Source organism: Paraburkholderia sp. AV2 (genome assembly GCF_054968425.1).
This window is the reverse complement of record NZ_JBANLK010000028.1, coordinates 1-57671: the sequence shown is the minus strand read 5'-3', so window position 1 is coordinate 57671 and position 57671 is coordinate 1. Positions and strand designations below refer to the sequence as shown.

The following is a 57671-nucleotide window of genomic DNA, read 5'->3' as shown; positions in this document are numbered from 1 at the left end:
GCTTGTCCTGCAGAAATCGGCTGACCGCGGCAAGGCGCGACACGCCCGTTCCGGACGTGTGTTCGCATTCGGGACATGAGAGTTCGTAGCGGTGATCGACTTCGGAAAGTTCGGGCTCCCCTTCGAGGCATTTCGGGCAGCGCGCCGGCAAACTGACATGGCCATCCACGACCGTGCCGAGCCGTTCGAGCTCGTCGTCGCTGAGCCGCCCGGCGCCGGCCAGCGAACAGAGCACGTCCGCCACTGACGCATCGATACCCTGCTGGCCGCGCAACGCGTTGACCTGGCGCGTCAGGAGATCCACTTCGTCGGAGCGCTCGCGCAAGAGCGCGTCGAGACGATCGGCGCGCGCCTTGGCCGTCGCCAGTTGCTGGATGAAATCGAATTCCTTTCGGCTCGCCTCGCGCTGCGCCGCCTGCCAGGTCGACGACGTCGTCCGCAACGAATCGAGTTCGACCAGCATCGGTTTCACGCGCCGCTCGGCCTCGGCCAGCGCATCCTTGATCTGCTGGGCATAGTGCTCGGTGCTTCTGCGCAGATCGTCCTGCAAGGCGTCGATGCGGTCACGCAGGCCGGCATTGCTCGTCTGCTCGACCTCGACCCGCTTCGCCAGCGTGTCTTTTTCCGCTTCGAGACGGCGCACGGTGCTCTGGAGACTGTCCTGATGGACGGCGCCGTGCGCGGACGAGGCGGCAAGCTGGCTTTCCAGCTCGCGAACCCGAGCCCAGGCCGTTTCGGTACGGGCCTCGCTGCGCTGCAGCAGCTCGTCGGCCGCGGTATTACGCGCCTGAGCATCGCGAAGGACCTGTTCGGCAGCCTGCCGTCGAGTGTCGATTTCGGTCCGTTCCGCGTCGAGTGCTTCTCGTGCGACGGTCTGGGCTTCCTGGAACAGGGCACCGAGCAGTTCGCCCGCTCGCTCCTCAAGGACGGCCGGAATCGCGCCGCCACTGATCCGGATTTTCGAAGCGGCGCGGATGCGCTGCCAGAACAGCTCGATGTCTTTGGGAATGTCGCTCGCGCTGCCCGTCTGGGTCAGGTCACGGACGGCAGCCATCGAAGGACGGATGCCGAAGTCGAAAAAGAGACGCTTGCAGGCGTGGAGCGACAGTGCCTGACGTCGTGCACCCTCCTTGCGCAGGGATTCGAGTTCGTCACGGATAGCCTGGCGATCTACGTCTTGCATTATTCTTGCCTCAAGGCAGGTCGGAATGGCTTAATAATAACAAATTACGTATTTTTTGATACGTATTTACTATCTCGCCTGGAAAATTGCCGATCCCTTTCGCTTTTTTCGCTCCAGCGGCTTTTCTGACGCGCTGTCGCATGCCGTGACCGTGAAACAAATCGAAGTTTGTTTCATAAGCTATTGTAAATGCTTGTGTTTCTACCATGCGCTGAATTTCTTTGGCTGTTTCACGGTTCGACGGAGCGCTGGTTTCGATCAGATTGATGGGTTTGGTAAGGGGGATTTCCGGAAGCTCGCGGGGTAGACGTGCTTGAGAGTAATAAAAGTAAACACCTTTGATACCTGTTAAAGACGTTAACGCCACGGCAAACCCTTACCAGGCAAGGGATACAACGGGGTCGGGTGAAGCTTTACGGGATATTGGGTGAGGAGGTGCGGGACAGGCGGGTGATGGGGTTCGGGGAGGCCGGTGAGGCAGTTCGAGAAAGGACGTGAGCGGCTTCGGGAACCGGGGGATTCTTGACTTCGGAGCAAGGGTGAGTAAATACAGGAGCTCGAAGCGCGTGAACCGCCGCAGAGTCGCAGATCGACGCGATGTTGCGGGAATTGCAACGGTGAGCGGATTCAGGACCATCATTTGTCGCGGATTTGAGCCAAAAAATCGGGCCTTGGGAGTACCGGGTGAGCCGAATCGGGACAGCAGCGCGTCATGAGGTGAGATTTTTCGGGATTCAGGGGCGGATTTGAGGCCTGTTGAGCCCCCTGAACAGCCTTCGGTGAGGTTTTACGGGAGGTCTGGAGCGGCAGGATGGCCTGGTTTGGATGGCATCGTCCGGTTTTTTGCCTGGATTGACCGGCTTGAGGTGAGGCGATTCAGGATACGGCGACCGCGGAGCGCATACGATGGGGAGGGAAGGCGTCTGCGGTCAATGCCGAGGCTTCGGTGAGTCTTTTCGGGAGCCGAAAGTCGGCGCGAAACCGGCTTAGGTGAGGCTTTTCAGGGGCTGGTTTGCGGTCACTGACCTGAAAGCACCGACAGAACGGGGTCGAAGTTTGCGGCGCGCGATGCGCTGGATCGATTGAGGTGAGATTTTTCAGGAGCCTGGGTCGGAGGTTGGGCTACCTGTTCGATTCTGGTCCGCGCAGTGGAAGGTGAGAATTTTCGGGAGTGAGTTGTGGCTCTGGCTACTCCGAACCGATGTGGATAAGTGGCGGAATCTATTGGATTTTTCCCTGGTGGTCCTGAAAGGTGAGCCTTTTCGGGGGTACCCGGAGAGTGGCGCGGTCAGGCGTCGATTTCCATAAAGGTGAGCTTTTTCGGGGGATATCCTGGGCGTAGCGTCGATCTGACAAGGCATGGAACATTGCCCGGTGTCTCCTCTGCCCGGTGTCTCCTCTTTCGCCGGCAATGAGTGAGGTTTTACGGGAGCCGCCGGAAGGGAAGCACGGCAAGTGCCCGGCGAGCGCTTCCCGTGAGTCGCAGGGCGGCCGTTTGACGCTTTCTGCGGGCGCGGATTCACAAAGGCGGTGGGGGTAGACCGTGACCGCGCATCGGTCTGCAGGCCCACCCGGGGCGCCTCAAGGCGGGAGATCCGGCTGGCCGCAGCCCTGGCAAGGTGCATAGCCGCTGCGGGGGGGCCCGGCTTCTACAGCGCGAGCCATGTCGTGCTTCCGTTGCGTCAGGGCAAAATTTTTTTGAGGTGAGACGATACGGGAGCATGGGCGAGATTCTGAGGCACTGCAGGATCGGGGCCAGCTGCGCCGATCGCACGGCCTGCAATGGCCGGGCGATTTCGGGCCGTCTGCGTATGGTGAGCCCTTTCGGGAGTGCCTCCCGGTGAGCCGCGCACGGATCGCATGCATCACCCGCAATGGTGAGAGAGGCCCTATAGACGCCTATCACCACAGACGGTATCCTTTCGCGAAAATCTCTCCTCGACCTGACGCATGGCCACGAAGCGCGTGAAAAAAACCGATGTGGTAAGCCCCAGTTCGGCCGAATTGCGCAAGGCCGTCGAGGCGATCGCGATTCAACCGAAGAGCGGCAAGATCACCCTGCTGACCCGCAAGCTGTTCAACGTGCTGCTTGCCGTGGCCCAGCAGGCTGACGAGTCGGGCGACACCTACCGGGCGCTTCTTTCCGACATCGTCGCTAATTCGGCATTCGATTCCAACGACACGGCGCTCGTCAAGGAACATCTGCGCCGCATGGTGTCCGTGCAGGTCGAATGGAGTCAGGGAACGTCGAGCCAGAAGCCCGGACGTAAATGGGGGATCTCGACGCTGATTGCCGATGCCGAAATTCTCGAAGATCCCACGACGCGGCGCGTCTGGGTGGAGTTTTCGTTTGCGCCGAAGATCAAGAAGAAACTGCTGGATCCGGTCCAGTACGCCCGTCTCAGTCTCCAGTTTCAGAGCCAGTTGCGCAGCAGTGCCGGTCTCGCGCTCTACGAAATCTGCGTGCGCTACCTGACGAATCCCAGCCACCTCACGATGCGCGAAACCTGGGAATGGTGGCGGCCGATTCTCTCGGGTACGCCCGATACCGAAGCCGGCGACGAGGCCAAGCGCGAGTACAAGTACTTCAAGCGCGATTACCTGCGGCCGGCGATCGCCGAAGTCAACGCCGTCACGAACATTTTCGTGGAGTTGATCGAACATCGCGAAGGCCGCCGTGTTGCCGAAATCCAGTTTCGCGTCACGGAGCGCAAGCAGCCCATGCTGGCGCTCGACGAGCATCCGAACGTGTTCGACAGCACGCTCGTCGATCGCATGGTGAAGATCGGGATTCCGCTAAAGGAAGCGCAGTCGCTCTACGCCGACAGCGAGGAAAACCGGATTCGCGCAGCCCTGCAGTTGACCGAACAACGCATGCGCAGCACCAGCCTGCCGCCGGTTCGCAGCGCGGGGGCGCTGTTCAAGGACGCGCTGAAGAAGGGGTACGCGCCGCCGGTCGAAGCGGCGGTCTCGGGCACGGTAGCCAATGGGAAGGTGGGGGCGCTCGGCGCGGCCGATCCTAAAGCGCGTCTGCTGGACGAGTACTCGGCATGGCGGCGCAAGGAGGCGCGTGCGCTGTACGACGAGCAGGGTGAGCTGGAGCGGGAGGTTGCACGCCAGTCGTTCGAGACCGACGAATTGCCGGGGCTGGGCACCCATCTTCGTGACGACTGGCGCCGCCGCGGGCTCGAGTCAAAGATGGGCGATACCGCCTTTTTCGATTGGCTGGCCCGCAAAACCTGGGGTGAGCCGACGGATGGCGATCTGCTCGCCTTTACGTTGAGCCAGTCGCGCGCGGCGTGAGCGCCGCCTCCGTCTGGGTTGCACTGAACATCACGTAGTTCAATAACATCGCCGGGTAATCCGGCAACGCGATCTCCGGCGCGACGCATGGTCGGAGATCGCGGCACGACATACTTCCCTTTGGCTTATTTCGCCTGCAGGATCTGCTGGATCTGATGCAGGATCTCGTCACGCCGGTCTTTCGCGAGACCTTTCAGGCGTAGCTCGAGCCTGTCTTCACCGTAGGACTTGAGATCGCCGACGGCGACGCCATCCAGCTTGATCTCGAGTCGCTGTGCGTAACGCTGGCGCCCCGCTGGCCGCGGGCTTTCCTGCGCGCTCGAGCGTCCCTTGACGATATCGGCGACCTGCCGCGTGCTTAGATCGTCGGCGAGAATCCGGTTGATGAGTCGCAGCGTGGCTTCGGTCCCGCGCGCGCCGTGATAGCGGCCAACCTGATATGCCATGTTCGATCCGAACCGGTCCGGCCGCGCCACCATTTCCTGCATGATCGACTCGGGGAGCTTGGCGATCGAGAGCGCCACGGCGACGGTCGATTCGTCGAGCCCGAGATGATCGGCGAGTTCGCGCTGGCTTTGGAAGAATTTTTCTTCGATGAAGCGCTTCCACACGATCGCATTATCGAAAACCGTTTGCGAATCGCGCTGGACGTTGAGGTCGTAGCCGAGCTTGTAGCTTTGAATGCCGATAGGCAGATCGACGACGATCGCCTTGACGGTTTCCTTGTTGGCTTCTTTCAGTGCGCGGACGCGCCGTCCACCGTCGCTCACGTAATAGCTGCCCGGCGCGGCGTAGTCGGGAATGACGTGGATGGCCTGCTGCTGTCCCTGCTTCGCGAGATTGACGGCAAGTTCGGCAATCGACGACTTCAGATAGAAGTGACGCGGGTTGAAGGGGCTGGGCTTGATGGCCTTGAGCGGCAGTTCGACGATCTGTCCTGCCCGATAAGCGTGTTCGAGTCGCCACGCGCGATATTCCGCCGACTCATTTTCGTGTGACTCGGCGGGAGGTTCGGGCGATGCGATCGGTTCGACAACAGGCTGGCTCGACCGTCCCGTGACTTTGGGGGCCACCGGTTTGTCTTGAACCAGTCCATCGATTGCATTGAGGCGGTCGAGTGCCGTGCGCTTCTCGCTACTTGTCGTATCGGGCCGCGCCTGAAAGCCTTTGGCGAATTGGGAGGGTTTCATTCAGCGTCCTTTATGCGCATAAAGTCAGGGGAGCATCGCCGCGATTTCATCGGCGACGGCGCGCACTTCGACGGCGGCGAGTCGCGCGCCGCGATCGTTCATTTGCAGGACCGTTTGGCCGAGCGCCATGGCCTGCTTGTACGCTTCACGGGTGGGAATCTGCGTCCTCAGCAACGGGAAGCCGAGTTCTTCCAGCGCGCGCTTGAGTTCCCGTGTCAGCATGCGCTTTTCTTCGGTCTTGTTGAGCAGAAATACTGCCCGCAGATCCTCGTTCATGACCTGCGCTTGCTGGACGAGTTTAACGAGACCGACGCTGGACCAGTAATCGGCCGGTGACGACGACGTGGGAATGACCGCAATCGTCGCAGCCAGCAACACAACACCTGAAACTTTCTCGGTAATCGACGGCGGGCAGTCGACGACGATGATGTCGTAGTCGGCGATGAACTTCTTGATCTCCCGGTGAATCTGGCCGCCAGCTTCGGAGAGGTTGACGACATGAAACGGAATGCCCGCTTCTTCGTCACCGGAGGCACTGGCCCAATGGACCAGCGTGTTTTGGCCATCTGCGTCCACGACGAGCACGCGCTTGCCCTTTTCGTGGAATGCAGCGCCGAGATGCATCGCGATCGTGCTTTTGCCGACCCCGCCCTTCTGCTGCGTGACTGCGATTATCTCTGCCGCCAATTGGTGTTCTCCTTTTTGCTAATTAGCGGAGATTCTACCTGGATTGAATTTCAATTCAACGACTTCTGTCGTATTTGGGCCATGAATTAGCCGTTCGGCCTGCTTTATGCGCATAAAGCAGGCGCCAGGTTGCGGATTCTGCGACCTGGTGTCGTGGTTATCGTCGAGTCGGAGGGGATCATAAAGGCCTCGGTCCCGTTCCTTCCAATGGGAATCGCTGGCAGCCGCTTTATGCGCATAAAGCCGCAACTAGGGGCCCACTCGAACCAACAGATTCGCCTCCGGGCGAGCCACATGCGGCGTCGTCACCGGGCACTGGCCTTTGCCAGGTAAAATCGCTCGGACTGCTCACCACGATCCTCACTTCTGCTTCCCGCACACAAGCCATGATCACGATCTATCACAACCCTCGCTGCTCCAAGTCGCGTAGCACCTGCGAACTGATCTCCACGACCTGGAACACCACCAACGAGCCAGTCGAGGTGATCGAATACCTGAAGACACCGCTCACCGTCGCACAATTGAAGTCGCTTCACGCCATGCTGGGCGGTCCACTGCGCGAGATGATCCGCAACGGCGAGACCGTCTATACCGAGCTCGGCCTCGATAGCGAGGGTCTCGCAGATGATCAGCTCTACGAAGCAATTGCGAGCCATCCCATCCTGCTGCAACGCCCGATCGTCGTACGTGACGGCCGAGCGATGATCGGCCGCCCGCCAGAGAACGTCGCGGCGTTATTTGCCTGAGCGATTCCTGGCGTCCTTCGCGACCTTTCCGTTCGGTGCTCGACGCCATCTACCCGCGGCGCTCAAACGGTTATCAAAGGTCTCGACGCTCAACGTGCCCAATAGTTGGGCATTTGCATTTTTTACCCGCAATCCCACTCGCCCCCATATGCGGCGGGCTGTCCGGCCAGGTTGTCCACAAGGTTATCCAATAAAATTGTGGATAAATCCCGGCAACGCGAGTTTGTTCACAGCCCGGCGGCGCCGCGCGAGGTGCCGCCGGACGCCCCGGACACCTTCAAGCACGCCGGTCATCGCCTGCACCTATGATGAAGTTTCCTTCCACCGCGCTTCATGCGTGCAACCGGGGACACTCAAATGGCTTATCGAATTGCAGTCGTGGTTGGCAGTCTGCGCAAGGAATCCTTCAACCGGCAGCTTGCGCATGCGATCATTTCGCTGGCGCCGGCGGATTTTTCTTTCGAGTTTCTCGACATCGGCGTGCTGCCGCTCTATAGCCAGGACTACGATCCCGACTTTCCCGAGATCGCGCGCCAGTTCAAGCAGCAGATCGAATCGTCCGACGCGTTGCTGTTCGTCACGCCCGAGTACAACCGCTCGATGCCGGGCGTGCTGAAGAACGCGCTCGACTGGGGCTCGCGTCCGTGGGGCAAGAATTCATGGGGGGGCAAGCCGGCCGCCATGCTGGGCACGTCGGTCGGCGCGACCGGCACGGCGCTCGCGCAGCAGCATCTGCGCAATGTTCTCGCCTATCTCGATGTCGCGCTGCTTGCCCAGCCCGAGATGTACATCAAGCACGACGGCAGCCGCGTCAACGAAAAGGGCGAGATTCTCAACGACGACACGCGCAAGTTCCTGCAGACCTTCGTCGATCGTTACGTCGAGTGGGTCAAGCTTCAGCTCGGACGCTGACGCCAGTTGCGTTCTCCCCCGCGCCGCCGCGGTCGCTCAATGCAGCGTCCGGTGGTGCGCCGGCGTGTCGTCCTCGTATTCGAGAAACTCGTCGGGAATCTGCGGGGCGACGTCCTTCTCCGGCTGCGTCGCGACGGGCGCGCCCGGCACTTCGACGGCGTGGCCCATGATGGCGCCTGCGCCCGGGGCGCTGGCTGCCGCGGCGCGTCGTGCTCGGGGGACGGCTGCGTCATCGTCCGGCGCCACACGGCGGTGGCCAGGTCGGCGAGGCCCAGTTCGTCGAGGGCCGAACGCTCGCGCGCCGGCGACTCGTCGGGCGTCGCCCAGCTCCACGGGTCGGTACGAATTGCGACTTCGACGGCATGCTCCGCGCCGAGGGTCGCGCAGGCCAGCTCGGCGTGCGCGTCGTCCATGACGTGGACGGCAAGCAGGACCTTGTCGTCCAGGGTATGAGGCGCACCGCCCACGCGGTGTTCCGTGGCAAAGAAGCTCGCCATGAGGCGCTCGATTCCCGCCAGCACGCCCGGCGCATGCGCCGGCAGTTCGATGTCGCCCGCTGCGAAGCCCTGGTGCAACAGCACGTCCTGCGCATGGCGCGCGTCGTCCCAGGTCCTGAAGCGGCCGGTTACGGTCTGTCTCATGGCACCCTCCTCGATGGGTTGCATCGGTTGCTCACATGATGCGCCCGATCCTGCATCGTGCGTCGCCCGGTGCCGCAATCTTCGTGCCGCGCGCCCCTCAAAGCGTCGCGTCGCGCTCCCGCCTGGCGCGTGACGGCTGCTCGCGCTGAATCTGCTCCAGCATCTTTTCGAGCAGGCCGATATCGAACGGCTTCGACAGCACCCGCACCTCGGCGTGGCGCGCGCGCTCGAGTTCTTCCGCGTAGCCGGTCACGAGGATGATCGGCAGCGCCGGCTCGATGGACTGCACCGCCTCGGCGAGATCGATGCCGTTCATCTCGCCCGGCATGTGGATGTCCGAGATCATGAGGTCGAAGCGCGGCGCGCTCCCGTTAACGGCGCGCGCTTCTTCGATGAGACGCTGCGCGCTCGCGGCGTCGTTGGCGCAGGTCACCTCGTGGCCCATCATCTGCAGCAGCGCCTCGGTGCCGGCGGCGACTTCGTCGTTGTCTTCCACGAGCAGGACGCGCAGCCCCTGGGGCTGTCGAACCTCGTCCGCGCGCGGTTCGGGCGCGCGCTGGGTCGCCGGTGCATGGAGCGCGCGCGGCAGGTAGAGGTGCACCGAGGTGCCCGCGCCGATCGCGCTGTCGATGGCCGCGAGACCGCCCGAGCGTTCGCAGAACGCGAACACCTGCGGCAGCCCCAGCCCCGTCCCCATGCCCTTCGGCTTGGTCGTGTAGAGCGGCTCGAAGGCGCGCGCGAGCACTTCGGGCGGCATGCCGGAGCCCGTATCTTCCAGCGAGATCTGCACGAAATCGCCGTCGAGCGGAAAGCCCTCGCCGGGCCGGAAGCTGATATTGCGCGCGCTTACCGTGAAGCGCCCGCCGTTGGGCATGGCGTCGCGCGCGTTGACGGCGAGGTTGATCAGCGCGAGCTCGAACTCGGCGACGTCGACGAGCACGGGCCACACTTCCTCGTCGATATCGACGACGAGCGACACCTTCGCGCCGAGCGAGGCGCGCAGCAGTTCGCGGGAGGCCGGCAGCCAGCGTCCGACGTGGATGGTCTCGTTGCGCAGCGGCTGCTTGCGCGCGACGCCGAGCAACTGCCGCGTGAGCGACTGTCCGCTCTTGAGCGCGCGCTCGACCGCGGAGAGCTCGCGCTCGAGCCCCGCCGCGCCGCGCCGCCGCGCGATCTGGACGTTTGCCGAAACGATCATCAGCAGATTGTTGAAGTCGTGCGCGACGCTGCCGACCAGGTTGCCGAGCGCCTCCATCTTGCGCGCCTGCCGGTAGGCCGATTCGATCGAGCGCCGCATCGACGCTTCGGCCTGCCAGCGCTCCCAGGCTTCCTCCTCGGCGGCGAGGCGGCGCAGCGAGAGCCAGATCACGCACCAGAGCGCCACGGAGGGCGTGAACATCGAAACCAGCAGCACGCTCAGGTGCGTCCACCAGGCGGCCCAGATCTCCGACGTGCGATAGCCGCACGACACGTACACGGGATAGGAGCCGACACGCCGGTACGCGAGGATCACGTCGTCGTTGACGAGCCGCGAGTGCATGCGCACGACGCCGCTCTCCGCGCCGCGCGCGAGCGCCACGGAGAGCGGCGAAGGGGACGTGACCGAGGTCGCGTCCGCGCGCGGCGGCGGATAGAACGCGAGAATCGAGCCGTCGCTGCGCACGAGGCCCATGTCCATCGGCGAGCCGGCGCCCAGCAGTTCGCGGTAGAACGCGCTGAAGTAGCCGGTGCGCAGCGCGACGGAGACGATCCCCGCGAAGTCGCCCGCGGCGTCCGCGCGCGCGACGCTCATGTTGAATACGGTTTCACCGCTTATCGCCCCCACCATCACGCGCGAGACATGATCGACCGTGCGGCCGGCACGAATGCCGATGAAATCTTCCCGCCCGGCAATCGAGACGGGCGGCGGCGGGGAATAGCGGCTGCTCGCGAGCAGCTCGCCGTCGCGCCCGAAGATCGACACGGACGCGACCTGCGGGTAGCCGCCGCCGATGGCATCGAGCTTCGCGTGGAACTGGGTTTCGTCGGCGCGGATACCGTCGTCGTCGAGTCCCTGCATGAGGTCCACGACGCGCGCATCGAGCGCCTCGTTCAGGTCGAACACCTTCAGCGCGTGCTCTTCCGCCACGCGCACGGTGCGCAGCGTGGTGTCGGCGGCGTCGGCTTCGCGCGTGCGAAGGTCGTTGTAAGCCATGGCGGCGACATAGACGCACGGCAGCACGATCGCGGCGATCAGGAGCGCGATCAGCGTGCGGCGGCGGACCGTGAAGTCGTGGCCGGGCGCCGCCGGAAACGGCGGCTCGTCGTTGCGGTGCGGCGGGGGCGTGCGATCGTCGGGCCGTACGGGACGGTCAGGAGTCATCTTGCAAAGAGCCGGAAAGGCTAAAGCGGGCAACAGAAGCTGACGACATCATAAACGACCGCGCCCCCGCGCTGGTCCCTCGGCCGGTCGACCCGCGGCATCCCTGCCGGCGAAGCCGACCTTGCATGGGGAGAGATTTTTCCCCGGAAATCCAATTCGCGAAATTTCACGAAGCGCAAACGTACACAAAAGCATAATCGCCGATATTTATTTCGGAACGTGATCGATTATTTCCAGTAAATCGTGAAACTGGAGTCGATTCCGTCCATTTCGCTGTTATCGGCGAGTTGCATTTCACTCCGAATGATTCGAGAATCGCGGTCACGTCAAATGGGAGCGTCGCGCCTAAAGAAAGCGCTCGCGCCGCCGTTAAACCGTCCTAATGCATTCCGTCCAACGCACAGTCAATTAGCATACTCATGTCCTTGCCCATCGTGATCGCCGACGATTCGCTGCTTGCCCGCAAGGTGCTCACGAGGGCGCTGCCCGAGGATTGGGACGTCGAGATTTCGTACGCGTCGAACGGACACGAGGCGCTTGCTCACTATCGCGCCGGCCGTGCAGCGGTCATGTTTCTCGACCTCACGATGCCCGACATGACGGGGTTCCAGGTCCTCGAAGCCTTGCAGAGCGAGGATCTGAACTCGTTCGTGATCGTGGTGTCCGCCGATATCCAGCCGCTCGCGCAGGAGCGCGTGCGTTCGCTCGGTGCGGTGGCGTTCGTCGCGAAGCCGGTCACCCAGGAGGCGCTGCTACCCATCCTCAAGGAGTACGGGTTGTATGCCTGATCCAGTCTTCACGGAATTGCAGCGCGACGCGCTCCAGGAAATCGCCAATCTCGGCATGGGACAGGCGGCCACGCGGCTGTCGAGGCTGCTCGACGCGTTCATCGAGCTTTCGGTGCCGCGCGTGCGCGTGGTCGCCGTGCGCGAAGCCGCGCAGGCGTTGCGCGAGATGACCGGCATCGACGGTCCGGTAACGGCCGTGCGCCAGGGCTTCCGCTCGGAGATCAAGGGCGAGGCGCTCGTGATCTGCCGCAGCGGCGAGATCGCCGAACTCGGCCAACTGATCGGCGGCGCCTTTACCGAAACGGCCACCGAAACGCTCACCGAAGAAGAACTGATTTACGACGTCGCGAACGTGCTGACCGGCGCGTGCGTCTCGTCGATGCTCGACCAGCTCGGCCGCCTGCCGGTCTTCACGGCCCCGGGGCTGCTCGGCGAGCAGATCACGCTCGACGAAGTGTTCCAGCCGGGGCTGCTCGCCTGGGACCTCGCCCTGCTCGTCGAAGTGAACTTCGCACTGGAGGACCAGCGGTTCCGCGCCCATCTCGTCATGCTGATGGCCGAGGAATCCATCCATTACGTGAGCCGGGCGATCGACACCATGCTGCATAGTCTATGAACGCACACGCTGGCTCGCCGTCGCTGTCGGATCTCGTGGTCGAACGGGTGGGTTTCGGCCTGTTCGTGCTGGATCGCGAGATGAAGGTTCTGATGTGGAACCGTTTCATGCAGGATCATAGCGGGCGCAATGCCGACGAAGTGATCGGCCGGTCGATCTTCGAAACGTTCCCCGATCTGCCGCACGCGTGGCTCACGCGCAAGGTCGAAAGCGTGTTCCAGCTCGGCAGCTTCGCCTTCAGCTCGTGGGAGCAGCGTCCCTACCTGTTCCGCTTCGACCACGACCGGCCCATCACGGGCGGTGTGGACTACATGCAGCAGGACTGCACCTTCATGCCGCTCATGCGCGAGCGCGAGGTGATCGCGGTCTGCGTGACGATCTCCGACGTGACGCACGTGAGCGTCATGCAGCGCGAGCGCGAGGAGGCCGTGGCCAAGCTGCGCGACTATGCCGACCGCGACGGCCTGACCGGCATTGCCAACCGGCGCTACTTCGAGACGCGCCTCTCGGAGGAGTTTTCGCGCTGGCAGCGGCACGGCGGCGAGTTGTCCGTGTTGCTGTTCGATCTCGACCACTTCAAGAAAATCAACGACCAGTTCGGCCACGTTGCCGGCGACACGGTGCTGCGCGTGATGGCGCAGCGGGTGGCCAACGTCGTGCGCAAGCAGGACGTGTTCGGCCGCTTCGGCGGGGAGGAGTTCGCGCTCATGCTGCCCTGCACGCCGCTGGGCGACGCCATGCGGGTGGCCGAGAAGATCCGGCATGCCATCGGCGATGCGCCGATCGAAGTGCAGGGCGTCGTCGTCCCCGTGACGGCGAGCGTCGGCGCCGCCACGGCGCGCACCGGCACGTCCGGCTACGAAGGCATGGTCAGCGAGGCCGATGCGGCCCTTTATCGCGCCAAGCGCCAGGGGCGCAACCGGTCCGTCGCGCTCGCCTGATTCGCAGCGGGTTCGTCGGAGCCCCGCGGCCGTGTTGCCGCAGGACGGGCATCGCGGCCCGTACGCCGGGGCTTTGCGGGCGGCAGCAGGCAAAGATTGTTATACTTTGGCCCGTTTCCGGCCCTGCGCGCACGTCTCCAGGACGTCCCGCGGCCGGCTGCCTCGCGCGTGGCCGCGCGCGCGGGCGACCCGCAGCATTGCGGGCCCGAATATCTGAAACGCCCCGCATGCGGGCGCCTCCAGCGGAGATCGTCTTGGCCGTTTCCAACCTCGTCGTGGACGATACACAACAAACCGACGCCGCTGCCGCTTCGTCGGGCAGCTCGTTTTATCTGGCGATGCGCATCCTGCCCGCCGCGCAGCGCGACGCCATGTACCAGGTGTACGCGTTCTGCCGCGCCGTGGACGACATCGCGGACAGCGACCTGCCGCGCGCCGAACGCGCGGCGGGGCTCGACCGCTGGCGCGCCGACATCGACGCGTGCTACGCCGGTACGCCGCCCGCGGCGCTGGCGTCGCTGACGCGGCAGATCCATACGTTCGGCCTGCGCCGCGACGACTTCCACGCGATGATCGACGGCATGGCGATGGACGCCGCCGAAGACATCTGCGCGCCCGACGAAGCGACGCTCGATCTCTACTGCGACCGCGTGGCGAGCGCGGCGGGCCGCCTGTCGGTGAGGATATTCGGGATGGACGAGGCGCCGGGCATCGCGCTGTCGCACCACCTGGGCCGCGCGCTGCAGCTCACGAACATCCTGCGCGATATCGACGAGGACGCGGACATCAACCGCTGCTACCTGCCGCGCGAGCTGCTCGCGCGCGAAGGCATCGGGGCGACGAACCCACACCGGATCGCGGCCGATCCGGCGCTGCCGGGCGTATGCGCGACGCTCGCCGAGCGGGCGAAGCAGCATTTCGCGCAAGCCGACGCGATCATGGACGCGGCGCCGCGTGCCCACGTGAAGGCTCCGCGCATCATGTCGGGCGTCTATCGCGTGCTGCTCGAACGCACCCTCGCGCGCGGTTTCGACCTGCCGCGCACGAAAGTCAGCAAGCCGAAAGCGCGGCTGATGTGGATCGTCGCGCGCTACGCGCTGTTCTGATGCCACTGAGGCTCGTCCACGTGATCGGCGCGGGGCTCGCGGGCCTCGCGGCGGCGGTGCGGCTGCAGCGGCGCGGCGTGCAGATCGCGCTTTACGAGGCGGCTTCGCAGGCGGGCGGACGGTGCCGCTCGTATTACGACCGCACGCTCGGCGCGACGCTCGACAGCGGTAATCACCTGATGCTGGCGGGTCACGCGGCGATCGTCGACTACGCGCGCGCGATCGGTGCGGCCGACGAGCTCGTCGGTCCGGCGCAGCCCGGCTTCGCGTTCATGGATCTTGCGGCGCACGCACGCTGGAGCGTGCGCTTCTCGCGCAGCCGCGTGCCGTTCTGGATCGGCGACACGGATGCGCGCGTGCCGGGCACGAGGACCGCCGACTACCTCGCGCTGCTGCCGCTCCTGTTCGCCAAGCCGGGGCGCACGCTCGCGCAGAGCATGCGCTGCGACGGCACCTTGTGGGACCGGCTGCTGCGCCCGTTCTTTCTCGCGGCGCTCAATATCGAGCCACGCGGGGCGAGCGCCGAACTCGCGGCGACCCTGCTGCGCGAGGTGCTGGCGGCGGGCGGCGACGCCTTGCGGCCGCTCTTTGCGAAGAACGGCTTGTCGAGCGCGTTCGTCGATCCGGCCCTGCGCATGCTTCAGCACGGCGGCGCGGCCATCCGGCTCGACGCGCCGCTCAGGGAGATCGTGTACGACGACGCGGCGGGCCGCGTCGCCGCGCTCGATTTCGCGGCGGACCGCGTGGCGCTGGCCGAAGGCGAGGCGGTCGTGCTGGCCGTGCCGCCGGCGGCGGCCGCCGCGCTCGTGCCCGCGATCCAGACGCCGCGGCGCCACACGGCGGTTGTCTGCGTGCATTTCGCCGTGGAGCCGCCGCCGGGGCTCGCCACGCCGATGGCCCTCGTGCACGGCACGGCCGACTGGCTGATGGCCGCGCCCCGGCGCGTGTCGGCCACGATCCACGACGCCCAGGCGGTGCTCGACCTGCCGGCCGAAACGCTCGCCACCAGAGTCTGGGCAGACCTGGCCGCCGCGGCCACGCTGCCGCCCGACCCCTTGCCGCCCTGGCAGATCGTGGCCGAGCCGCGCGCGACCTTCGCGCCCGTGCCCGAAGAGGAGCTGCGCCGTCCCGCGACGCGCACCCGCTGGAACAACCTGATGCTTGCAGGCGACTGGACGGCTACCGGTCTGCCCGCGACGATCGAAGGCGCGATCCGCTCCGGCCGCAAGGCCGCGGATCTGCTGCTGACAGAAAATATGGAACGCCGATGAACGACCTTTCCCAAGCCATGCCGACCGAAGACCTCGCGAGCGGCCTCGCCACCGCCGCCGATCCGTCGGCCGACGTCGTGCCCGCAGTGTCAGCGATGGCACCTGCGATGGCACCCGCTGCGGCACCGGCCGACGCCCTCGACGCCGCGGTCATGCGCGCGACCGACGCGCTGCTCGCGCATCAGCAAGCCGACGGCCACTGGGTCTACGAGCTCGAAGCCGACGCGACGATCCCGGCCGAATACGTGCTGCTCGTCCACTACCTCGGCGAGACGCCGAACCTGAAGCTCGAACAGAAGATCGCGCGCTATCTGCGCCGCATCCAGTTGCCGGACGGCGGCTGGCCGCTCTTCACGGACGGCGCCATGGACGTGAGCGCGAGCGTGAAGGCCTATTTCGCGCTGAAGATGATCGGCGACGCGGAGGATGCCGAGCACATGGCGCGCGCGCGCCAGGCGATCCTCGCGGCGGGCGGCGCGGAAGCCGTGAACGTCTTCACGCGCATCCTGCTCGCGCTCTTCGGCGTGGTGACGTGGTACGCGGTGCCGATGATGCCGGTCGAGATCACGCTGCTGCCGAAGTGGTTCCCGTTCCACCTCTCGAAGGTGTCGTACTGGGCGCGCACGGTGATCGTGCCGCTGCTCGTGCTGAACGCGAAGCGCCCGGTGGCGAAGAATCCGCGCGGCGTGCGCATCGACGAGCTGTTCCACGGCGCGCCCGTTTCCACGGGCCTCAACAAGCGCGCGGGACACCAGAGCAAGGGCTGGTTCGCCTTCTTCCGCGCCGTGGACGGCGTGCTGCGCGTGGCCGATCCGCTCTTTCCGAACTACCTGCGCCAGCGCGCGATCGACGCGGCCGTGGCCTTCGTCGGCGAGCGCCTGAACGGCGAGGACGGCCTGGGCGCGATTTTCCCGGCCATGGCGAACAGCGTGATGATGTACGACGTGCTCGGCTATCCGGCCGATCACCCGCACCGCGCCATCGCTCGCCAGTCGGTCGAGAAGCTGCTCGTGATCCACGAGGACGAGGCCTATTGCCAGCCCTGTCTCTCGCCGGTGTGGGACACGTCGCTGGCCGCGCATGCCCTCCTCGAAACGGGCGAGGCCCGCGCCGAGGACGCTGCGCGCCGCGGTCTGGAATGGCTGCGCCCGCTGCAGATTCTCGACGTGCGCGGCGACTGGATCTCGCGCCGCCCCGACATTCGCCCGGGCGGCTGGGCCTTCCAGTACGCGAATCCGCACTACCCCGACGTGGACGACACGGCGGTCGTCGCGATGGCGATGCACCGCGTGGACGTGCTCGACAAGACCCGCTCGTACGACGAACCGATTGCCCGCGCGCGCGAATGGGTCGTGGGCATGCAGAGCAGCAACGGCGGCTGGGGCGCGTTCGAGCCGGAGAACACGCAGTACTACCTGAACAACATCCCGTTCTCGGACCACGGCGCGCTGCTCGATCCGCCCACGGTCGACGTTTCGGGCCGCTGCCTCTCGATGCTCGCGCAGCTCGGCGAGTTGCCGGCCGCGAGCGAGCCGGCGCGCCTCGCGTACCACTACATCCTCGAAGACCAGGAAGCCGACGGCAGTTGGTACGGCCGCTGGGGCATGAACTACATCTACGGCACGTGGACCGCGCTGTGCGCGCTGAACGCGGCCGGCCTCTCGCACGACGACCCGCGCATGAAGCGCGCCGTGAACTGGCTCGTGCAGATCCAGAACGAGGACGGCGGCTGGGGCGAGGACGGCACGAGCTACAAGCTCGACTACCGTGGCTACGAACGCGCGCCGAGCGTGGCGTCGCAGACGGCGTGGGCGCTGCTCGGCCTGATGGCGGCCGGTGCGGTGAACCACCCGGCGGTGGCGCGCGGCATCGAATGGCTGCAGAGGGAGCAGCGCGAGCACGGCCTCTGGGACGAAACGCGCTTCACGGCAACGGGCTTTCCGCGCGTGTTCTATCTGCGCTACCACGGCTATCGCAAGTTCTTCCCGCTGTGGGCGCTCGCGCGCTATCGCAACCTCAAGCGCAGCGGCACGACGTTCGTGACGGTCGGAATGTGATGGCGGGGGCAGCGGCACCCATGCGCGCAGGCGCGACGCCTGCGCGGCCTGTTATCGCCGTCGCAGGCATGGCGTTCGAGGCGGCCATTGCGCAAGGCGATGGGCGCGACGGCGTCGTGGCGGTTTATGCGGCACGCGCCGATCTGCTCGAGCGCGCGCTGCAGGCGGCGCTCGATCGCGGCGCCTCGGGCATCGTGAGTTTCGGTACGGCAGGGGGGCTCGCACCCGATCTGGAGCCGGGCACGCTCGTCATTGCCGACGCCGTGGAAGGTCCGTTCGGCCGGATCGCCACCGACCCCGCCTGGACGGCGCGGCTTGCCGGGGCGCTGGCGGCGTCGCCGCTCGCGGCGCGCGTGCGGCGCGGCGTGGAGGCGGCGGTCACGGCCCCGCTGACCGGCGCGAGCGAGAAGGCCTTGTTGCATCGCTCGACGGACGGCGCGCTCGCCGTCGACATGGAATCGCACCTGGCGGCGGCCGCCGCCGCCGAACGCGGGCTGCCGTTCGCGGTATGCCGCGCGATTGTCGACCCGGCCTGGCGCAGCCTGCCGAAGGCGGCGATGGCCGGCCTGCGCGACGATGGCACGACGGCCGTGCTGCCGGTCCTGCGCGAGCTTGCGCGCGCGCCGTTGCAGCTCGGCGGCCTGCTGCGCGTCGCCGCCGACGCCAAGGCTGCGCGGCAGACGCTCGCCGCCGCGCGGCGCGCGCTGGCGGCCTCTGGCGCGCTCTTTCCCGCCTGATTCATCCGGAATATTGAAATCCTAGGGAAAACCCTTATTTTTGTTATGATTTAGGTGTTAACCCTGATTTTTCGATGTTGTACGGGGTCGGATCAAATTGCCGGGAGTTGCCAATCATGAATTTTCACACTCGCAAGTGGGTCAAGCCTGAAGACCTGAATCCGAACGGCACGCTGTTCGGCGGCAGCCTGCTGCGCTGGATCGACGAAGAAGCCGCCATCTACGCCATTTGCCAGTTCGACAATCAGCGCGTGGTGACGAAGTTCATCTCGGAGATCAACTTTGTCAGCTCCGCGCGCCAGGGCGACATCATCGAGCTCGGGATGACGGCTACGGACTTCGGCCGCACGTCGATCACGCTGCGCTGCGAAGTGCGCAACAAGATCACGCGCAAGAGCATCCTGACGATCGAAAAGATGGTGTTCGTGAACCTTGGCGAAGACGGCAAGCCCGCGCCGCATGGACGCGAGCGCATCCGCTACGCCGACGAAGCCTATGCGCGCTATCGTCAGACCGCCCACGCGGCGGCCGATGCGGCCATCGAGCCGAGCGAAGCGGACGCGGTGCACTGACACGCTTGCTCTTTCGGCTGCGTTCCGAAACCGGAAAAGAAAAAACCTCGGCAGACGTTATGTCTGTCGAGGTTTTTACATCGTCGAAACCGATCTCGCAACGCGTCAGGGCGCGGAGGCCGGAGCCGGTGCAGCGGGCCTGGTGACGGCATTCGCGGCACTGTCGGCCGACGCGGCAGCAGGTGCCTGGGCGGCAGCGCCCGAAGCGGCCGCCGCAGCCGATGCCACCGCTGGCGCAGCCGCCGTGGCCGCGCCTGACGCGGCACCGGGAGCCGCGGCGCCCGTAACGGCACCGGCCGTGCCCGCACCGCCCGCAGCAGCGCCAGCCGCCGCCGTGCCGCTCGCGCCCGATTTGCCCGGGTCGTAGTAATCCGGCAGACCGTTGTTCGCCCCGCCCTTGTCTGCGCCTTTGCCTCCTGTCGCGCTCGAGCCCTCGGCGCCGCCCGTATTGCCCGTATCGCCCGGATCCTCGTAGTTCGGTAGCCCGTTCGAATTGCCGGGGCTGGCGGAACCCGACTGCCCCGGATCGCCATAGTTCGGCAGGCTCTGGTTGTCCGACTGCGAGCCGCGCAGCAGCGATTCGCGCTGCTGGCGGTAGGCATCGCGCACGAACGAGTACTTGTCGAGCGCCGCCTGCGAGAGCAGGTCGGTGGCGCCGAGCAGGTCCGCCCGCGTGCTGATGAACTGCGCGATGTAGAGCGGATTGCGCACGGCCGGCTCGATGTAGTTGAGCACGTTGAATTTCACGTCGACGGCCATGCCGATGCCGTCGCGCACGTCGCTCGGCCCGAACAGCGGCAGCACGAGATACGGCCCGGCGGGAATGCCGTAGCGCCCCATCGTGAGGCCGAAGTCCTGGTGGTGCTTCGGCAGCCCGGCGGGCGTCGCGAAGTCGACCAGACCGCCCACGCCGAAGGTCGTGTTCATCGCGAGGCGCATCAGGTCCTCGGTGGCGTCGGTGATCTTCAGTTGCAGCAGGTCGTTGGCGAAGTTGCTCACGTCGCCCAGGTTCGAAAAGAAGTTGCTGATCGCCTGGCGCAGCGGCTGCGGCGTCACCTTCGTATAGCCTTTCGCGACCGGCTGCGCGATGGTGCGGTCGATGACGTCGTTGAACTTGAAGATCGCGCGGTTCGCAGGCTCGAACGGGTCTTCCGGCTTGCGGTCGGGGCCCGTGGCGCAGCCCGACGCCGCGAGGAGCGTCAGGGTCGCCGCCGCCATGCCCAGCGCGGCTCGTTTGTTTTTCATTGGTCGATTCCCTGGAGTTGCGATCTTTTGCGTTTTGTCACGCGCGGTTTGCCCATCAGCACCGGCTGGAACACCACGGCGCCGATCAGCGTACAGAAGAGCGAGAGCGCGAGCAGCTTGCCCATGCTCGACGTACCCGGATGGTGCGAGAGCCAGAGGCTCCCGAACGCGGTGGCCGTGGTCGCCGCGGAAAACAGCACTGCGTGTGTGAGGCTCGAATGGAGCAGGCCCGTCTGGCCCTCGCGCCACGCCATCACGAAGTAGATCTTGAACGCGACGCCCACGCCCAGCATCAGCGGCAGCGCGATGATATTCGCGAAATTGAGCTGGATGCCGAGCACCACGCAAAGCTCCAGCGTCACGAGCGCCGAAACCAGCAGCGGGATGAGCGTGCGCAGCACGTCGCTGAACTGGCGCAGCGTGATCCACAGCAGGATGGTGATGAGCACGACGGACCAGGCCGCCGCCTCGAGAAACGCGAGGATGATCACGTTCGCCGAATGCAGGATCGAGATCGGCCCGCCGATGGCGCCCGGCTCCGCGGCCTTCACGGTGTCGGCAAAGCGCGCGAGCATTGGGTCGTCGTTCGGGTCGACGCCTGGCGGCACGCGCGGCGCGATCTCCACGATCGCCTGGCCCGTCGGCGCGATCCAGTCGCGCACCATCGCGGGCGGCAGCGTGTCGCGCGTGATCGGCGAGGGCTGCAACAGGCGCGCGAGCTGCGCGAGCGCGAGCTTCAGCGGCAGGCTGAAGGCCTGCTCGGCGCGATCGCGCGTGGCCGCGTCGGCGTTGGCGAGTTTCGCGAGCGCGGCGGACAGATGCGAGGCTTCCGCCGCACCGGGGCCCGGGTGATCGCCGGCCGCGAGCGCAAGCTGGTTCGCAGCGCGCTTGAGCGTTTCCACACGCACCGCGTCGGTGGCCGGCGCGGACGGCTGCTGCGTGAGCGCGGGCAGCAACTGCTGCGCGGCGCCGGAGATCAGCATGAGCTTCTGCTGCTGGTCGTCGGGGATCAGCGAGCTGAGCGTCGTGGCGCGCCCCACTTCCGGCAGCTTCGAGAGCTTCGCGGCGATCTGGTCGGCGCCGGCCAGCGTGGGCGCGAGCACGCTCACGTCGTTGATCGAGATGACGGGCGAATTCTTCAGCGCAATCAGCGTCGCCATCGACTCCGTGTGCGGGTCCTTCAGATGCAGCGGGTTGAAGTCGAAGCGCAGGTGCAGGAGGAGCGGCGTGGCGCCCACCACGACGATGAGCGTGCCGATCAGCACCGGCTTGCGGTGCGCCGCGAGCCAACGGTCCACCGGCGCGAGAAATGCGAAGCCGGGCGAGGCCTTTTCGCCGCGCGGCTTGAACACGCTGATGAGCGCGGGCATCACGGTCATGTTCGCGAAGTAGGCGACGAACATGCCCACCCCCGCGATCTGGCCGAGTTCGGAGAGCCCTTTGTAGGCCGTGGGCAGGAAGGAAAAGAAGCTTTCCGCCACGGCGATGGCCGCGAGCGTGAGCGGCACGCCGATCACGCGCGCCGTCTTGAGGAGGGCGGCGTCGAGCCGGTCGTCCTGGTAGCGCTCCTCTCGGTACTTCACGCCGAACTGCACGCCGAAGTCCACGCCAAGGCCGACGAACAGCACCATGAAGGCGACCGAGAGCATGTTGAGCGAGCCCACCATCATGAGACCGAGCGCGGCCGTGATGACGAGGCCGATCACGAGCGTGATGAGCACGGCGACGATCAGCTTGCCCGAGCGCAGCGCGAGCCAGAGGATCGCGAGCACGACGACGGCGGTGAGCGCGCCGTTGAACGCCGCACCGTCCTCCACCGAGGCGAATTCTTCGTCGGCGAGCGGCTGTTCGCCCGTCAGGCGCACGCGCGCGCCGTATTCGTTGTCGAGATGCAGCGACGCCGCGGTGGCGCGGATCGCCTGCGAGGCGCTCGCGCCCGCCTTCAGCGCCGCGAAATTCAGCACCGGCTGCACGGTCACGAACGCGAACGCGGGCTGCGTGGCCGAATCCTTGTCCACGAGCGCGCGCCACGAGAACGCGGCCGGCTTGCCGGCGAGCACCTGATCGACCGTGTCGGCGGCGCTGCCGAGCAGGTGCGCCATGTCGGGCAGTTTCACCTGGCCGATCGTGAGCGGCAGCAGCAGCGTGGTCGTGAGCGTGCCGGCCAGACCGGTGAGGCTCGGGTCTTTAGCGAGCTGGTTGACGAGCGGGCGGGCCTGCACGAGCTGGCCCGTGGTCGAGAGCACCTCGGCCGTGGACGGGAACAGGAGGCCGTTGTGCTCGAAGAACGGGCCGCCCGCGGGCTGCGAGACCGCGCTGAATTCGCGCGAGTCCTGCTTGAGCGCGTCGGCGAGCTTGTCGGCGGCGGCGTCCGCGAGTTCGGGCGCGTTGGCCTCGACGACCACGAGCAGCGACTGGCCGCGCTGCGGGAAGGCTTTATCGATGGCGTCGCCGAGCGCGGACCATTGGGCGTCGTTTTCGACGAGGCCGCTGACGTCCGTGTTGATCTTGAAATGTTTGACGACGTATACGCCGCAAAGCGCGGCCAGTACGAGCGCGAGTGCAATGACCCACGCCGCGCGGCGCACCGACCAGGCGACGAGGTGAACGATGAATGGCTTCAGCATACAGGCGAGGGGGCCCTGTCCATGACGGTTTTTTTTCTGGCGAAGCGCGTCAGTATACCGGCACCGCCCATTGCGGCGCGGCTTGCACACACGGGGGGGCGCCGGCAAAGCCGTTATACTGGGCCGGCCGGCCCGCGAGTAGCCCGCGAGAAGCGCGGCGGCCCGGCGCTTGAATCTTACTTCCCGATGAGCGTATGAAACGTTATTTCACTGCATTTGTCGCCGCTGCTGCCTTTGTGTCGGGTTCCGCCTGGGCCCAGAGTTCGCCGGACGCGATCGTCAAGGATGCCGTAGAAGGCACCGTCAAGGCGATGCAGGCCGACCCGCAGGCGCGCGGCGGCGACATGGCGAAGATCACCGAGACGGTCCAGACCCATTTTGTGCCGGCCACCGATTTCCAGCGCACCACGCGCATTGCCATCGGCAAGGCCTGGACGACGGCCACGCCCGACCAGCAGCAAAAGCTCTATGAGCAATTCCAGCTCCTGCTCGTGAAGACCTACGCGGCTTCGCTCTCGCAGTTGCGCGATACGCAGGTGACCTTCAAGTTCCTGCCCTCCAGCACGGGCGCGGGCGCGAAGGACACGGTCGTGCAGTCGCACGTCCTCAGCAACGGCGGCGACGACGCCATCGACTACCGGCTCGAACGCACGGCTTCGGGCTGGAAGATCTACGACATCAACATGATGGGCGCCTGGCTGATCCAGGTGTACCAGACGCAGTTCGCCGACCAGATCGCCAAGGGCGGCATCGACGGCCTCATCAAGTTCCTCGTCGATCACAACGCGCGCACCTGACGCGCTTCCTGCTTTCCTCCGGGCGGCCGTTACCGGCCGCCCACCCGCCTTGCTCTCACTTCCTGCGGTTTTCCACCGCGAACTTGATCAGCTCCGCCTGGCCGTCGATATCGAGCTTGAGGTTGAGCCGGTGCGTCTCCACGGTGCGCACCGAAAGCCCGGTACGCTGCGCGATCTGCTTGCTCGAAAGGCCTTGCGCCAGGGCGTCGAGGATGTCGCGCTCGCGCGGCGTTAGCCGTTCGATGGGCGCCTCTTTCGCCGATGCCTGGATCATGCGCGCGCCCAGGCCCGCGCTGAACCAGGTATGTCCCGCGAGGACGGCCTCGATCGCACGGACGATTTCCGCGGACGGCGAATCCTTCAGCACATAGCCGCTCGCGCCCGCGCGCACCGCCGCGGTCACGTATTCCACGTTGTCGTGCATCGAAAGCATGAGCACCCGGATGGCCGGAAAGCGCTCGTGGAAGAGGCCCGCGAGCGCGATGCCGTTCATCCCGGCCATGCCGACGTCCATCAGCACGAGGTCGGGTTCGACGGCGGCCGCGAGGGCGATGGCCTCGTCGGCATTGCCGGCCTCGCCCGCCACTTCGAGGCCCGCGACCGCTTCGAGCCGCGCACGCAGGCCGTCGCGCACGAGCGGATGGTCGTCGACGAGCACGAGGCGCGCCGGCCTGGATGTGTCGTGGTTCATGGCGTTGCTTTTCCTGCTGATGGCATGGCTTCCGCGGGTTTTTCCACCCCTTCCCGGGCGGCAGCCGCAACCGGCACCCACGCGGTCAGGACCGTGTGGCCGGGCTGCGAGCTAAGCGTGAGCTGGCCGCCGAGCGGCTCCAGCCGCTCGCGCATGTTGCGCAGGCCCAGGCCCGCGCGGGGATCGGCCTGGGCTTGCGCGACATCGAATCCGCGCCCGTTGTCGGCCACGACCAGCGTTACGCCGCCGTTGGTCACGTCGAGCGTGAGGGCCGCGCGCGGGGCCTGCGCGTGGCGCACGATGTTCGTGAGCGCCTCCTGGGCGATGCGAAAGAGCACCGTGTTCACGGCATCGGGCAGTGGCGCGGCACGCGCCTTGGGCGGCGGCGCGGGCGCGCCGGTCTGCGCGAAGACGATCTGCACGCCCGATTCCTCGCCGAGCTCGCGCGTGAGTTGTTCGAGCGCGGCGGCGAGACCCAGGTCGTCGAGCATCGCGGGACGCAGTGCGTGCGAGATGCGGCGCACCTCGCGCAATGTTTCGGAAAGGCGCGTGAGGCCGGTGGCGAGCGAGGCCTCGGCGGCCGGCACGCGAGCCTCGCCTCGCTCGAAGCGCGCGAGCGCCGATTCGAGCAGCAGCTTCACGGACACCAGCATCTGGCTGATACCGTCGTGCAGTTCGCGCGACAGCCGCGCGCGCTCCTGCTCCTGCGACTCGACCACCTGCTGGGCGAGGCGCTTGAGCCTGGCGTCGGCGCTGCGGTGCTCGCTCACGTTGAGCACGAGCGCGCCGAGCGCGATCACGGCGACGCCCGAGAGCGCGATCACGCCGAGCCACAGCAGCGTGCGTTCGATATTGGCCGTGGCGCGCTCGTCGATGTGCGCGAGCGTCGAATCGACGTCGTCGAGATAGATGCCGGTGCCCACCATCCAGCCCCAGCGCGACAGCGGCACGACGTAGCCGAGCTTCGGCGCGAGGCGGCCCGTGGAGGGCCGATGCCACTGGTAGCGCACGTAGCCGCCACCGCGCGAGGCCGCGGCGATGAGCTGCTGGATCGTCAGTGCGCCTTGCGGGTCGCGCAGGTCCCACAGGTTGCGGCCGACCAGATCGGGCTCGCGCGGATGCATCAGCGAACGGCCGTGCAGGTCGTAGACGAAGAAATAGCCGTCCGGGCCGAAGTCCATTTTCTGCAGCACGGTCAACGCTTCGCGCTGGCGGGCGGCGATCTCCCCGGGTGTTGCATCGGCCGGGGCGTCGTAGAGCGGCGCGATCGCGCTCGTGGCGAGCTCGACATAGTGGCGCAGCTCGATTTCCTTGCTCGTCAGATATGTCGCCTGCAGGGTCGCGTGCTGCGTCTGCGCGAGCGTGGTGGCCTGCTGCCGCACGCCGATGCCGATGCCGGCGATGGCGGCGAGAAACGGCACGACCGCGAGCAGAAAGATCTTCGTCTTCAGGCGGTCGTTGAAGAAAAATGGGGCAGGCATGGCGAAGGTCGAGCGCGGGGTGAGCAAGCATAACCGCGTGCGCCGCACCATGCAGGGAAATCGTTGTATATGTTCCCATCCTGAACGATCCGACTGGAACTTGCCGATGCCCCTTCGTCCCCTGCTCGCCTGTTTTGCCGCATCGGCCGTGCTGCTCGTTGCCGCCTGTGGCGGCAACGCATACAACCCTCCCGGCCATCCTGCCGCCACCGCGGCGCCGCTCGTCATCGCGCATCGCGGCGGCACCGGCGACGCGCCCGAGAACACGCTGGCGGCCATCCGCATGGCGATTGCGAACCACGCCGACATGATCTGGCTGACCGTTCAGTTGAGCCGCGACGGCGTGCCGGTGCTGTACCGCCCCGCGGACCTTTCGGCGCTTACCGACGCGAGCGGCCCGGTCGCTTCGAAGACCGCGGCCGAACTGGCGGGCGTCAATGCGGGCTGGCGGTTCGCGACGAAGGACGCAGCCGGCAACATGATTTATCCCTACCGCGCCGCGCCGGTCGGCATCCCCACGCTGGCGGCGGCGCTGGCCGGGATCCCGCCCGGCATTCCCGTGATCCTCGACATGAAGGCGTTGCCGGCGCGGCCCCAGGCCGCCGCCGTGGCGCGCGTGCTGACCGCCGGTGAGGCCTGGGGGCGCGTGCGCCTCTATTCGACCGAAGCGGCGTACCAGCAGGCCTTTGCCGCCTGGCCGCAGGCGCGGCTATTCGAGTCGCGCGACGCGACGCGCGAGCGCCTGGCGACGGTTGCCCTGGCACGAGCGTGCGAGGCGCCACCGCCTGCCGGAACGTGGGCCGCATTCGAATTCCGCCGCCAGGTGGATCTCGTGGAGCGCTTCACCTTGGGCGAAGGTCGCTCGGCAGTGAACGACGCCACGTTATGGAGCGCGTCCGCCGTCCAGTGCTTTCGCACGCATCCCGACGTTCACCTCGTCGCCATCGCCGTCAACAGCGCCGCCGACTACAAGGCCGCCGCCTGCGCGGGCGTCGACGCCGTTCTCGCCGATTCGCCGAAACAGATGGTGCCGGTGCGCGAATCGCTCAGGCGCGGCTATACGTGCCCTTGAACGCGTCCTTGCTACGTATTTTTACGTAGGACGCTTACGTAATTCTCCGGTTGTGGGCGCCTGGGCGAAGGCCAATACTACGGGGCCGCCGCATGGTGCAGCTACGCCATGCGCCGCACCGAAATCCGCTACGCTGCTTCAGGCCTGATTCAGGCACGACGCGCATCGGGGCCCGGTCCGAATCCGGGGAATCGCGCGCGTAAACACCGCGCATAAACACAAACAACAAGGAGACGCCATGAGTCGGGCATCCAGTTTCGTCGTCTGGACGATCGTCGCGCTGCTGGGCGCGTTCGCGTTCGGCACCATCGCGCTCGCGCACGGCGAGCGCATCAGCGCACTCTGGATCGTGGTCTGCGCGATCTGCGTCTATCTGATCGCCTACCGCTTCTACAGTCGCTTCATCGCGAGCGCCGTACTGCAGCTCGACGGTCTGCGCATGACGCCGGCCGTGCGCCACAACGACGGGCTCGACTACGTGCCCACCAACAAATACGTGCTGTTCGGCCACCACTTCGCGGCGATCGCGGGCGCGGGGCCGCTGGTGGGCCCGGTGCTGGCCGTGCAGATGGGCTACATGCCCGGCATGATCTGGATTCTCGCGGGCGTGGTGTTCGCGGGCGCCGTGCAGGACTTCGTGGTGCTGTTCCTTTCCACGCGCCGCGACGGCCGCTCGCTCGGCGACCTCGTGAAGATGGAGCTCGGGCCGGTGCCCGGCGTGATCGCCCTCTTCGGCACCTTCCTCATCATGATCATCATCCTCGCGGTGCTGGCACTGATCGTGGTGAAGGCGCTCACGAACTCGCCGTGGGGCACGTTCACCGTCGCCGCGACGATCCCCATCGCGATCTTCATGGGTCTGTACGTGCGCTACATTCGCCCCGGCAAGATCGGCGAAATCTCGGTCATCGGCTTCGTGCTGCTGATGGCCTCCATCGCGTTCGGCCAGCACGTGCACGACTCGCCCGCGCTCGCCGCGATGTTCACGTTCACGGGCATCCAGCTCACGTGGATCCTGATCGGCTATGGCTTCGTCGCCTCGGTGCTGCCGGTGTGGCTGCTGCTCGCGCCGCGCGACTACCTTTCGACGTTCCTGAAGATCGGCACGATCCTCGCGCTCGCCATCGGTATCCTGATCGTCGCGCCGGAGCTCAAGATGCCGGCCTTCACGAAGTTCATCGACGGCACGGGCCCGGTCTGGTCGGGCAGCCTGTTCCCGTTCCTCTTCATTACGATCGCGTGCGGCTCGGTCTCGGGCTTCCACGCGCTGATTTCGTCGGGCACGACGCCCAAGCTGCTCGATAACGAGACCAACGCGCGCTTTATCGGCTATGGCGCGATGCTGATGGAGTCGTTCGTCGCGATCATGGCGCTCGTGGCCGCTTCGGTGATCGAGCCGGGCGTGTACTTCGCGATGAACGCGCCGCTCGCCGTGCTCGGCACGACGCCCGACGCGGTTGCCCACACGGTCGGCACCTGGGGCTTCGCGCTCACGCCCGACATGCTCACGCAGACGGCGCACGCCGTGGGCGAGACGACCATCGTCGCGCGCGCGGGCGGCGCCCCGACGCTGGCGGTGGGCATGGCGCAGATCCTGCACCAGGTGATAGGCGGCGAAGCGATGATGGCCTTCTGGTATCACTTCGCCATCCTCTTCGAAGCGCTCTTTATTCTCACCGCCGTCGACGCGGGCACGCGCGCGGGCCGCTTCATGCTGCAGGATTTGCTCGGCACGTTCCATCCTTCGCTCAAGCGCACCGAGTCGCTGCCCGCGAACCTGATCGCCACCGCGCTGTGCGTGGCGGCTTGGGGCTACTTCCTCTACCAGGGCGTGGTCGACCCGCTGGGCGGCATCAATACGCTGTGGCCGCTCTTCGGCATTTCGAACCAGATGCTGGCGGGTATCGCGCTGATGCTGGCCACCGTCGTGCTGTTCAAGATGAAGCGCGAGAAGTTCGCCTGGGTCACGGTGCTGCCTACGATCTGGCTGCTCATCTGCACGCTGACGGCCGGCTGGCAGAAGATCTTCGACAGCAATCCCAAGGTGAGTTTCGTCGCGCATGCGCAGAAGCTTTCCGCCGCGCTCGCGGAAGGCCAGATCGTCGGGCCCGCGAAGTCGCTCGAACAGATGCAGCGCATGATCTTCAACGACTACGTGGATGCGGCGCTTTCGGGGCTCTTTATTTTCGTGGTGGTGAGCATTGTCGTGTACGGGCTGATCTCGATTGCGCGTGCGCGCCGGGTCGATCGTCCGACCACACAGGAAACGCCCTATGAGCCGATGCCGGCCGGCGCGGGGTTGGCCCAGCGCGTGGGCGGCGCACATTAACGGAGGCGAGGCGCATCATGTTCTCGGGACTGCGTGACAACGTGCAAACGGCCGGCCGCTATCTGGGGCAGGCCATGCGCCTGATGGTCGGTCTGCCGGACTACGAAGGATATGTCGCTCATATGCGCGCGACCCATCCGGACCGGCCAGTGATGACCTACGAGGAATTCTTCCGCGAACGGCAGAACGCGCGGTACGGCTCGGGGGCGGGGAAATGCTGCTGATGTGCCGCTAGCTGCGCGTGACAGAAAGCGCAACGGGCCGGTGTCCGTTGCGCTTATTTTTTGTCCTTGCCTCAGCGCCAGCGGGCCGCTTCGCCGGAAACCCGTAATCGTGCTGCGTAGGCGCCATGGCGCCATCTCGCGATTCGACCTCTGTCCGTGATCGTGCCACGCGGGGCGAAAGGAACGGGATCTCCGCGAGCTATCTATCCGTCCCCGACCTGTTGCCTTGCACAAAAGTTGACTTTTGATGCGATACGGGCTTACCCGAATGCAAAAAAGTATCAGTCGGCGGTCTTATTTTCAGTGGTGGGATGGCGCTCGCATGGGTAACTTTCAGGTCATGGCGGCGTTCGACAGCAACGCGAGCCCGACAACAAGGAACGAACCGCCGCAGGAGGAAGACAGATGCAAGCCACGGAGGACGCGGCGCCCAGGGATGGCCGCAAGACCTGGATCGACAAGCCGGACCTGGAACTGGTGGCCGTGCCGCGCGACGAGTCGTTCAAGGTGTGGTCGCACGGCTATCCCTATCGCACGGTGCGCTGGCATTTTCACCCCGAGTACGAGATCCACCTCATCACGTCGACCGTGGGCAAATACTTCGTCGGCGATCACATCGGCAATTTCGCGCCCGGCAATCTCGTGATGGTGGGACCGAACCTGCCGCACAACTGGGTCAGCAGCGTGCCGCAGGACGAACGTGTGGACGAACGGTGTCTCGTGCTGCAATTCGATGCCGGGTTCATCGCACGCACGAGCGAGGCGTTTCCCGAATTCCGCCGCGTGGAGCCCCTGCTCGAGGCCTCGCGCTCGGGCCTGCTGTTCCCGTCGAGAACGGGCGCGATTGCCGAACCGGTCATGCGCGAGATGCTGGGTGCGCAAGGGCTGCGGCGCATCGTGCTGTTCATGGCGCTTTTCGATCTGCTCGGCCGCAGTGCCGAGCCCGTGAAGCTCGCGAGCGACGCGTACCGCGCCGACCCCACGCGCTACGCCGGCACGCGCATCAATCACGTACTGGGCTTCATCGGCAAGAACCTCTCGCAGGAGCTGCGCGAGACGGAGCTGGCCGAACTGGCGGGGCAAAGCGTCAGCGCCTTTTCCCGCTACTTCCGCCGGCATACGGGCGTGCCTTTCGTGCAGTACGTGAACCGTCTGCGCATCAATCTCGCATGCCAGCTACTTCTATCAGGTGAACTGAGCATCACCGACATCTGCTATCAGGTCGGCTTCAATAATCTGTCGAATTTCAACCGCCAGTTCCTGCAGCTCAAGCAGATGTCACCTTCGCGCTGGAGAGCGTGGCAACAGTTGAACGCGGCCAGCGCGGCCGCCGACGCGCACGCGCCCGGCTAGCTCACGACAACAGGCCGTGCCGACACGCCGGGCTCAGGTCTTGCGGCGGTGGGCAAGGCTTGTCTGCGGTCCCCCGATAGCCATGGCGGCATCGGCATTTTTCCAACAACGGAGACACCTCATGACCCGACTTTCGACCCCTCTGATCGGCGCCGCCATAGTGACCCTGGCGCTGACCGGCACGACCGCGGCGCTGGCCGCGCCGAGCGGCACCGTGGCCTTTCTGATGCCCGATCACGCCTCGACCCGCTACGAGCAGCACGATTTCCCCGGCTTCAAGGCCGAAATGGCGAAGCTCTGCGCGGGCTGCAAGGTGCTCTACCAGAACGCGAATGCCGACGCCGCGATGCAGCAGCAGCAGTTCAATTCGGTGATCGCGCAGGGGGCGAAGGTGATCGTGCTCGATCCGGTGGATTCCACCGCGGCTGCGTCGCTGGTCCATATGGCGCAGAGCCAGGGCATCAAGGTGATCGCCTATGACCGGCCGGTGCCCTCCACACCCGCCGACTATTACGTCTCGTTCGACAACGAAGAGATCGGCAAATCGATCGCCCAGTCGCTCGTGCAGCACCTGAAGGACGCGGGCGTTGCCACGGGCAAGGGCGGCGTGCTGGAGGTCAACGGCTCGCCGACCGATGCGGCCGCGGGGCTCATCAAGAAGGGCATTCACGAAGGCCTGGAAGGCAGCGGCTACAAGACGCTCGCCGAGTACGACACGCCCGAATGGGCGCCGCCCAAGGCCCAGCAATGGGTGAGCGGGCAAATCACGCGCTTCGGCTCGCAGATCGTGGGCGTCGTGGCCGCCAACGACGGCACGGCGGGCGGCACCATCGCCGCCTTCAAGGCAGCCGGCGTCAACCCGGTGCCGCCCGTGACGGGCAACGACGCGACGCTCGCCGGCCTGCAGCTGATCGTTTCGGGCGACCAGTACAACACGATCCTCAAACCGAGCGAGATCGTCGCGGCGGCGGCCGCGAAGGTGGCGGTGGGCTTCCTCTCGGGCGACAAGCCGAAGGGCGAGACCAGCCTCTTCAATACGCCGACGCAGCTCTTCAAGCCCGCCGTGATCACCGCGAAGAACATCAAGGCGGAGGTCGTGGACAAGGGCTTTGCCAGCGCCAAAGACCTGTGCGCGGGCCGCTATGCCGACGGCTGCAAGAAGCTGGATATCGCGAACTGATCAGGTTTGCAGATGAACGGGGGCTGGCGCGAGCCGGCCCCCGCCTGAAGCAATCCGGAAGCCCTCCGGAAGCAAAAGAGCAGGGACTACCATGACTGAGAACCCCACATCACGCGCGGCGCCGGGCGAGCTCGTGCTGAGTTTGCGCGGCGTTTCCAAGCACTTCGGCGCCGTCTCGGCCCTCACCGACATCGAGCTCGACGTGCATGCGGGCGAAGTGGTCGCCCTCGTCGGCGACAACGGCGCCGGCAAATCGACGCTCGTGAAGATCCTGGCCGGCGTCCATCAGCCGAGCGCGGGAACGATCACGTTCCGCGGCCAGCAGGTCACGCTGTCCGATCCCGCCACGGCGCTCGATCTGGGCATTGCCACCGTGTTCCAGGATCTCGCGTTGTGCGAAAACCTGGACGTGGTCGCGAACATCTTCCTCGGCCGCGAGCTGAGCCCGATACGGCTCGACGAAGTCCAGATGGAAGTGCGCGCGTGGACGCTCCTCAACGAGCTCTCGGCGCGCATTCCGAACGTGCGCGACGTGGTCGCCTCGCTCTCGGGCGGGCAACGTCAGACCGTGGCGATCGCTCGCTCGCTGTTGCTGGACCCGAAGCTGATCATGCTCGACGAGCCCACCGCCGCGCTGGGCGTGGCGCAGACGGCCGAGGTGCTGAACCTGATCGAGCGGGTGCGCGCGCGCGGCCACGCGGTGATCATGATCAGCCACAACATGGAAGACGTGCGCGCCGTGGCGGACCGGATCGTGGTGCTGCGCCTTGGCCGCAACAACGGCGTCTTCTATCCCGATTCATCCAACGCGGAACTGGTGGCCGCCATCACCGGCGCGACCGAGAATGCCGTCTCGCGCCGCGCGGGCCGGCGCCAGGCGCAACAGGACATGCAATGAGAGGTGCGATCATGAGCAAGGAAACCCAGGACGCCACGCCGCCGTCCCCGCTGCTCGACCGCAGCGATGTACGCGTGAAGCACGCCACCGGTATCGGCGAAAGCCTCTCCGCCTTCGTCGACCGGATCCGGTCGGGCGACCTCGGCTCGCTGCCGGTCATCGTGGGTCTCGTCATCATCTGGACCGTGTTCACGAGCCTGAACCCGGTCTTTCTTTCCGCCGACAACCTCGTGAACCTGCTGTTCGACTGCTCGACGGTCGGGGTCATTTCGCTCGGCATCGTCTGCGTGCTGCTGGTGGGCGAGATCGACCTTTCGGTGGGCTCGATGAGCGGCTTCGCCTCCGCGCTCGTGGGCACGCTTTGGGTCAACGAAGGCTGGCCCGTGCTGCTCGCCATCGTGGCCGCCGTGGTCGTCGGGGCACTGATCGGCGCGCTCTACGCGTTGCTGCTGAACCGTCTGGGCATGCCGAGCTTCGTTTCCACGCTGGCGGGCCTGCTCGCTATCCTCGGCATGCAGCTCTACGTCCTCGGCGCCGACGGCTCGATCAACCTGCCCTATGGTTCGACCGTGGTGAACTTCGGACAACTGATGATCATTCCTGCGTTCGTCTCGCACGCGCTCGCGCTGCTGCCGGGCCTCGCGATCGTGCTGATCGGGCTACGCACGCGCGAGCGCCGCCGCGCGGCCCGTCTTTCGGCGCCCTCGGTAGGCAGCCTGCTCGCGCGCGGCGTGGTCATCACCGTGTTCCTCGAACTCGTCGTGAGCTATCTCGACCGGGGGCGCGGCGTGCCGCTGATGTTCGGCCTTTTCCTCTTTCTCGCCGTCGCCATGAATTACGCGCTCATGCGCACGCGCTGGGGCCGTTCGATGAACGCCGTGGGCGGCAATCGCGAAGCCGCGCGCCGCGCCGGTATCAACGTCCACCGCATCTACACCAGCGCCTTCATGCTCTGCGCGGGCCTCGCCGCGCTCGGCGGCGTGCTCACGGCCGCGCGGCTCGCCTCGGCGAGCCAGCAGGCCGGTACCGGCGACGTGAACCTGAACGCCATCGCGGCGGCCGTGATCGGCGGCACGAGCCTGTTCGGCGGGCGCGGCAGCGCGTGGTCGGCCGTACTCGGCATCATCGTGATCCAGTCGATCGCGAGCGGCCTCACGCTGCTGAATCTGTCTTCCTCGCTGCGCTTCATGATCACCGGCGCGGTGCTGGCGATCGCGGTGATCGTCGACTCGCTGGCCCGGCGCTCGCGTGTCACGCACGGCCGCGCGTAATTCCCTGCATCCTGGAGAGTCGTCCATGTCTGAATCGATGAATGGAAAAGTGGCCGCCATCACGGGCGCGGCATCGGGTATTGGCCTCGAATGCGCGCGCACGCTCGTGACCGAGGGCGCGAAGGTCGTGCTGATCGACCGCGCCAAAGAGCGGCTCGAAGCCTGCTGCGCCGAACTGGGGCCGAACGCGCTCGCCTTGCAGGTGGACCTGCTGCAGCCTGCCGAGGTGTCCGCGATGCTGCCGAAGATCCTCCAGCTCGCGGGCGGTCTCGACATCTTCCATGCGAACGCGGGCGCCTATATCGGCGGCGAGGTCGTGAACGGCAATCCCGACGACTGGGACCGCATGCTGAACCTCAATATCAACGCGGCGTTCCGCTCCGTGCATGCGGTGCTGCCGCATCTGGTCGCGCAGAAGTCGGGCGACATCGTCTTCACGAGTTCGATTGCGGGCATCGTGCCGGTGGTGTGGGAGCCTATCTACACGGCCTCGAAGTTCGCCGTGCAGGCCTTCGTTCACACCACGCGCCGCCAGGTGGCGAAGCACGGCGTGCGGGTGGGCGCGGTGGCGCCGGGGCCCGTCGTCACGGCGTTGCTCGACGACTGGCCGAAGGCCAAAATGGAAGAGGCGCTGGCCTCGGGCAGCCTGATGCAGCCGAAAGAGGTCGCCGACGCGGTACTCTTCATGCTGACGCGGCCGCGCAACGTGACCATCCGCGATCTCGTGATCCTGCCCAACAGCGTGGATCTCTGAGCACGTGCGCCGCCTTCTTTTCTCCTGACATGCAAACAGCGATGAGCACAGACAATCCGGCTGCAAGCGCGACCGCAGGCGTACCGCACGGCACGCGCTACGCGATAGGCGTGGACGTGGGCACAGGCAGCGCCCGCGCGGGCATCTTCGATCCCTCGGGTGCGATGGTGGCCTCGGCGAAGCACGACATCACCGTGTTTCACGCGAGCGGCGCGATCGTCGAACAGTCGAGCACGGAGATCTGGAGCGCCGTCTGCCGCGCCGTGAAAGACGCGCTCGCGGCAGCGGCCCTTGCGCCCGACGCGATCGCCGGGATCAGCTTCGACGCCACCTGCTCGCTGGTCGTGCTGGGCGAGGGCGGCCGGCCCCTGCCGGTGGGGCCGACCGAGAAGGACGAGCGCGACATCGTCGTCTGGATGGACCATCGCGCGGTCGGGCAGGCGCAACGCATCAACGAGACGGGACACGCGGTGCTCGAGTTCGTGGGCGGCACGATCTCGCCGGAGATGGAAACGCCCAAGCTGCTCTGGCTGCTCGAAAACCGGCCCCATGTGTTCGAAGCCGCCTGGCAGTTCTTCGATCTGACCGACTTCCTGACCTGGCGCGCGAGCGGCGATCTCGTGCGCTCCACCTGCACCGTCACCTGCAAGTGGACCTACCTCGCCCACGAACGGCGCTGGGACGAAAGCTACTTCCGCGCGGTGGGTCTTGGCGTGCTGGCCGACGAAGGCTTTGCGCGCATCGGGCAGCGCGTCGTGGAGCCCGGCACGCCGCTCGGCGGCGGGCTGACCGCGCAGGCCGCGGCGGAACTGGGCCTGAGGGCGGGCACACCGGTTGCTGCGGGCGTGATCGACGCGCACGCCGGGGGCATCGGCACGGTGGGCGCGGACGGCGCGCCCGAGTCCTGCCTTGCCTATGTCTTCGGTACCTCGTCGTGCACGATGACGACCACACGCGAACCGGTCTTCGTGCCGGGCGTCTGGGGGCCGTACTTCTCGGCGATGGTGCCGCAGGCGTGGCTCAACGAAGGCGGCCAGTCGGTGGCCGGGGCGGCGATCGAGCGGCTGCTGGCGATGCATCCGCTGGCCGCCGAAACGCAGCGCCGCGCCCAGGAAGCGGGGCAGTCGCTGCCGGCACTGCTCGCCGGTCTTGCTGTGCAGGCCTCCGACGATCTTTCGGCGGCGGTCGGGCTCGCGCACGGTTTGCATGTCGTGCCCGAATTCCTCGGCAACCGCGCGCCGTTTGCCGATCCCCACGCGAGAGCGGTGATCGCGGGGCTCGGGATGGAGACGGACCGGGACAGCCTTGTCGCGCTCTATATCGCCGGGATTTGCAGCATTGGCTACGGGCTGCGCCAGATTATCGAAGCGCAGACCGCGGCCGGCGCGCCGATCGAGCGGATCGTGATCAGCGGCGGCGCGGGGCGGCTCGCGCTCGTGCGCCAGTTGCTGGCCGATGCGACGGGCAAGCCCGTGCTCGCGACCGAGGCGGAAGAGCCCGTGCTGCTGGGCGCGGCGATGCTGGGCGCCGTGGCGGGCGGGCTTTGCGAGGACGTGCGCGCCGCCATGGCGAAGATGTCGCGGATCGGTAAGATCCATGCGCCCGCGAGGGGTGAGACGGCGGCCCTGCACGACGCGCGGTATGACGCGTTCAGGCAGTTGCAGGGCGTGGCGAGGGCCATACGTTAGTGCGGTCAATGCGGTTAATACGGTCAATGCGGCCGGCACGACCCGAAGCACGCGACCTGAAGGCTAGCCTTCCCCGGTCAGCCGGCTCAGCAAATGACTGAGGCGGCGGGCTTGCGTGTGCATGATCCCCGGCGTCAGGGCGATCTGCTGCACCCGGTCGAACCAGTAGCGACGGCCGAAGACGGCGACGTGATTGTCGGCTGCGATGGCGGCTTCGAGATGCGCGATGGCATCGTCGAGATTTTGTACCGTATAGGGGCTTTCGCCCGCGAGCCACGTTTTCATGTTCGATGGGGGAGTCACAGTGCGCGCACTGTGATCGGCAAGCTTCGGGTGCATGTGCGTGCCCTGTCTGGTTTCGCCTGTCCAATGCAACCGCTCGACCCCGTTCACCTCACTTGCACGACAGGATCGCTTCGGCGCTCTTCTTTGTGTCGTCCCACTCAGCAACGTTCGAATCGCCCTGCCTCGCTCATGCGAAAAGCAGAGGGTAATCGGTACATTCGGCAAAAATAAGCAGTGCCTGGAAAGCGCCCGGGTCTCGTGAAGGCGCACCGTCCCATGACGGGTCTGGTGGAATTCGCGCAGGCGAATAGAAGATTGGCCGCCGCGCTCTGCCCTCGGAATATGAGCAACGGCGGCCAAGACAGCGGCTCGCCTGGGACATGGCCAGGCGATTCCCGCCGTTTCAGCGTCACGCAGGGGCGCCGTCCTTTGTGGATGCGGACTGGTCGCCAGATAGCGGCACGTGACGACTGCGGTTACTGCACAACTCTCTCTAAATTTATGAAATCGGCGTTTTTAGGTTCCGGACTGACTAAGCAATGACCGTGCCATGTGGGCGCGTCCCTGCTGACGGGAGGTTGACGGCTATCGGGGGCACGCCCCAGGACGATTTCGTCCACAGTTTGGAGTGGGATTGGACGATTTCGTCCAATTTATGCGTGGGAGGGGCGTGATGTGCCGATTTCGTCCACTTTCGGGAATGGTCGGAACGGATTGGGTAGCGCGGCCAGGCATTTTCGATTCAGCCATCCGTCGAGATCGTGACAGCCTCCCACGCACGGATCTCGTCCTCCAGCGCCGACAACTTGCCTCGCACGAGCCCGAGCGCGTCGCTGCCCAGCAAGAGATGCGCCGGGGGCCGGTCCGCATCGATTGCCGCGAGCATGGCGCGCGCGGCTTTCCTGGGGTCTCCCGGTTGCCTGCCGCTCTTTTCTTCGCGAGCCCGACGGACAGGGTCAAAGATATCGTCGTAGTCCGGAATCGAGCGGGGCGTTCGCGTCATCGAGCGGCCGGCCCAGTCCGTGCGGAACGAACCCGGCGCGACGGCGGTCACCGCGATGCCGAAAGGCTTCACCTCTTTGCCCAACGCCTCCGAGATGCCTTCAAGCGCGAACTTGCTTCCGCAGTAGTACGAGATTCCCGGCATGGTGATGTAACCGCCCATCGACGTGATATTCAGAATGTGTCCACGGCGGCGTTCGCGCATGAAGGGCAACACGGCCTTCATCATCGCGACCGCGCCGAAAACATTCACATCGAACTGTCGACGCATCTCCGGCAAAGGCGATTCCTCCATGATGCCTTCGTGGCCATAGCCCGCGTTGTTGACGAGGACGTCGACCGGCCCCACGTTCGCCTCGATTTCCGACACGGCGCCTGCGATGGCGTCGAAGTCGGTCACGTCGAGTACGCGTCCCACAGCGGCATGCGCGGACAGCGACGTGAAATCACGCAATGCCTCCTCGCTTCTCACGGTCCCGACCACGGTGTGACCGACCGCAAGCGCCTCTTGGGCGAGCGCGCGGCCGAAGCCGCTGCTGACGCCGGTGATGAGCAGCGTTTTGCTGGATGTCATGGAAGCACGCTCCGAATGTTGTCTGGAAAGTGCATGCTAGTCTGAGAAGGAGGGCAAGATAAGCCAGATTCCGCTAATTTTCTTGCATAAAACTATGAGAAGCCAACGCGCCTTCCCCGGTCAACCCGAGCTGTCCCCGCGAAGCCAGAAGCGCATGGTTTCCCTGCTGCGCGGGTTGGCCCCGGACGAGGGCTACAACCTGACGGCGCTGCCGGGCGTCCGCATCCTGCGTTCGAACCGGGCGCTGCCGCGCACGCCGGTTCTGTACGATCCCGGCATCGTGATCGTTTGCCAGGGCCGCAAGCGCGGCTACTTCGGCGACGAGCTCTATCTGTACGATGAGCGTCACTATCTGGCCGTGTCCGTGCCCGTGCCGTTTAGCATGGAAACCGATGCGACCCCGGAGCGCCCGCTGCTCGCGCTGTATCTGCACCTCGATTTCGCGATGGCCGCCGAGCTGGCGGCGCAGATCGACCGCGAAGGCCTGACCGAGCGCAGCCAGGCGCCCCGGAGCATGACCTCCACGCCGATGGATGACGCGATGCAAACGTCCGTGTTGCGCCTGCTCGAAGCCATGCATCGGCCGCTCGAAGCCGCCGTGCTGGGCCAAGGCTTGCTGCGCGAACTGTACTTTCGTGTGCTCACCGGAGCCCAGGGCGGTTCGATGCGGGAAGCGCTGGCGATGCAGGGGCAGTTCGGCAGAATCGGCAGATCGCTACGTCTCATCCACGCTGCCTACGCGCAGTCGCTCGACGTGGCGCAGCTTGCCGAAGAAGCGGGGATGAGTGTTCCGAGCTTTCACAGCCACTTCAAGGCGATCACGCAAGTTTCGCCCATGCAGTACGTGAAGTCCACGCGCCTGCATCAGGCCCGGCTGCTGATGTTGCGCCACGACCTGACCGCCGAAGCGGCGAGCCACGCCGTGGGCTATACGAGCGCGTCCCAGTTCACGAGGGAGTTCAAACGGCTCTTTGGCTTGACGCCCGCCGCGGAGGCCAGGCGTATGCGCGAGAGTTTCGCCATTCCCGAGGCGTTCGAGGGGGCAACGTATGTCTCGTCGCACTGAGCTATCTTGCGACCCCGGAGTCGAAAAGCAACCGGGGCGAGCGGTCAGCCCAACGCCAGTCGATTCAAAAAGGCATCGACCCGATGGGTTTCCGTGGCCCACGACGTGACCAGCCGAACCACGGAATGGCGCTCGTGTGCCGGTCCCCACACGTAAAAAGCGAAGTCTTGCTTCAACGCCGCGATAACGGAATCGGGCAAGATCGCGAATACCTGGTTCGTCACCGTTTCCGCCTGAAGCGCGTAGCCATTCGACACGATTCCCGCGGCGAGTCTTGCTGCGGCCGCGTTGGCGTGCTGGGCGTTGGCAAAGAAAAGATTGGCGCTCCCAAACAATTCCTGAAACTGGATACCCAGCAGCCGGCCTTTTGCCAGCATGGCGCCGCGCTGCTTGATGTGGAAAGCAAAGTCCTCTTTCAAGGCGGGATTGCACACCACGATGGCTTCACCCAGAAGCGCACCCACCTTGGTTCCGCCGATCCAGAAAATATCGACAAGAGCGGCAATATCGGCGAGCGTTGCGTCGTTTTTGTCGGAAGCCAGTGCTGCGGCAAGGCGCGCGCCATCCAGAAATAGAATGAGGCCCCGTTCTCTGGCGAGCGCGGAAATTTTCCGCAGTTCCGCAAGCGTGTAGAGCGTGCCGGTTTCGGTCGCGTTGGACAGATAGATCAACCGGGGCTTCGCCATATGCGGGAAATGGGCATTGCTCGCCAGTGCGGCCTCGATATGTTCCGGCGTGAGCTTGCCGTCAACGGCGGGAACGGCGATGAGCTTGTGGCCCGTCGCCTCGATCGCACCGGCCTCTCTCACCACGATATGCCCCGAACTTGCCGCAATGACGGCTTCGTGCGGACGGAGGCAACTGGCGATCGAAACGATGTTCGCCATCGTGCCACTGGCTACGTAGTGGATCGCACCGTCGAACGTATCGCCAAGGCGCGCCTTGATCCGTGCCGTTGCCTCGGCGGAAAAGGCGTCGTCGCCATACGCCGCGTGCTGGCTGGTGTTGGTTTCGGTCAGGACGCGGAGGATGTCCGGGTGCGCGCCCTCGCTGTAGTCGTCGAGAAAGCTGAAAGTCGTCATTCGGTGCTTCTGCGTTGGGTGGAGGCAGCCCAGGAGAGGGGCGAGGCCAGAAATGGCAGCGTACCGACCCATTGCCCGATCGCCTTGTAAAAAATTGCAGGGGTCGCTCAGAAGCGCGCGGGCGTCACCCCGTAGGCGTCGCGAAACGCGCGGGTGAAATGGCTTTGATCGAAGAAGCCGACGGCGTGCGCAATGCCGGTGATCGGCATCTGCCGGTTCGCGGCCATCAAGGCGACGGCCTTTTCCAGCCGCATGCGTAGCAACCAGGCGTGAGGCGTCATGCCGACCGTGCGTTTGAAGCGCTTCAGGAAGCGAAACCGGTCGAGACCGACGAGGAGGGACAAGTCCTCCAGGACGATCTTGTCGGCGAGATGGGCGTCCACGAAATCCCGGATCTGTCGAAGCTGCTGCGGCGACAGCGCGCCGGAAATCGTCTGGGGAGCGGGCTGCTTCAAGCGGGCGAACAGTGATTCCAGCAGTTCGAGAACGAGCGTTTCGTTCGTCATCCCGTCGGCCGTCGTGTGCTGGAGGGCCGCATGGAGGTGGAGCAGCCGGTCGGCGAGGCCGCGGTCTTGCAGCACGATGGCGGGCTGCGAGGGGAAAGCGTGCCTGCCGGTGATTTCCTCGCCGAATCCGTTCAGCAGCGCGGGCGACAGACGAAACGTGTGCAGCGTGTAGGGGTGATCCGCATCGGCGACGCCGTCGTGGACTTCGCCCGGCGGCATGATCTGAACGGCGCCGCGCGCGAGCAGGAACGATTCGCCCCGCAAGGATTGACGCTGCACGCCGCTCGCAACCAGCCCGATATGGCAGTCGAGATGATAGTGGGGTTCGAAGCGAAACCCGGCGTATCGGGCCGTGCCGAGCGTCAAGCCTGGGACGCCGATGGAATGACGGTACTGGACTTCTTCGGACATGACTCATCTTGGGCTCGCCGCCCGCAGTCTGGCGGCCCACCCCGCGCGTTACGCTGTGAACGGGTCATTATCGCAGCTTCATGCTGGATTGCATGGGACTGCGCAGGACCGGAGCACAAGCCGGCGGCACGGCACATGGCGTGCCGTGCCGCTGGCCGCCCGCTCAGCCCTGCAGGCTGACCTTGCTGTACGTCAGCCGGCTTGGCCGCACCTGCATCCGCACGAGCGAGACGAGGAAGCTGAAACCGGCCTGATTCGGATCGATCACCGGCACATAGGCACCGAGCGCCTCGCCAAGCAGCGTCGACACACGGCTGGCAACGTTCACGAACCCCGTGCAGCCGAGCAGGATGGACTGGGCGCCGTCCTCCTTGATCGCTTTCATGGCGGCCTCGAACGTGCGCGCGACCACCACGTCCACGTTCTCCAGTTGAGCGACCGGGCAGTCGATCGCGCGGATCGACACGAACGTGTCCTCGATGCCATAGGTTTGCGGATGCGCGCGCTGCATGGCGAGCGTGCTTTGCAGGATCGTCACGATCGAGAATCGCTGGCTCAGCATCAGCGCCGCAAAGGCGGAAGGCGGAAAGCCGCCGATGATCGGAATGTCGATCACTTCCCGCGCCGCTTCGACGCCGCACATGTCGAAGTCGGTCAGCCAGATGCCGTCGAAGCCGTCCTTCTCGATCGCCTGGGCAAGTTCGACCACCGGCATGCCGTTCTGCAGCCAGTTGGTGCGGTTCTCGATGTCGGGGTGGCCGGACGTGATGTTGCGGATCTCGACCTGTACGTCCGCCGGCAGGACCGGCGCGATGGCTTTCATGATGCGGTCGTTGTACTGCGACGTGGCGACCGGCACGAGCACGCAGATGCGAATTGGCGAGTTCATGCGGCACCGCCTTCGCGACCGTGCGCAAGCGCTTCGAGCGGCACGTAGGGGCCGAGATAGCCGAAGCTGTTCAGCAGGTCCATGAAGCTGTCGAGTATCAGGCCGGGCTTGCGCAGCTCCGGCTCGGCGCGCCAGGCGATCAGCGTGACGGGCCGTTTGCCGATGGCGGGATTCAACTTTCCGTTGTCTTGAACGAGATCGCCGTTGGTGAAGATCGACTGGCCCTCGCCTTCGACGAAGTACGCCACGCTGTCCGGCGCCAGCACGATCGGCTGCGCACTGGCGCTGTCCCACGCGAGCAGCGATTCGTTCTGGTAGACCACCGTGTAGCTACGCTCGCCGGCACGAATGGAGACCTGGCCGCCGTCGAAGCCGCCGCTCGTTTTCACGGCCGCCGAAACGAGCTCGCCCGGCTCGGAGATCGCGCGGGCGGCGATGTCGCAGCGTTCGGCGAGATAGCCGATCATTTGCGAAGGACTGCGAATCTGGCCGGCCTGAACGGTGCGGCCCAGCTCCAGCGCGCGTTTGAGCGTGCCGCGCACCGGCGTGGCGCGGCCGATATCGGCCGGCGTCATCACCCACATTGCGAGGCCGCCGAACTGGCCGAACTCCGGATCGGCGACGACGGGACGCATCATCTGTTCGACGATGGCCGAGACGTCGCGCTGGTGCGACGGGCCGCCGTGGTTTCCCTTGCGCGGCGTCACGTCGAGCTCGACGCAGAGGCCGCCCTGGCTCACGAGGAAAGCCGGGCGCGGATCGATTTCCGCGGCGGCAAACGTGAGCATGGGCAGGGACGGCACGGCGCGGCCCGCGCCGTCGGCGTCGATCACGGCGAGGCCGAGCTTCGCGGCAACGAGGGCCGCCACCGTGAAGCCCAGCGCACCGCTCTCGGGCGGCATCACATAGGCGAGCTTCGCGGGCTGCGAGGCGAGCCGGGCCTGCACGTTCTGCGCGGCGATGACCGGTCCGATCGGGTGGGTGGCCTTGTTGATCGCTTCGGGCGCGCCGAGGTAGGCGACCATGACGGCCGCGCCTTCGGTGGCTTCCTCGACCGACACCACCTTGATCTTGTCCGTGGGGTAGTAGTCGCCCGCGACGAAATGCTCGGCGAGGTGCCGCGCAGACTCGATCGTGCCGCCGCCGCCGCTGCCGAAAAATGCCGCCCCGAGCAGCAGGGGTTCCAGATCTTCCCGGGTTAATTCATAGGCCATGGGTCGTTCCTTTGTTTTGAGGGTCAAGGGAAACATCGCGCCGAAGCTCGGCGAGCAAAGCGACTGCATCGATAATGCGGGTGGTGGACTCGGGCGGGAGCCCGCGCAATCCGCGGTCCAGCGTGTCGATCGCATCGGCCTCGCGGCCGGTGGACCGGAAGAGTTCGGCAAGATAGCGCGCGGCGTCCACGCGCGCGGGCACCGAACCGAAGGCAAGCGCCGTGGAGAGGGCGGTGCGCAGCCCCTGCTCCGCGGCTGTCAGGTCGCCGAGCGCCCATTGCGCGCGCGCCCGGGTGACCAGCAGTTCGCCCAGGTAGGCGCGCTCCTGGCGGGCGAGGGTTTCATCGACGGCGGTGGCGAGTATCGCTTCGCATTGCTCCGCACGGCCGGCGCGCAGCAGCAGTTCGCCGTGCTGCCAGGTCTTGAAGGAATAGAACAGCGCACCGCCGTTGCAGACCATATGGTTATCGTAGCCGTCGAGCATGACGGCTTCCGCTTCGTCGGCGTGGCCGAGCGCGCTCAACTGGCAGCCGCGGAATATCTGGCCGACGCCCCGATAAAAGGCGAAGCCGTTGGCGATCGATACCGATTCGAGCTCGCTCGCGAGCGGCCCGAGCCGCTCCCGATCGTCGAAGAGGCAGGCGAGCCACACGGCGCCCTGCAGATTGACCGCGTGCGCGAGCGCATGCGTGCCCGGTTCGGAAGCGCGCAGGATCAGCATTTCCATCGCGTGCCGGGCCTGCACGAACGCGCCGATCTGGTAGGCGGCGAGTCCTTCGAACGTCAAGGCGAGGCTCGCGAGGTCGATGCCTTGCGAGCCGGTGCGTACGTCGTTGCGGGCTACGCCAAGCAGATGGCCGCGCGCGAGACAGGCGAGCGCCTCTTCGCTGTCGCCAAGCCAGAAGAGCGTATTGGTCATGGCGAAGTGGGCTTCGTCGAGCGAGATGGCATGGCCGCTGTTCTGGGCGCGCTGCAGCATGTCCTGCGCGGTGGCGCGCGCCTGCTTGAGCTGGAGCGTCGTGAGCTGGGTCGTCCAGATGCCGAACTGGATCGCCGCGATCTCGGGCGGCTCGCAAATGCCTTCGCCCACGGCGAGCGCCGCCGCGTAACAGGCCGTGGCTTCCGCGTACAGCCAGCCGTGCACGCTGCGCAGGCTCATGCCGAGCAGCCGGTAAGCGTCGAACTGGAGACGCCGCACCGGTCCCTGTTCGGGGCCGGTCTGCAGCACGTCGAGGCAGCGCCGCAACGGGGCAATGGCATCGGCGAAGCGCGAGGCTTCGATGAGCGCGCTCGCGGTTTCCAGACATTTGTGCGCTTCGCGATGGTGCTCCTCGCGCGATTTCAGGCGGCGCTCGATCGTCTTGCGGCCCACGCCGAGCAGCGTGGCCGCGGCGCTCTTGTTGCCCGCGCTGCGCTCTAGCGCGCGGTCGATCAGCAGATCTTCGGCGACGGCGAGCTTGTCGCGTCCTTCGAGTTGCAGCAGCATGTCGGCAAGGCCGGCGCGCGAAATGGATCCCGCCGTCTCGTTGACGAGAAACGGCTCGAGCGCGTCCACGTCGATGAGCGTGCTTTCGGAGAGCACGCTTAGCCGGCTGATCAGGTTGCGCAGTTGGCGGATATGACCCGGCCAGGTGTGCCGGCTGAGCCGCCGGATGGCGGCCGGGGAAAATTCGAGGCGCCGCGTATGCTGCGAAGCAAAATGCGCGACCAGCGCGGGAATGTCCTCCACGCGCTGGTCGAGTCCGGGCAGCGCCAGCACGAAGACCGCGAGGCGGTAGAACAGATCCTCGCGGAAGAGCCCCTGGCGCGCGAGCTCGCGCAGATCCCGGTGGGTTGCCGCCACCACGCGCCCTTCGAAGCGCATGCTGGTCGAGGCGCCCACCGGGCGGAACGTGCGCGTTTCGAGCACGCGCAGCAGCTTGGGCTGCAGCGCGAGCGGCAACTCGCCGATCTCGTCGAGCAGCAGCGTGCCTTTGCCCACTTGCTGGAACAGTCCCGGGCGGCCTTCGCCCGCGCCCGTGAAAGCGCCTTTGACGTGTCCGAACAGTTCGGCTTCGACGAGATGTTCCGGAATGGCGCCGCAGTTGACGTCGACGAACGGTTGATCGTGCCGCAGGCTGCGCAGGTGCACGCGGCGCGCGACCAGTTCCTTGCCCGAACCGGTCGGCCCGATGATGAGCAGGGCGTGATCGGTGGGCGCGACGCGATCGAGCATGCGGACCAGTTGGCGAAACGCCGGCGCGTCACCGATAAACGCGCCGTGATCCGTTTTGTCTCGCGCGAACGGCACGACGGGGGAAGAACTCATGGCCTGGTGGGCTCCGGAAAAGCGGCGTGTGATTTGACCAGCAACGCGATCTGAAAACAGCCGCGGAACGCCCGTTTGGAGACCTCGCATCGGTCTGCTGCCTTGCGATTGCCTTCCGGTTTTCGGTGCGGGTAGGGGGCGTCCGCGCGGCATAGGCCGGATACGACAGCCTATGCCGACATGATCATTCAAAATTAATTAGTGTGCCAGGTGCCCGATGCGATATTCGCATTACATTGCTGACTCTTTCGTGTCAGAGAACGGGGGCGGCCAGAGCACTTTTGCAGCTTGTTGCCATGCCTGAAAACCCGCCCGGGCATTCGCACAGGATGACCATAAAATTCTGATTCGCCATGCATACAATTCGAATTGGCAGGGGTCATGTTGTGCTTATAATGAGGTCCTCTCAGGTTCTAGCACGGCCCTCGGAATGGCTAGAATCTCCTGACCGTCTCCTTGGAGACGGTTTTTTTTTGCCTCTCCGGCGCTGCCCACGCGCCATGAATTGCTTACCCAATCTTGATGATTAGTATATCTAATCAGGTTGCGAATCGGTATCGACCGCAGCATGGGCACCGTCGCGCAAACAATCGAGCGTGAGTGCGACGGCGCGGCGGCCGAGGCTGTCCGGCCGCCAGTACATCGCCACCGCGCCGGAGCTGCCGAGCGGCATCGGCATCGCCAGCACGCGCAAGATGTTAAGGCATTCGAAGCGTACCGCCGCGCGATGCGAGGCGGCGCCGATCAGTTCCGACTGGTTCAGCAGCGTCACGTTCAGCATCGAAGAGTTCGACTCCACGCAGTCGCGCGGCATGGCCCGACCCGCGGCGGCCAGCGCCGATTCCAGCGCCGTTCGTATGGGCGTGCCCGACGGCCAGACGATCCAGCGATAGTCGAACACGTCGTCCCAGGCGACCGACCGGCGTTTGGCCAGCGGATGGCCGAGGCCGACCACGAAGTTCACGGGATCGCGGTACAGCGTTTCGGTCTGCAACGCGGGATCGAGCTGGGCATTGGCGGCGCGGCCGACCACGATGTCGATTTCGCCGCGCACGAGCAGCGGCATCATCTGGTTCATGGTGCTCTCGACGAGGCGCACCTGCGCGCGCGGCATGCGCTCCACGAGCCGGGCGACCGCAAGCGGCACCGTGTCCGCTGCCGAAACGCCCGAGGTGCCGATCGACACCAGCCCGCTGCCGCCGTCACGCAGCGCGGACATGTCGTCGCGGGCGCTGTCGAGGTGCCCCTCGATGCGCCGCGCGTGCTCGATCAGCGCCTCGCCGTAGGGCGTCGGCCGCAGGCCGCGCGCGTGCCGTTCGAAGAGCGGTAGGCCCACGTCCTCTTCCAGGTCCTTCAGCCACTTCGAGAGCGCCGGCTGGGTGGTGTTGAGCGCCTCGGCCGACTGGCTCAGGTTGCCGGTCTGACCGACCGAAATCAGCATGCGCAGGTGCCGCAGCCGCAGGCGGTCCGTCCAGTCCGTGGTCATGGTGACCTCCTGGAGATATGCCGTAAATCATATACATGAGAACAATTTATGATTTTACAGGGTATAGCTCGTCGGCCTATAAATGCGTTCAGCACAGCAACGATACGAACCGCCCGTTTCGCGCATGGCGCGAGACGGACCAGATCAGGAGACTTTCATGTCCGCTTCCCTGTCCGATAGCGCGCAGGCGTCCGTCCGCGAGGCTTATTACGCGCAGATCGCGCGCCATAGCATGGCGCCGCTCTGGGAATCGCTGCACAGCCTCGTGCCGAAGGCGCCCCTGCCGCTGGCCGTTCCCGCTATCTGGAAGTACGCCGGGCTGCGCGAGCTGGTCATGGAGGCGGGCCGCGTGATCAGCGCGGAGGAAGCCGTGCGCCGCGTGCTGATCCTCGAAAATCCCGGCCTGCCCGGCAAGTCGAGCCTCACGCCGAACCTGTATGGCGGCCTGCAACTGATCCTGCCGGGCGAAATCGCACCGAGCCACCGTCACACGCAATCGGCGCTGCGTTTCATCGTGGAAGGCAAGGGCGCCTGGACCGCGGTGAACGGCGAGCGCACGACCATGCACCCGGGCGACTTCATCATCACGCCTTCGTGGACCTGGCACGATCATGGCAATCCGTCCGTGGAAGAGGGCGGCGAGCCTGTGGTCTGGCTCGACGGCCTCGATATCCCGCTGCTCGCGCACCTCGATGCCGGGTTTGCCGAAAACTACCCGGAGGCCGTGCAGCCGGTCACGCGGCCCGAGGGCGACAGCTTCGCACGCTTCGGCTACAACATGATGCCGGTGCGCCACGTGAGCCACGACCCCACTTCGCCGATCTTCAGCTATCCGTACGAACGCAGCCGCGAGGCGCTCGACACGCTCTACCGCCACGGCGAGCTCGACGAATGGGACGGCGTGAAGCTGCGCTACGTGAACCCCACCACCGGCGGCTGGCCGATGCCCACCATGGCGACCTTCATGCAGTTCCTGCCGAAGGGCTTCAAGGGCAAGACCTACCGGAGCACGGACTCCACCGTGTATTGCGTGGTGGAGGGCCGGGGCACGGCGTACGTCGGCGACACCACGCTGGCCTTCGAGCCGCATGACGTGTTCGTCGCTCCTTCATGGCTGCCGGTACGGCTCGAAGCGGAGACCGACGCGGTGCTCTTCAGCTACTCCGATCGCCCCGTGCTGGCCGCACTGAATCTGTTGCGCGAGGAGCGCAGCCAGTAACGACGCGCCGGGGCGCCGTCGCCGAACTTCCCGCAGGAGACGTGCAACCCGCGCCGCCAAGCTGGTGCGGGCAGGCCTCCTTCGTTCCTAAGCATTCCTGAGTGGGCCGAGTCCCACCGATTGAAGAGAGCAAACATCATGGCATTCGTATTTCCTCCCGAGGCGCCTGTCGCCCTTTCCGTGGCAGGCTCCGACGACCAGTTCGCGGTGCGCCGCGTCTACTGCGTGGGCCGCAACTACGCGGCCCACGCCCGCGAGATGGGCTTCGATCCGGACCGCGAGCCGCCGTTCTTCTTCTGCAAGCCCGATAACGCTGTCGTGCCGGTCGCCTACGGCGAGACGCTCGAATTGCCCTATCCCGCGCAGACACAGAACTACCACTACGAGGCCGAGCTCGTGGCGGTGATCGGCAAGAGCGGCGCGGACATCCCGCTCGAAAACGCCCTCGAATACGTGTGGGGCTACGCCGTGGGCCTCGATATGACCCGCCGCGACCTGCAGATGAAGATGCGCGAAATGGGTCGCCCGTGGGAAATCGGCAAGGCCTTCGATCTTTCCGCGCCGGTCGGTCCGGTTCATCCGGCGAGCCGCGTGGGTCACTTCGACCGGGCCGGACTGTGGCTCACCGTGAACGGCGAAACGAAGCAAAAGAGCGACGTCTCGCACCTCATCTGGTCGGTGGCCGAGACCGTTGCGTATCTGTCGAAGTTCTTCTGCCTTGAACCGGGCGACGTGATCTTCACCGGCACGCCCGAAGGCGTGGGCCCCGTGAAGGCCGGCGAGACGATGAAGGTGGGCGTCGAGCGCCTTGGCGAACTGACCGTGAAGGTGGTCTGAGCCGCCGCGCTTCGGACCGAAGGAAGGGCATCGTGCAACTCTATAGTTTCTTCAACAGCTCGACTTCGTATCGTGTGCGCATTGCGCTCAATCTCAAGGGCGTGGCGTACGAATACGAGGGCGTGAACATACGCGTCGGAGCGCATCGCGACGCGCAGTATGTGGCGGGCGTGAATCCGTCGGCGTCTGTACCCGCGATCGTCGACGGCGATTTCCACCTCGGGCAGTCGCTCGCGATCATCGACTGGCTCGACGCGCGCTATCCCGAGCCGCGTCTCATCCCGGCCGAACCCGAGGCGCGCGCACGCGTGCTGGAGCTTGCTTACCTGATCGGTTGCGATATCCATCCCGTCAACAATCTGCGGATCCTGCGTTATCTGCAGGACGAACTAAAAGTGTCGGCCGCGCAGAAGAACGCATGGTACCGGCACTGGGTGGACGAAGGCATGGCTGCCGTGGAGCGGCTGCTCGAGCGTGCCGCACCGACGCACGAAGGCCCGTGGTGCTTCGGCGCGCAACCTACGCTCGCCGACTGCTGTCTCGTGCCGCAGATCGCGAACGCGCTGCGCATGGGCTGCGAACTGGACGCGTATCCGCGCAGCCTCGCGGTCTACCGGCATGCGAGCGCGCATCCCGCCTTCGTCGCCGCCGAGCCGCAGCGACAACCCGATTACACGGACTGAGCGCCGCGCCCGCTACCCTTCAGGAGACAAACATGGAACAAACCCTTTCAACGCGCCGCGCAATCGTCGTCGGCGGCGGCATCGGCGGACTGGCCGCGGCGCTCGCGCTTGCACGCGAAAACGTGCAGGTGCTGCTGCTCGAACAGGCCGCCCAGATCGGCGAGATCGGCGCGGGCATCCAGCTGGGCCCCAACGCGTTCAACGCGCTCGATGCGCTGGGCGCCGGCGAGGCTGCGCGCAATCGCGCGGTCTTCACGGACTCGCTCTCCTTGATGGACGCGACCAACGCGAAGCCGGTCGCCCGCATCGAAACCGGCGAGCGCTTTCGCGAGCGCTTTGGCAATCCCTACGCGGTGATTCATCGCGCGGACATTCACCTGTCGATCCTCGAAGCCGTGCAGGGCAACCCGCGCATCCAGTTCCGCACGAACACGCAGGTCTGCGGATTCGAGCAGGACGAGCGGGGCGTGACGGTCATCGATCAGCACGGCGAACATTACCGGGCCGACGCGGTGATCGGCTGCGACGGCGTGAAGTCGGCGATCCGCGCGGCCCTGATCGGCGACGAACCGTGCGTGACCGGGCATGTCGTCTATCGCGCCGTGGTCGATGTCGAGAATATGCCGGAGGACCTGCAGATCAATGCCCCTGTCGTGTGGGCGGGCCCGCATTGCCACCTCGTGCACTATCCGCTGCGCGGCGGCCGCCAGTACAACCTCGTCGTCACGTTCCACAGCCGCGAGCAGGAGGTGTGGGGCGTGCGCGACGGCAGCAAGGAGGAAGTGCTCTCGTACTTCGAAGGCATTCACGCGCTGCCGCACCAGATGCTCGACCGGCCCACCTCGTGGCGCCGCTGGGCGACGGCCGACCGCGATCCGGTTGCGCAATGGAGCTTCGGGCGCGCGACGATACTCGGCGATGCCGCGCATCCGATGACGCAATACATCGCGCAGGGCGCCTGCCAGGCGCTGGAAGACGCCGTCACGCTGGGCGCTGCCGTGCGCGAGGCCGACGGCGATTTCGAGGCCGCATTCAAGCGCTACGAGGCCGCGCGCATTCCGCGCACCGCGCGCGTGCTGTACTCGGCGCGGGAGATGGGGCGCATCTACCACGCGAAGGGCGTCGACCGGCTCGTGCGCAATTCGCTGTGGGTCGGCCGCACCCAGGAGCAGTTCTACGACGCGCTTCAATGGCTGCACGGCTGGCGGGCGCAGGATTGTCTCGCCGACGCGCAAGCCTGACGCTCACGCATTTCCTTTCCTCAATTCACGACAAGATCGGCAGGCCGCGCCCGGCGGGCGTGGATCATGCCGGCAATCCTTTCCAGGAGACAGGCATGTCCACCGTGGCATCCATCGATGTGACCGCGTTCATCGACCGGCATCGCGTTTCGCGATTCCAGCTACTGATCGTTACCCTTTGCTTTCTGATTGTCGCGATCGACGGTTTCGACACCGCGGCGATCGGTTTCATCGCCCCCGCCATCCACGCCTGGTGGCACTTGTCGCCGAAGCAGCTTGCGCCGATTTTCGGCGCGGGCCTCGCGGGTCTGATGGCGGGTGCGTTCGTGTTCGGTCCTTTCGGCGACCGGATCGGGCGCAAGCGTCTGCTGCTGGTCTGCGTGCTGGCGTTTGGCGTGGCGAGCATCGTGTCGGCCGCCGCGCCCACGCCGGGATGGCTGATCGCGCTGCGCTTTCTCACCGGGCTCGGGCTGGGCGGCGCCATGCCGAACGCGATCACGCTCACGTCCGAATACTGTCCGTCCGCGCGCCGTTCGTTCCTCGTGACGACCATGTTCTGCGGCTTCACCTGCGGTTCCGCGCTCGGCGGTTTCGCGGCGGCGGCGCTCATCGAAAACTTCGGCTGGCGCTCGGTGCTGCTGGCCGGCGGGATCGCGCCGCTCGGGATCGGCATTGCGATCGCGTTGCTGCTGCCCGAATCGGTGCGCTACATGGTGAACGCACGCGTGCCGGCGGCCGCGATTGCGCGCACGCTCGCGCGCATTGCGCCGGAGCCCGCGCTGAACGGCGCCGTCTTCACGGTCGACGATGGCGGCGCTCATGCTCACGCTCGAGCGCACTCGACCGGGCGGCGCGTTCTCGATCTGCTCACGCCCGAGCTTCGGCGCGGCACGCTGCTGCTGTGGACGACGTTTTTCACGAGCCTGCTCGTGATCTACCTGTTGTCGAGCTGGCTGCCCACGCTCCTGCACACGAGCGGCGCCACGATACGCACGGCGGCTCTCGTCACCGCCATGTTCCAGGTGGGCGGCACGCTCGGTGCGATCGTGCTCGGCTGGCTGATGGACCGCCTGAAACCCTGCAATGTGCTGGCGCTCAGCTATGCGGCGGCCGGGCTCTTCGTCGCGGCCCTCGGCTATCTGACGGCGTCGCCGTGGCTCGCGGCGCTGGCGGTGTGCGGGGCCGGCTTCTGCGTGTCGGGCTCGCAGGTCGGGGCGAATGCGCTCTCCGCCGCGTTTTATCCCACGGCTTGCCGCGCCACGGGCGTGAGCATGGCGAACGGTGTCGGGCGAATCGGCTCGGTGGTGGGCGCCGTGGCGGGCGGCGCGATGCTGGCTTCGGGAATGACGATGCCGGCGCTCTTTGTCAGCATTGCGATACCCGCAGTCGTGGCCGGGTTGGCGATGGCGTTGTTCGGGCTGGTGCTGCACGGCAGCCGCCAGGCCGTGCAGTTGACCCGGGGCGTTTGAGCGGCTTGCGTCATGCCGGGCGCGTCGCGCCGATGGCCGGTTCCCGGCACAGGCTGGCGACGCGGCCATGCGGCCGAAACCCGATCGATTCGTAGATGGCGCCGGCGTAATACGCTTCGTCGGCGACCATGACGAGCTTTTCCGCGCGCCCGGTGGTCAACCTGATCGCCTCGCTCACGAGGGTCTTGCAGACACGCTGGTTGCGATGGTGCTTCGCGGTGGTGACCGACTGGAAGCGCCCCAGGCCATCGAGAAAGAACAGGCCGAGGCTGCCCGCCAGTTCGTCCTCGACGAAGGCGCCCCAGCAGTCTCCCAGGCCGCGCTCGATCAGGTGCCGCCAGGTCGCCTGCAGATGCGCCATATAGCGCCGCGAGCTGGGGGCAAACGGATCGGCCAGGTCGGCAAAGTGCATACGGGACCAGTCGTCCCCGTCTCGCTGCGATTCGAGTCGGCGCACCTCGATACGCGGGTTGATCGCAACGTTGCGGACGTCGTGCGGATGTGCGGCAAGCACCCGGCAGACCGTCAGGTCATAGCCTTGCCGAACCCATGCGTCGGCGCTGACGGGGCTATCGGGCGTTCCGGGTGCTTCAGGCCACACGAAGGTTCGATGCGCGATGCGCGGCGGTGTCCCGACCAGGCGCGCGAAGTCGTGTTCGAGGCGCTCGATATCGCTGTCCGCTGGCCGCTGCCGCAGGAAAAGCAGGTTGCCGAAGAAGTAATCCGGGGCGTCCGGCGTCCGGACGACGACGTAGTTGCCCTCCGAATTGACGGTTCCCGTTTCCCGGAGGAGCAGCAGATCCGTAAAGAGTCCCAGGTTATCGGTAAAGTGCGCGGCAAAGCGTCGCTCGTCGTTCATGAATCGCCTTCCTCGTCCTCATGCAAATGGGCGTTCGATTGTAGCCCGCTCGCCGCGCATCACCTGGATCTTCCGCCCTTAGCCGGTAAGACGAGGCCGATACGGATGGCGTTGCGTCCGCGTAGGAGCCCCGCCGCGTGCTAGACATAGGACTAGTCCGAAATGGTTTAGGCGGCCCCTGCCGCACTCCGCGCAGGAACGGCCAGGGCTCTCTCGGAGGGGTGCTGGACGCATTCCCGCACTCGGGGCGGCCGGTCCTTTCCGCCCCTCCGAATAGGCTCATCGCGCCGAAACCGTCGTTTCTGTGCGAACTGACAAATGGCTGTTGGCGTTAAGAAGCAGTCGTGGGGGGGCGGGGGGAAACGGACGGCTGCCAAGAGGCGGGTAAGGCCAACTGCATCGGGCGGCAGCCGGCCACTTTCTGACAGTCGACTCCGACTCACGGAGCGTTGACAATTGTGCCCGCAAAGGGCGCTACTCCACCCCGCAGATCGACGAAGACAAAAAAGAAGAGCGCACCTCGCTGACTGCGGCTCCGGGTGTATGGTGCCCGCGCCTGTCAATGGCATACGACGCGAGCGGTAGCGATCCTGCTGCCATCCGTTATCGGATTTCACCATTGGGAATCGTGGCAATCAGATACCGGTGGCCGGGCTTACATCGGCGGGACCACGCCATCCTTTTCGACCACAATCACATGGCCGTCGTAACTGTCATTCGCCTCTGGCGTCGCAACGACGAATACCGCCTTGCCAGCCGTCAGATCAGCACGGGTCGCGGGAATCAGCGTCACGACTGGAACGTTGGCCGGCACGGTGACGACGTTATTCCCTCCCTTGTAAGACAGCTTGAGGTCCCGCCCGCTGGTACCCTGCACGACGCTGTCGACATTGGCGTTCGTCATTGTGCTGTTCGTACCGAAGTCCCACGCGTAATGCCCTTCGCCCGTACCGCGCGCGGCATCCGGGAAGACCAGCACTTCCCTCGCCGTCAGCTTGCCGTCCGCCCCGGTCATTGCCGCGGTGCCAACGTAGGACCCGGGCTTGATGTCGGATAACTGGATCGCCTTGACGGCATTGACGCTCACCGAGTCCTTGACCTCAATGGTGACCGTGTCGCCGCTATGGCGGTGCACCTTCAGGATATCGCCGGACACGGACACGATCTCGCCACGAATGCGTTCGGGCTTGCCGGCCGGGGATTGCGCGACAGCGGCACCGGCAAAAGCCAGCGTAACGAGGGAAACAGCGAGTTTGAATCGAATGGACATGAATGCTCCGTATGGTGTGTTGCGTCAAAAGACTCTGTCGTGAGCGGCATTGGCGGTTCAGGAGCCGCCGAACCAGTTGTATCCCTGGTTTTCCCAGTAACCGCCGGGAAATTGATTCGTCACCGTGATGGCGACAATATGCTTCGCGTTCTTGTAGCCGAGCTTCGTCGGCATGCGCAGCTTCATCGGGAAACCGTACTTCGGAGGCAGCACATTGCCGTCGTAGGTCAGCGTGAGCTGCGTCTGCGGATGCAGCGCGGTCGGCATGTCGATGCTGGTCCAGTAGTTGTCCGCACAATGCAGCGCAACATATTTCGCCCGCGTATCGGCGCCGGCGCGCGCGAGGAAATCGGAGAAGCGCACGCCGCCCCATCTGCCGATCGCACTCCAGCCTTCGATGCAGATATGCCGGGTAATCTGGTCCTTCTGGGGGAGCGCCCGCAACTCGTCGAGCGTCCAGTGGCGTTTACCGCCAACCAGCCCGCCCAGTTCTAGACGGTAGGTTCCCGCATCGACGTCCGGCACCTGGTCGATGTCGTAGAACGCATTGAACGGGAACGGGCGCGCGATCATCGACTCCGGATACGTCGGCGCCAGTTTGCGTGGATCGAATAGCAGTGCCTGTGCGTCGTCGTTGAACGCCGACATCTTGCGCAGCATGGCGTCGACCGACTTGTCGCTGGTCAGATCGCATCCCGACAGCAGGACCAGACCGCCGAGCGTGAGAATGCGCTTGCCGAGCAGGCGCCGCGCCGGCGATTCGAGTTCCCGGTGCGCGTCCCTGATGATCGACGCTGCGTCCGGACGGGACATCGGGTCGGGTTTTCGCACGGGTTGACGGGAGCGCATGGTTATCGGCCTCGGATCATGGCGAGCAGGGAGCGCGGCACCAGTGCGACCATGGCCAGGTGAACGGCGAGGAAAGCGACGATGACCGCCATCGCGACAAAGTGGACGACGCGCGCGTTGTCGAATCCGCCCAGCGCACCGGCAAGCACGGGGAATTGCACCGGTTTCCAGATCGCCAGCCCCGACAGCACGAGCAGCACGAGATCGGCAAGCGCCAGGAGATAGGCAAACTTCTGCACCGTGTTGTACTGGCTGAGATCGTCGTGACCGAGCTTGCCCTGAAGTGCCGCGAGCATGTCGCGCGCAATGGCGCGCACGCCGACAGGCAGCAGCTTGTTCCGCAGCCGGCCCGTGATGAGGCCCATCCCGAGATAGACGACGACATTCGCCACAAGCACCCACATGAGTGCGAAGTGCCAGAGCAGTGCGCCACCCAGCCAGCCACCGAGCGTGATCGACGCAGGAAAGCGGATCGCGCGGAAGACTGGCGACGCGTCGTAGACCTGCCAGCCACTCAGGCACATGGCAATAACCGTTGCGGCGTTGATCCAGTGAAAGACCCGCACCCAGCCAGGATGGATTGTGGTGTGACTCAAAGTGGCCTCAACTGAGGGAAGTTTTACAATACCTGGCCGGTTGATTGCTCTGCAGGCGGTTCCTCGCGGTTCATGCCCTGCCATGGGCCGGCGTGACAGTTAGAATCGCAGCCCAAGGCGCGCAGCGGTATCGGTCAAATGTCCGATCCTCGCGCTACGCTGCCTGTTGCAATAACGGACGACATGCATGGATGCAGCGCAGAACGAACACGGAAATTTCCCGGACAGGCACGCGTTGGTGCCGGCTTACGACGCGGTGAAGGCTCTGGCTTTTGTCGGCGATCTCAGCATGGGGCAGCCGACCGACCATTCGCTGCGTACGGCCTGGCTTGCCGCGCAACTGGCCCGCGCAGCCGGCGAACGCGACTTGGATATCGCGACGGCAGTGGAAGCTGCATTGCTGCGCTGGTCGGGCTGCACGGCCAATGCACCTGGATTCTCCGATGCACTGGGCGACGACGTGGCCGTGCGCGAAGCCATGCTGGCGCAACGCCAGGGCTGGGCGAAATCGCTCGATCCGCTCGGCGTACGGGACACATTGATCCCGCTCGCGCAGATTCACTGCGAGGTGTCTGGCGAAGTCGCGCGAATACTGCGGCTCTCCACCGAAACCGAAGCCGCGCTACGCCATATTTTCGAAACATGGGACGGCAGCGGCCTTCCCGACGGACTCTCCGGCACGTCGGTGCCGCGCGCCGTCTTCATGGTGGCGCTGGCCAGCGACCTTGAAATCTTCAGCCGCGTCTATGGCCTGCCCCGCGCCCTTGCGCTGATCGAGGAGCAGTCCGGTATGCGTTACCCGCGCGAACTCGCCATGCTGGTCACAGATCGCGCCACGGACTGGCTAGACAGGCTTGCGTTGCTCGAACCCGCCACGCTGGCCGAAGCAGTCGTCACGCCTCACATGCAGGAGACGACGTCCGTCGAACTCATCGCCGATGTGATCGACCTGAAACTGCCGTGGATGACCGGTTATTCGCGGGCAGTCGCATCTGCCGCCGTCGCATGCCTGGCCCGGCTGGGTGGCGATGACCCAGCTCTCGCCCAGGTGTTACGGCTCGGGCTATTTGAGTTTGGGCGGGGGGTATTTGTCTCGCGTTCGT

The 57671-nt window shown here is 65.7% G+C and carries 50 protein-coding genes (1 of these 50 running past the window's edge); 28 read left to right on the top strand and 22 right to left on the bottom strand.

What is annotated here, in order from left to right; translation table 11 throughout:
• Both V8683_RS19480 and V8683_RS19475 read right to left on the bottom strand, forming a co-directional pair.
• A protein-coding gene (locus V8683_RS19480; RefSeq protein WP_411192535.1) for a DNA-binding protein crosses the window boundary here: on the bottom strand, positions 1-1186 show its 5' portion. It extends 20 nt beyond the left edge of the window; only the first 1186 of its 1206 coding nucleotides appear in the window; it begins with the start codon at positions 1184-1186; its stop codon lies off the left edge, out of view.
• 7 nt (positions 1187-1193) lie between these two features.
• Positions 1194-1550 (bottom strand): hypothetical protein, encoded by a 357-nt coding sequence (locus V8683_RS19475; RefSeq protein WP_411191914.1) that lies wholly within the window; start codon positions 1548-1550, stop codon positions 1194-1196.
• A gap of 1583 nt (positions 1551-3133) precedes the next feature.
• Here V8683_RS19475 and V8683_RS19470 point away from each other — a divergent pair.
• Positions 3134-4486, top strand: coding sequence for a replication initiation protein (locus V8683_RS19470; RefSeq protein ID WP_411191915.1), 1353 nt, complete (start codon positions 3134-3136; stop codon positions 4484-4486).
• Positions 4487-4611: 125 nt separating this feature from the next.
• Here V8683_RS19470 and V8683_RS19465 read toward each other — a convergent pair whose 3' ends face one another.
• Both V8683_RS19465 and parA read right to left on the bottom strand, forming a co-directional pair.
• Entirely contained in the window at positions 4612-5676 is a 1065-nt protein-coding gene (locus V8683_RS19465; protein ID WP_411191916.1) for a ParB/RepB/Spo0J family partition protein, read from the bottom strand.
• Positions 5677-5700: 24 nt separating this feature from the next.
• Positions 5701-6363, bottom strand: a complete 663-nt coding sequence (parA, locus tag V8683_RS19460; RefSeq protein WP_411191917.1) for a ParA family partition ATPase — start codon at positions 6361-6363, stop codon at positions 5701-5703.
• 386 nt (positions 6364-6749) lie between these two features.
• Between parA and arsC the strand changes: the two genes are divergently transcribed.
• Both arsC and V8683_RS19450 read left to right on the top strand, forming a co-directional pair.
• Positions 6750-7109 carry an arsenate reductase (glutaredoxin) gene (gene arsC, locus V8683_RS19455; protein ID WP_411191918.1) on the top strand — a complete coding sequence of 120 codons (360 nt, stop codon included), beginning with the start codon at positions 6750-6752 and terminating at the stop codon, positions 7107-7109.
• A 357-nt stretch (positions 7110-7466) separates the two neighbouring features.
• On the top strand, positions 7467-8021 hold the full coding sequence (locus V8683_RS19450) for an NADPH-dependent FMN reductase (RefSeq protein ID WP_411191919.1): 555 nt from the start codon (positions 7467-7469) through the stop codon (positions 8019-8021).
• Here V8683_RS19450 and V8683_RS19445 read toward each other — a convergent pair.
• Positions 8006-8662: a hypothetical protein gene (locus V8683_RS19445; RefSeq protein ID WP_411191920.1), complete on the bottom strand. Its 657-nt coding sequence runs from the start codon at positions 8660-8662 to the stop codon at positions 8006-8008. The genes V8683_RS19450 and V8683_RS19445 overlap by 16 nt on opposite strands.
• Positions 8663-8759: 97 nt before the next feature.
• A complete protein-coding gene (locus V8683_RS19440; RefSeq protein ID WP_411191921.1) occupies positions 8760-11024 on the bottom strand; it encodes a hybrid sensor histidine kinase/response regulator in 2265 nt (754 codons plus the stop codon).
• Positions 11025-11443: 419 nt separating this feature from the next.
• Between V8683_RS19440 and V8683_RS19435 the strand changes: the two genes are divergently transcribed.
• The 8 genes from V8683_RS19435 (at position 11444) to V8683_RS19400 (ending at position 19112) form a co-directional block, all read left to right on the top strand.
• Positions 11444-11812, top strand: coding sequence for a response regulator (locus tag V8683_RS19435; protein WP_411191922.1), 369 nt, complete (start codon positions 11444-11446; stop codon positions 11810-11812).
• The gene (locus tag V8683_RS19430) at positions 11805-12428 is read left to right on the top strand and encodes a chemotaxis protein CheC (protein WP_411191923.1); all 624 of its coding nucleotides are present in this window, start codon (positions 11805-11807) and stop codon (positions 12426-12428) included. The genes V8683_RS19435 and V8683_RS19430 overlap by 8 nt, the downstream gene beginning before the upstream one ends.
• Positions 12425-13369, top strand: coding sequence for a sensor domain-containing diguanylate cyclase (locus tag V8683_RS19425; protein ID WP_411191924.1), 945 nt, complete (start codon positions 12425-12427; stop codon positions 13367-13369). The genes V8683_RS19430 and V8683_RS19425 overlap by 4 nt, the downstream gene beginning before the upstream one ends.
• 254 nt (positions 13370-13623) lie before the next feature.
• The gene (hpnD, locus tag V8683_RS19420; protein ID WP_411191925.1) at positions 13624-14475 is read left to right on the top strand and encodes a presqualene diphosphate synthase HpnD; all 852 of its coding nucleotides are present in this window, start codon (positions 13624-13626) and stop codon (positions 14473-14475) included.
• On the top strand, positions 14475-15746 hold the full coding sequence (gene hpnE, locus V8683_RS19415; RefSeq protein WP_411191926.1) for a hydroxysqualene dehydroxylase HpnE: 1272 nt from the start codon (positions 14475-14477) through the stop codon (positions 15744-15746). The genes hpnD and hpnE overlap by 1 nt, the downstream gene beginning before the upstream one ends.
• Positions 15743-17803 (top strand): squalene--hopene cyclase, encoded by a 2061-nt coding sequence (shc, locus tag V8683_RS19410; protein WP_411191927.1) that lies wholly within the window; start codon positions 15743-15745, stop codon positions 17801-17803. The genes hpnE and shc overlap by 4 nt, the downstream gene beginning before the upstream one ends.
• Positions 17804-17823: 20 nt before the next feature.
• A complete protein-coding gene (locus V8683_RS19405; RefSeq protein WP_411191928.1) occupies positions 17824-18540 on the top strand; it encodes a phosphorylase in 717 nt (238 codons plus the stop codon).
• Positions 18541-18656: 116 nt separating this feature from the next.
• A complete protein-coding gene (locus V8683_RS19400; RefSeq protein WP_411191929.1) occupies positions 18657-19112 on the top strand; it encodes an acyl-CoA thioesterase in 456 nt (151 codons plus the stop codon).
• A 105-nt stretch (positions 19113-19217) separates the two neighbouring features.
• Here the strand turns inward: V8683_RS19400 and V8683_RS19395 are convergent, their stop codons facing one another.
• Positions 19218-20357 carry an MlaA family lipoprotein gene (locus V8683_RS19395; protein WP_411191930.1) on the bottom strand — a complete coding sequence of 380 codons (1140 nt, stop codon included), beginning with the start codon at positions 20355-20357 and terminating at the stop codon, positions 19218-19220.
• Positions 20354-22984 (bottom strand): hopanoid transporter HpnN, encoded by a 2631-nt coding sequence (hpnN, locus tag V8683_RS19390; protein WP_411191931.1) that lies wholly within the window; start codon positions 22982-22984, stop codon positions 20354-20356. Before hpnN ends, V8683_RS19395 begins: the two co-directional genes overlap by 4 nt.
• Positions 22985-23178: 194 nt before the next feature.
• Between hpnN and V8683_RS19385 the strand changes: the two genes are divergently transcribed.
• Positions 23179-23781 (top strand): MlaC/ttg2D family ABC transporter substrate-binding protein, encoded by a 603-nt coding sequence (locus V8683_RS19385; protein ID WP_411191932.1) that lies wholly within the window; start codon positions 23179-23181, stop codon positions 23779-23781.
• A gap of 55 nt (positions 23782-23836) precedes the next feature.
• On the opposite strand, the gene V8683_RS19380 is transcribed toward V8683_RS19385, so the two are convergent.
• Positions 23837-24472: a response regulator gene (locus V8683_RS19380; RefSeq protein WP_411191933.1), complete on the bottom strand. Its 636-nt coding sequence runs from the start codon at positions 24470-24472 to the stop codon at positions 23837-23839.
• Positions 24469-25953 (bottom strand): cache domain-containing protein, encoded by a 1485-nt coding sequence (locus V8683_RS19375; RefSeq protein WP_411191934.1) that lies wholly within the window; start codon positions 25951-25953, stop codon positions 24469-24471. The genes V8683_RS19380 and V8683_RS19375 overlap by 4 nt, the downstream gene beginning before the upstream one ends.
• A gap of 106 nt (positions 25954-26059) precedes the next feature.
• Between V8683_RS19375 and V8683_RS19370 the strand changes: the two genes are divergently transcribed.
• The 9 genes from V8683_RS19370 to V8683_RS19330 all read left to right on the top strand — a co-directional run bounded on the left by V8683_RS19370 (position 26060) and on the right by V8683_RS19330 (position 36722).
• Positions 26060-27025, top strand: coding sequence for a glycerophosphodiester phosphodiesterase family protein (locus V8683_RS19370; RefSeq protein ID WP_411191935.1), 966 nt, complete (start codon positions 26060-26062; stop codon positions 27023-27025).
• A gap of 238 nt (positions 27026-27263) precedes the next feature.
• Positions 27264-29354 carry a carbon starvation CstA family protein gene (locus tag V8683_RS19365; protein ID WP_411191936.1) on the top strand — a complete coding sequence of 697 codons (2091 nt, stop codon included), beginning with the start codon at positions 27264-27266 and terminating at the stop codon, positions 29352-29354.
• A 17-nt stretch (positions 29355-29371) separates the two neighbouring features.
• A complete protein-coding gene (locus V8683_RS19360; RefSeq protein ID WP_321911701.1) occupies positions 29372-29578 on the top strand; it encodes a YbdD/YjiX family protein in 207 nt (68 codons plus the stop codon).
• A gap of 405 nt (positions 29579-29983) precedes the next feature.
• Entirely contained in the window at positions 29984-30931 is a 948-nt protein-coding gene (locus V8683_RS19355; RefSeq protein WP_411191937.1) for an AraC family transcriptional regulator, read from the top strand.
• A gap of 121 nt (positions 30932-31052) precedes the next feature.
• Positions 31053-32111 carry an ABC transporter substrate-binding protein gene (locus tag V8683_RS19350; RefSeq protein WP_411191938.1) on the top strand — a complete coding sequence of 353 codons (1059 nt, stop codon included), beginning with the start codon at positions 31053-31055 and terminating at the stop codon, positions 32109-32111.
• 91 nt (positions 32112-32202) lie between these two features.
• Positions 32203-33009, top strand: coding sequence for an ATP-binding cassette domain-containing protein (locus V8683_RS19345; RefSeq protein ID WP_411191939.1), 807 nt, complete (start codon positions 32203-32205; stop codon positions 33007-33009).
• 11 nt (positions 33010-33020) lie between these two features.
• Positions 33021-34280, top strand: coding sequence for a sugar ABC transporter permease (locus V8683_RS19340; protein WP_411191940.1), 1260 nt, complete (start codon positions 33021-33023; stop codon positions 34278-34280).
• 25 nt (positions 34281-34305) lie between these two features.
• Complete coding sequence (locus V8683_RS19335; protein ID WP_411191941.1) at positions 34306-35034, top strand: SDR family oxidoreductase; 729 nt, start codon at positions 34306-34308, stop codon at positions 35032-35034.
• 41 nt (positions 35035-35075) lie between these two features.
• Positions 35076-36722, top strand: a complete 1647-nt coding sequence (locus tag V8683_RS19330) for an FGGY-family carbohydrate kinase (protein ID WP_411191942.1) — start codon at positions 35076-35078, stop codon at positions 36720-36722.
• 63 nt (positions 36723-36785) lie between these two features.
• Here the strand turns inward: V8683_RS19330 and V8683_RS19325 are convergent, their stop codons facing one another.
• Together V8683_RS19325 and V8683_RS19320 are read right to left on the bottom strand one after the other, a co-directional pair.
• Entirely contained in the window at positions 36786-37061 is a 276-nt protein-coding gene (locus tag V8683_RS19325) for a hypothetical protein (RefSeq protein WP_411191943.1), read from the bottom strand.
• Between the two features lie 688 nt (positions 37062-37749).
• On the bottom strand, positions 37750-38583 hold the full coding sequence (locus V8683_RS19320; RefSeq protein ID WP_411191944.1) for an oxidoreductase: 834 nt from the start codon (positions 38581-38583) through the stop codon (positions 37750-37752).
• A gap of 154 nt (positions 38584-38737) precedes the next feature.
• Here V8683_RS19320 and V8683_RS19315 point away from each other — a divergent pair, with 154 nt between their 5' ends.
• Positions 38738-39649, top strand: coding sequence for an AraC family transcriptional regulator (locus tag V8683_RS19315; RefSeq protein ID WP_411191945.1), 912 nt, complete (start codon positions 38738-38740; stop codon positions 39647-39649).
• 44 nt (positions 39650-39693) lie between these two features.
• Here the strand turns inward: V8683_RS19315 and V8683_RS19310 are convergent, their stop codons facing one another.
• The 6 genes from V8683_RS19310 to V8683_RS19285 form a co-directional block, all read right to left on the bottom strand.
• Entirely contained in the window at positions 39694-40731 is a 1038-nt protein-coding gene (locus V8683_RS19310) for a threonine aldolase family protein (RefSeq protein WP_411191946.1), read from the bottom strand.
• Between the two features lie 107 nt (positions 40732-40838).
• Entirely contained in the window at positions 40839-41603 is a 765-nt protein-coding gene (locus V8683_RS19305; protein ID WP_462848228.1) for an AraC family transcriptional regulator, read from the bottom strand.
• A gap of 208 nt (positions 41604-41811) precedes the next feature.
• A complete protein-coding gene (locus V8683_RS19300) occupies positions 41812-42537 on the bottom strand; it encodes an aspartate/glutamate racemase family protein (protein WP_411191948.1) in 726 nt (241 codons plus the stop codon).
• Entirely contained in the window at positions 42534-43751 is a 1218-nt protein-coding gene (locus tag V8683_RS19295) for an S-methyl thiohydantoin desulfurase domain-containing protein (protein ID WP_411191949.1), read from the bottom strand. The genes V8683_RS19300 and V8683_RS19295 overlap by 4 nt, the downstream gene beginning before the upstream one ends.
• Complete coding sequence (locus tag V8683_RS19290; RefSeq protein WP_411191950.1) at positions 43741-46059, bottom strand: sigma 54-interacting transcriptional regulator; 2319 nt, start codon at positions 46057-46059, stop codon at positions 43741-43743. The genes V8683_RS19295 and V8683_RS19290 overlap by 11 nt, the downstream gene beginning before the upstream one ends.
• A 535-nt stretch (positions 46060-46594) precedes the next feature.
• Positions 46595-47545: a LysR substrate-binding domain-containing protein gene (locus tag V8683_RS19285; RefSeq protein WP_411191951.1), complete on the bottom strand. Its 951-nt coding sequence runs from the start codon at positions 47543-47545 to the stop codon at positions 46595-46597.
• A gap of 157 nt (positions 47546-47702) precedes the next feature.
• On the opposite strand from V8683_RS19285, the gene gtdA reads away from it, so the two are divergent.
• The 5 genes from gtdA (at position 47703) to V8683_RS19260 (ending at position 52994) form a co-directional block, all read left to right on the top strand.
• Entirely contained in the window at positions 47703-48764 is a 1062-nt protein-coding gene (gtdA, locus tag V8683_RS19280) for a gentisate 1,2-dioxygenase (protein ID WP_411191952.1), read from the top strand.
• A gap of 138 nt (positions 48765-48902) precedes the next feature.
• Entirely contained in the window at positions 48903-49601 is a 699-nt protein-coding gene (locus tag V8683_RS19275; RefSeq protein ID WP_411191953.1) for a fumarylacetoacetate hydrolase family protein, read from the top strand.
• 32 nt (positions 49602-49633) lie between these two features.
• The gene (maiA, locus tag V8683_RS19270; protein ID WP_411191954.1) at positions 49634-50284 is read left to right on the top strand and encodes a maleylacetoacetate isomerase; all 651 of its coding nucleotides are present in this window, start codon (positions 49634-49636) and stop codon (positions 50282-50284) included.
• A 32-nt stretch (positions 50285-50316) separates the two neighbouring features.
• Entirely contained in the window at positions 50317-51525 is a 1209-nt protein-coding gene (locus V8683_RS19265; RefSeq protein WP_411191955.1) for a 3-hydroxybenzoate 6-monooxygenase, read from the top strand.
• A gap of 95 nt (positions 51526-51620) precedes the next feature.
• Positions 51621-52994, top strand: coding sequence for an MFS transporter (locus tag V8683_RS19260; RefSeq protein WP_411191956.1), 1374 nt, complete (start codon positions 51621-51623; stop codon positions 52992-52994).
• Positions 52995-53004: 10 nt separating this feature from the next.
• Here the strand turns inward: V8683_RS19260 and V8683_RS19255 are convergent, their stop codons facing one another.
• From V8683_RS19255 to V8683_RS19240, 4 genes are all read right to left on the bottom strand, one after another.
• Positions 53005-53853, bottom strand: a complete 849-nt coding sequence (locus V8683_RS19255; protein WP_411191957.1) for a GNAT family N-acetyltransferase — start codon at positions 53851-53853, stop codon at positions 53005-53007.
• 655 nt (positions 53854-54508) lie between these two features.
• Positions 54509-55123 carry a hypothetical protein gene (locus V8683_RS19250; protein WP_411191958.1) on the bottom strand — a complete coding sequence of 205 codons (615 nt, stop codon included), beginning with the start codon at positions 55121-55123 and terminating at the stop codon, positions 54509-54511.
• A gap of 57 nt (positions 55124-55180) precedes the next feature.
• Positions 55181-55972: a molybdopterin-dependent oxidoreductase gene (locus tag V8683_RS19245; RefSeq protein WP_411191959.1), complete on the bottom strand. Its 792-nt coding sequence runs from the start codon at positions 55970-55972 to the stop codon at positions 55181-55183.
• A gap of 2 nt (positions 55973-55974) precedes the next feature.
• Positions 55975-56568 (bottom strand): cytochrome b/b6 domain-containing protein, encoded by a 594-nt coding sequence (locus V8683_RS19240; RefSeq protein WP_411191960.1) that lies wholly within the window; start codon positions 56566-56568, stop codon positions 55975-55977.
• Positions 56569-56755: 187 nt separating this feature from the next.
• On the opposite strand from V8683_RS19240, the gene V8683_RS19235 reads away from it, so the two are divergent.
• Positions 56756-57671, top strand: a 916-nt coding sequence (locus tag V8683_RS19235; protein ID WP_462880666.1) for an HD-GYP domain-containing protein, incomplete at its 3' end; no start/stop codon positions are given.

Coding starts and splice junctions, on each gene's coding strand:
- V8683_RS19295 (WP_411191949.1), bottom strand. CDS start 43,751: ATGGCCTATGAATTAACCCGGGAAGATCTGGAACCCCTGCTGCTCGGG.
- V8683_RS19350 (WP_411191938.1), top strand. CDS start 31,053: ATGACCCGACTTTCGACCCCTCTGATCGGCGCCGCCATAGTGACCCTG.
- hpnE (WP_411191926.1), top strand. CDS start 14,475: ATGCCACTGAGGCTCGTCCACGTGATCGGCGCGGGGCTCGCGGGCCTC.
- V8683_RS19375 (WP_411191934.1), bottom strand. CDS start 25,953: ATGCCTGCCCCATTTTTCTTCAACGACCGCCTGAAGACGAAGATCTTT.
- V8683_RS19430 (WP_411191923.1), top strand. CDS start 11,805: ATGCCTGATCCAGTCTTCACGGAATTGCAGCGCGACGCGCTCCAGGAA.
- V8683_RS19255 (WP_411191957.1), bottom strand. CDS start 53,853: ATGAACGACGAGCGACGCTTTGCCGCGCACTTTACCGATAACCTGGGA.
- V8683_RS19400 (WP_411191929.1), top strand. CDS start 18,657: ATGAATTTTCACACTCGCAAGTGGGTCAAGCCTGAAGACCTGAATCCG.
- V8683_RS19320 (WP_411191944.1), bottom strand. CDS start 38,583: ATGACATCCAGCAAAACGCTGCTCATCACCGGCGTCAGCAGCGGCTTC.
- V8683_RS19245 (WP_411191959.1), bottom strand. CDS start 55,972: ATGCGCTCCCGTCAACCCGTGCGAAAACCCGACCCGATGTCCCGTCCG.
- gtdA (WP_411191952.1), top strand. CDS start 47,703: ATGTCCGCTTCCCTGTCCGATAGCGCGCAGGCGTCCGTCCGCGAGGCT.
- V8683_RS19345 (WP_411191939.1), top strand. CDS start 32,203: ATGACTGAGAACCCCACATCACGCGCGGCGCCGGGCGAGCTCGTGCTG.
- V8683_RS19315 (WP_411191945.1), top strand. CDS start 38,738: ATGGTTTCCCTGCTGCGCGGGTTGGCCCCGGACGAGGGCTACAACCTG.
- V8683_RS19395 (WP_411191930.1), bottom strand. CDS start 20,357: ATGAAAAACAAACGAGCCGCGCTGGGCATGGCGGCGGCGACCCTGACG.
- V8683_RS19380 (WP_411191933.1), bottom strand. CDS start 24,472: ATGAACCACGACACATCCAGGCCGGCGCGCCTCGTGCTCGTCGACGAC.
- V8683_RS19290 (WP_411191950.1), bottom strand. CDS start 46,059: ATGAGTTCTTCCCCCGTCGTGCCGTTCGCGCGAGACAAAACGGATCAC.
- V8683_RS19330 (WP_411191942.1), top strand. CDS start 35,076: ATGAGCACAGACAATCCGGCTGCAAGCGCGACCGCAGGCGTACCGCAC.
- V8683_RS19425 (WP_411191924.1), top strand. CDS start 12,425: ATGAACGCACACGCTGGCTCGCCGTCGCTGTCGGATCTCGTGGTCGAA.
- V8683_RS19310 (WP_411191946.1), bottom strand. CDS start 40,731: ATGACGACTTTCAGCTTTCTCGACGACTACAGCGAGGGCGCGCACCCG.
- V8683_RS19365 (WP_411191936.1), top strand. CDS start 27,264: ATGAGTCGGGCATCCAGTTTCGTCGTCTGGACGATCGTCGCGCTGCTG.
- V8683_RS19260 (WP_411191956.1), top strand. CDS start 51,621: ATGTCCACCGTGGCATCCATCGATGTGACCGCGTTCATCGACCGGCAT.
- V8683_RS19445 (WP_411191920.1), bottom strand. CDS start 8,662: ATGAGACAGACCGTAACCGGCCGCTTCAGGACCTGGGACGACGCGCGC.
- V8683_RS19385 (WP_411191932.1), top strand. CDS start 23,179: ATGAAACGTTATTTCACTGCATTTGTCGCCGCTGCTGCCTTTGTGTCG.
- V8683_RS19340 (WP_411191940.1), top strand. CDS start 33,021: ATGAGCAAGGAAACCCAGGACGCCACGCCGCCGTCCCCGCTGCTCGAC.
- V8683_RS19250 (WP_411191958.1), bottom strand. CDS start 55,123: ATGTCCATTCGATTCAAACTCGCTGTTTCCCTCGTTACGCTGGCTTTT.
- V8683_RS19300 (WP_411191948.1), bottom strand. CDS start 42,537: ATGAACTCGCCAATTCGCATCTGCGTGCTCGTGCCGGTCGCCACGTCG.
- V8683_RS19470 (WP_411191915.1), top strand. CDS start 3,134: ATGGCCACGAAGCGCGTGAAAAAAACCGATGTGGTAAGCCCCAGTTCG.
- V8683_RS19285 (WP_411191951.1), bottom strand. CDS start 47,545: ATGACCACGGACTGGACGGACCGCCTGCGGCTGCGGCACCTGCGCATG.
- shc (WP_411191927.1), top strand. CDS start 15,743: ATGAACGACCTTTCCCAAGCCATGCCGACCGAAGACCTCGCGAGCGGC.
- V8683_RS19370 (WP_411191935.1), top strand. CDS start 26,060: ATGCCCCTTCGTCCCCTGCTCGCCTGTTTTGCCGCATCGGCCGTGCTG.
- hpnN (WP_411191931.1), bottom strand. CDS start 22,984: ATGCTGAAGCCATTCATCGTTCACCTCGTCGCCTGGTCGGTGCGCCGC.
- V8683_RS19465 (WP_411191916.1), bottom strand. CDS start 5,676: ATGAAACCCTCCCAATTCGCCAAAGGCTTTCAGGCGCGGCCCGATACG.
- V8683_RS19265 (WP_411191955.1), top strand. CDS start 50,317: ATGGAACAAACCCTTTCAACGCGCCGCGCAATCGTCGTCGGCGGCGGC.
- V8683_RS19275 (WP_411191953.1), top strand. CDS start 48,903: ATGGCATTCGTATTTCCTCCCGAGGCGCCTGTCGCCCTTTCCGTGGCA.
- arsC (WP_411191918.1), top strand. CDS start 6,750: ATGATCACGATCTATCACAACCCTCGCTGCTCCAAGTCGCGTAGCACC.
- V8683_RS19440 (WP_411191921.1), bottom strand. CDS start 11,024: ATGACTCCTGACCGTCCCGTACGGCCCGACGATCGCACGCCCCCGCCG.
- V8683_RS19355 (WP_411191937.1), top strand. CDS start 29,984: ATGCAAGCCACGGAGGACGCGGCGCCCAGGGATGGCCGCAAGACCTGG.
- V8683_RS19360 (WP_321911701.1), top strand. CDS start 29,372: ATGTTCTCGGGACTGCGTGACAACGTGCAAACGGCCGGCCGCTATCTG.
- V8683_RS19325 (WP_411191943.1), bottom strand. CDS start 37,061: ATGCACCCGAAGCTTGCCGATCACAGTGCGCGCACTGTGACTCCCCCA.
- V8683_RS19405 (WP_411191928.1), top strand. CDS start 17,824: ATGCGCGCAGGCGCGACGCCTGCGCGGCCTGTTATCGCCGTCGCAGGC.
- V8683_RS19435 (WP_411191922.1), top strand. CDS start 11,444: ATGTCCTTGCCCATCGTGATCGCCGACGATTCGCTGCTTGCCCGCAAG.
- V8683_RS19335 (WP_411191941.1), top strand. CDS start 34,306: ATGTCTGAATCGATGAATGGAAAAGTGGCCGCCATCACGGGCGCGGCA.
- V8683_RS19450 (WP_411191919.1), top strand. CDS start 7,467: ATGGCTTATCGAATTGCAGTCGTGGTTGGCAGTCTGCGCAAGGAATCC.